Origin of the sequence: Pseudomonas borbori, assembly GCF_900115555.1 — a bacterium.
GTDB classification, from domain to species: Bacteria; Pseudomonadota; Gammaproteobacteria; order Pseudomonadales; family Pseudomonadaceae; genus Aquipseudomonas; species Aquipseudomonas borbori.
Genome location: NZ_FOWX01000036.1, coordinates 1 through 42,501, shown reverse-complemented (window position 1 = coordinate 42,501; position 42,501 = coordinate 1). Strand labels below are relative to the sequence as shown.

General features: G+C 61.9%; 30 protein-coding genes. 16 read left to right on the top strand and 14 right to left on the bottom strand.

Annotated elements, in window-relative coordinates; genetic code table 11:
- From BM315_RS20615 to purU, 6 genes are all read left to right on the top strand, one after another.
- The coding region (locus BM315_RS20615) for a serine hydroxymethyltransferase (RefSeq protein ID WP_141123983.1) at positions 1–693 on the top strand (693 nt) is incomplete at its 5' end.
- Between the two features lie 141 nt (positions 694–834).
- Positions 835–2,085: a sarcosine oxidase subunit beta family protein gene (locus tag BM315_RS20610; RefSeq protein WP_090505004.1), complete on the top strand. Its 1,251-nt coding sequence runs from the start codon at positions 835–837 to the stop codon at positions 2,083–2,085.
- 15 nt (positions 2,086–2,100) lie between these two features.
- The gene (locus tag BM315_RS20605; protein ID WP_090505002.1) at positions 2,101–2,430 is read left to right on the top strand and encodes a sarcosine oxidase subunit delta; all 330 of its coding nucleotides are present in this window, start codon (positions 2,101–2,103) and stop codon (positions 2,428–2,430) included.
- A complete protein-coding gene (locus tag BM315_RS20600; RefSeq protein WP_090504999.1) occupies positions 2,427–5,444 on the top strand; it encodes a sarcosine oxidase subunit alpha in 3,018 nt (1,005 codons plus the stop codon). Before BM315_RS20605 ends, BM315_RS20600 begins: the two co-directional genes overlap by 4 nt.
- A gap of 86 nt (positions 5,445–5,530) precedes the next feature.
- Positions 5,531–6,160, top strand: a complete 630-nt coding sequence (locus tag BM315_RS20595) for a sarcosine oxidase subunit gamma (protein ID WP_090504996.1) — start codon at positions 5,531–5,533, stop codon at positions 6,158–6,160.
- 119 nt (positions 6,161–6,279) lie between these two features.
- The gene (gene purU / locus BM315_RS20590; protein ID WP_090504993.1) at positions 6,280–7,143 is read left to right on the top strand and encodes a formyltetrahydrofolate deformylase; all 864 of its coding nucleotides are present in this window, start codon (positions 6,280–6,282) and stop codon (positions 7,141–7,143) included.
- Between the two features lie 74 nt (positions 7,144–7,217).
- On the opposite strand, the gene BM315_RS20585 is transcribed toward purU, so the two are convergent.
- The 9 genes from BM315_RS20585 to glaH all read right to left on the bottom strand — a co-directional run bounded on the left by BM315_RS20585 (position 7,218) and on the right by glaH (position 20,825).
- Positions 7,218–8,177, bottom strand: a complete 960-nt coding sequence (locus BM315_RS20585) for an AraC-like ligand-binding domain-containing protein (RefSeq protein ID WP_090504990.1) — start codon at positions 8,175–8,177, stop codon at positions 7,218–7,220.
- Positions 8,178–8,273: 96 nt separating this feature from the next.
- On the bottom strand, positions 8,274–10,364 hold the full coding sequence (gene capA / locus BM315_RS20580) for a caprolactamase subunit alpha (protein WP_090504987.1): 2,091 nt from the start codon (positions 10,362–10,364) through the stop codon (positions 8,274–8,276).
- A gap of 20 nt (positions 10,365–10,384) precedes the next feature.
- Complete coding sequence (gene capB, locus BM315_RS20575; protein ID WP_090504985.1) at positions 10,385–12,130, bottom strand: caprolactamase subunit beta; 1,746 nt, start codon at positions 12,128–12,130, stop codon at positions 10,385–10,387.
- A gap of 330 nt (positions 12,131–12,460) precedes the next feature.
- Complete coding sequence (locus tag BM315_RS20570; RefSeq protein WP_090504982.1) at positions 12,461–13,639, bottom strand: hypothetical protein; 1,179 nt, start codon at positions 13,637–13,639, stop codon at positions 12,461–12,463.
- A 144-nt stretch (positions 13,640–13,783) separates the two neighbouring features.
- A complete protein-coding gene (locus BM315_RS20565; RefSeq protein ID WP_090504979.1) occupies positions 13,784–15,145 on the bottom strand; it encodes a purine-cytosine permease family protein in 1,362 nt (453 codons plus the stop codon).
- Positions 15,146–15,457: 312 nt separating this feature from the next.
- A complete protein-coding gene (gene gabD, locus BM315_RS20560) occupies positions 15,458–16,906 on the bottom strand; it encodes an NADP-dependent succinate-semialdehyde dehydrogenase (RefSeq protein ID WP_090505008.1) in 1,449 nt (482 codons plus the stop codon).
- A gap of 70 nt (positions 16,907–16,976) precedes the next feature.
- Positions 16,977–18,344 (bottom strand): aspartate aminotransferase family protein, encoded by a 1,368-nt coding sequence (locus tag BM315_RS20555; RefSeq protein ID WP_090504976.1) that lies wholly within the window; start codon positions 18,342–18,344, stop codon positions 16,977–16,979.
- 169 nt (positions 18,345–18,513) lie between these two features.
- Entirely contained in the window at positions 18,514–19,755 is a 1,242-nt protein-coding gene (gene lhgO, locus BM315_RS20550; RefSeq protein ID WP_090504973.1) for an L-2-hydroxyglutarate oxidase, read from the bottom strand.
- A gap of 92 nt (positions 19,756–19,847) precedes the next feature.
- A complete protein-coding gene (gene glaH / locus BM315_RS20545) occupies positions 19,848–20,825 on the bottom strand; it encodes a glutarate dioxygenase GlaH (RefSeq protein ID WP_090504970.1) in 978 nt (325 codons plus the stop codon).
- A gap of 169 nt (positions 20,826–20,994) precedes the next feature.
- Here glaH and csiR point away from each other — a divergent pair, with 169 nt between their 5' ends.
- Complete coding sequence (gene csiR, locus BM315_RS20540) at positions 20,995–21,687, top strand: DNA-binding transcriptional regulator CsiR (protein WP_090504967.1); 693 nt, start codon at positions 20,995–20,997, stop codon at positions 21,685–21,687.
- Positions 21,688–21,752: 65 nt separating this feature from the next.
- On the opposite strand, the gene adeC is transcribed toward csiR, so the two are convergent.
- From adeC to BM315_RS20525, 3 genes are read right to left on the bottom strand one after another with little or no spacing between them, the layout of a single operon-like run.
- On the bottom strand, positions 21,753–23,204 hold the full coding sequence (adeC, locus tag BM315_RS20535; protein ID WP_090504964.1) for an AdeC/AdeK/OprM family multidrug efflux complex outer membrane factor: 1,452 nt from the start codon (positions 23,202–23,204) through the stop codon (positions 21,753–21,755).
- Complete coding sequence (locus BM315_RS20530; protein ID WP_090504961.1) at positions 23,201–26,341, bottom strand: efflux RND transporter permease subunit; 3,141 nt, start codon at positions 26,339–26,341, stop codon at positions 23,201–23,203. Before BM315_RS20530 ends, adeC begins: the two co-directional genes overlap by 4 nt.
- Before the next feature lie 3 nt (positions 26,342–26,344).
- Complete coding sequence (locus tag BM315_RS20525) at positions 26,345–27,499, bottom strand: efflux RND transporter periplasmic adaptor subunit (protein ID WP_090504959.1); 1,155 nt, start codon at positions 27,497–27,499, stop codon at positions 26,345–26,347.
- Between the two features lie 232 nt (positions 27,500–27,731).
- Between BM315_RS20525 and BM315_RS20520 the strand changes: the two genes are divergently transcribed.
- Positions 27,732–28,364, top strand: coding sequence for a TetR family transcriptional regulator (locus BM315_RS20520; protein ID WP_090504956.1), 633 nt, complete (start codon positions 27,732–27,734; stop codon positions 28,362–28,364).
- A gap of 889 nt (positions 28,365–29,253) precedes the next feature.
- Here the strand turns inward: BM315_RS20520 and BM315_RS20515 are convergent.
- A complete protein-coding gene (locus BM315_RS20515) occupies positions 29,254–29,658 on the bottom strand; it encodes a hypothetical protein (protein ID WP_090504953.1) in 405 nt (134 codons plus the stop codon).
- A 1,079-nt stretch (positions 29,659–30,737) separates the two neighbouring features.
- Between BM315_RS20515 and BM315_RS20500 the strand changes: the two genes are divergently transcribed.
- The 7 genes from BM315_RS20500 (at position 30,738) to BM315_RS20470 (ending at position 40,299) form a co-directional block, all read left to right on the top strand.
- Positions 30,738–31,760 (top strand): helix-turn-helix transcriptional regulator, encoded by a 1,023-nt coding sequence (locus tag BM315_RS20500; RefSeq protein WP_090504947.1) that lies wholly within the window; start codon positions 30,738–30,740, stop codon positions 31,758–31,760.
- A gap of 95 nt (positions 31,761–31,855) precedes the next feature.
- A complete protein-coding gene (locus BM315_RS20495; protein WP_244527343.1) occupies positions 31,856–32,866 on the top strand; it encodes a dynamin family protein in 1,011 nt (336 codons plus the stop codon).
- On the top strand, positions 32,863–35,118 hold the full coding sequence (locus BM315_RS20490; RefSeq protein ID WP_090504942.1) for a dynamin family protein: 2,256 nt from the start codon (positions 32,863–32,865) through the stop codon (positions 35,116–35,118). The genes BM315_RS20495 and BM315_RS20490 overlap by 4 nt, the downstream gene beginning before the upstream one ends.
- 13 nt (positions 35,119–35,131) lie before the next feature.
- Positions 35,132–36,022 (top strand): hypothetical protein, encoded by an 891-nt coding sequence (locus BM315_RS20485; protein WP_090504939.1) that lies wholly within the window; start codon positions 35,132–35,134, stop codon positions 36,020–36,022.
- A gap of 4 nt (positions 36,023–36,026) precedes the next feature.
- A complete protein-coding gene (locus BM315_RS20480; RefSeq protein WP_090504936.1) occupies positions 36,027–39,296 on the top strand; it encodes an ATP-binding protein in 3,270 nt (1,089 codons plus the stop codon).
- Entirely contained in the window at positions 39,293–39,880 is a 588-nt protein-coding gene (locus BM315_RS20475; protein ID WP_090504931.1) for an HNH/ENDO VII family nuclease, read from the top strand. The genes BM315_RS20480 and BM315_RS20475 overlap by 4 nt, the downstream gene beginning before the upstream one ends.
- Before the next feature lie 11 nt (positions 39,881–39,891).
- Positions 39,892–40,299: an SMI1/KNR4 family protein gene (locus tag BM315_RS20470; RefSeq protein WP_090504928.1), complete on the top strand. Its 408-nt coding sequence runs from the start codon at positions 39,892–39,894 to the stop codon at positions 40,297–40,299.
- A 418-nt stretch (positions 40,300–40,717) separates the two neighbouring features.
- On the opposite strand, the gene BM315_RS20465 is transcribed toward BM315_RS20470, so the two are convergent.
- Positions 40,718–41,593, bottom strand: a complete 876-nt coding sequence (locus tag BM315_RS20465; RefSeq protein WP_090504925.1) for a helix-turn-helix transcriptional regulator — start codon at positions 41,591–41,593, stop codon at positions 40,718–40,720.
- 333 nt (positions 41,594–41,926) lie between these two features.
- Here BM315_RS20465 and istA point away from each other — a divergent pair.
- A partial coding sequence (gene istA, locus BM315_RS20460; RefSeq protein ID WP_141123988.1) for an IS21 family transposase occupies positions 41,927–42,501 on the top strand: 575 nt, incomplete at its 3' end.

Sequence of the window (42,501 nt, the reverse complement as noted above, 5' to 3'; positions counted from 1 at the left end):
CGCGCCATCGCCGACAAGGTCGGTGCCCTGCTGTTCGTCGACATGGCCCACGTCGCCGGCCTGGTCGCCGCCGGCCTGTACCCCAACCCGATTCCGTTCGCCGACGTGGTCACCACCACCACCCACAAGACCCTGCGCGGCCCGCGCGGCGGCCTGATCCTGGCCAAGGCCAACCCGGAGATCGAGAAGAAGCTCAATGCCGCGGTGTTCCCCGGTGCCCAGGGTGGTCCGCTGATGCACGTGATCGCGGCCAAGGCGGTGTGCTTCAAGGAAGCGCTGGAGCCTGGCTTCAAGGAGTATCAAGCGCAGGTGATCAAGAACGCCCAGGCCATGGCCAAGGTGTTTATCGAGCGCGGTTTCGACGTGGTTTCCGGTGGCACCGATAACCACCTGTTCCTGGTCAGCCTGATCCGTCAGGGCCTGACCGGCAAGGACGCCGACGCCGCCCTCGGGCGTGCCGGCATCACGGTGAACAAGAACTCCGTGCCCAACGACCCGCAGTCGCCGTTCGTCACCTCGGGCCTGCGCATCGGCACCCCGGCGATCACCACTCGCGGCTTCAAGGAGCAACAGAGCATCGAGTTGGCCGGCTGGATCTGCGACATCCTCGATCACCTCGGCGATGCCGATGTCGAGGCCCGGGTGGCCGAGTTGGCCGCCGGGCTGTGTGCCGATTATCCGGTGTATCGCTGAACTCAGGCGCCATACCCGCGCCCCGTAGGGTGGGCCTTGGCTCACCGCAGCCGGTAACGCCGATGGTGGGTCAAGGCCCACCCTACAAAGGCCGAACAGGCAATCCACGGTTAAGTTTTTACGTATCAGGAGTACCCACTGATGCAACGTTATTCCGGCTTCGGCCTGTTCAAACACTCGTTCAGTCACCATGAAAACTGGCAGCGCATGTGGCGCAACCCGACGCCCAAACCGGTGTACGACGTGATCATTGTCGGCGGTGGCGGTCACGGCCTGGCCACCGCCTATTACCTGGCGAAAGAGTTCGGCGTGAAGAACGTCGCGGTGATCGAGAAGGGTTGGCTGGGCGGTGGCAACACCGCGCGCAACACCACCATCGTGCGTTCCAACTACCTGTGGGACGAGTCGGCGCAGCTCTACGAGCACGCCATGAAACTGTGGGAAGGCCTGTCCCAGGACATCAACTACAACGTCATGTTTTCCCAGCGCGGGGTGTTCAACCTCGGTCATTCGCTGCAGGACATGCGCGACATCGAGCGCCGGGTCAGCGCCAACCGCCTTAACGGCATCGACGGCGAAGTGCTCAATGCCAAGCAGGTCGAGGAGCTGATCCCCTTCATGGATTGCAGCAAGAACACCCGTTACCCGGTGATGGGCGCGTCCCTGCAGCGCCGTGGCGGCGTGGCCCGTCACGATGCCGTGGCCTGGGGCTACGCGCGCGCCGCCGATGCACTCGGCGTCGATCTGATCCAACAGACCGAAGTTACCGGTTTTCGCAAGGAAAACGGCGTGGTCTACGGCGTCGAAACCAGCCGTGGCTTCATCGGTGGCAAGCGCGTCGGCGTGGTCACCGCCGGTAACTCCGGGCACATGGCCAAGCTCGCCGGCTTCCGCATGCCGCTGGAATCGCACCCGTTGCAGGCGCTGGTATCCGAGCCGATCAAACCGATCATCGACAGCGTGATCATGTCCAACGCGGTGCACGGTTATATCAGCCAGTCGGACAAGGGCGACCTGGTCATCGGCGCCGGCATCGACGGATACGTCGGTTACGGCCAGCGCGGCTCCTACCCGACCATCGAGCACACTCTGCAGGCGATCGTCGAGCTGTTCCCGGTGCTCTCGCGGGTACGCATGAACCGCCAGTGGGGCGGCATCGTCGACACTACGCCGGACGCCTGCCCGATCATCAGCAAGACCCCGGTGCAGAACCTGTTCTTCAACTGCGGCTGGGGCACTGGCGGCTTCAAGGCCACTCCCGGTTCCGGTCATGTGTTCGCCGCCAGCCTGGCCAAAGGCGAAATGCATGAGCTGGCCAAACCCTTCGCCATGGATCGTTTCTATAACGGTGCCCTGATCGACGAGCACGGCGCTGCCGGCGTCGCCCACTAACAGGAGAAATCCGCAATGCTTAATATCTTCTGTCCCCATTGTGGCGAACAGCGCTCCGAAGAGGAGTTCCACACGGCCGGCCAGGCGCATATCCCGCGCCCGCTGGATCCGAGCACCTGTACCGATGAGGAGTGGGGCGAGTACCTGTTCTTCCGCGACAACCCGCGCGGCCTGCACCACGAGTTGTGGATCCATGCGGCCGGCTGTCGCCAGTACTTCAACGTCACCCGCGACACCCTCAGCTACGAAATTTTCGAAACCTACAAAATCGGTGAAAAGCCGAGCGTGACCGCCAAGGCCAAGAGCGCTCCGCTGACCAGCCGCACGGCAGGAGCAAAGGCATGAGCCAGATCAATCGTCTTTCCCGGGGCGGGCGTATCGACCGCAGCCAGCCGCTGAGCTTCAGCTTCAACGGCCAGACCTACCAGGGTTATGCCGGCGACACATTGGCCGCCGCCCTGCTGGCCAACGGCGTCGACGTGGTCGGCCGCAGCTTCAAGTACTCGCGCCCGCGCGGCATAGTCGCCGCCGGTTGCGAGGAGCCCAATGCCGTGCTGCAAATCGGCTCGACCGAAGCGGCGACGATCCCCAACGTGCGTGCCACCCAGCAGGCGCTGTACGCCGGCCTTACGGCCAGCAGCGTGAACGGCTGGCCGAGCGTCAACACCGACCTGATGGGCATTCTTGGCAAGGTCGGTGGCGGCATGATGCCGCCGGGGTTCTACTACAAGACCTTCATGTACCCGCAGAACCTCTGGCTGACCTACGAGAAGTACATCCGCAAGGCCGCAGGGTTGGGTCGCGCGCCCAAGGAAAACGATCCGGACAGCTACGACTACATGAACCAGCACTGCGACGTGCTGGTGGTCGGCGGCGGCGCCGCCGGTCTGGCCGCGGCATTGGCCGCCGGCCGTAGCGGTGCGCGGGTGATCCTCGCCGACGAACAGGAAGAGTTTGGCGGGCATCTGCTCGACAGCCGCGAAACCCTCGACGGTAAACCGGCCAGCGAATGGGTGGCCAAGGTTCTCGCCGAACTTGCCGGCATGGCGGAAGTGACCCTGTTGCCGCGCGCTACCGTGCACGGCTACCACGATCACAACTTCCTGACCATTCACGAGCGTCGTACCGACCACCTCGGCGAGACGGCCCCGCTGGGTCAGGTGCGTCAACGCCTGCACCGGGTGCGTGCCACACGCGTGGTCTTGGCCACCGGCGCCCACGAGCGGCCGCTGGTTTATTCAAACAACGACGTGCCGGGCAACATGCTGGCCGGCGCGGTCTCCACCTACGTGCGTCGTTACGGCGTGGCGCCGGGCAAGCGACTGGTGCTGTCGACCACCAACGATTACGCCTACCGTGTCGCCCTGGACTGGCTGGAAGCCGGCCTGCAGGTGGTGGCGATCGCCGATGCACGGCCCAACCCGAAGGGTGCCTGGGTCGAAGAAGCGCGGGCCAAGGGCGTGCGGATAATGACCGGCAGTGCGGTCATCGAAGCCCGTGGCAGCAAGCGCGTCAGCGCGGCATGCGTGGCGCGGATCGATGCCAAGGCACACAAGGTCACCAGCTCCGGTGACTGGCTGGACTGCGACCTGGTAGCCAGCTCCGGCGGCTACAGCCCGGTGGTGCACCTGGCGTCGCACCTGGGTGGTCGGCCGGTGTGGCGTGAGGACATCCTCGCCTTCGTCCCCGGTGAAGGTTTCCAGCAGCGTGTCTGCGCCGGTGCGGTCAATGGTGTGTTCGCCCTCGGCGATGTGCTTACCGACGGCTTCGAAGCCGGCGTCAAGGCCGCCACCGAGACGGGCTTCAAGCCGGTCAGCGGTGAGTTGCCGAAGGTCTTCGGTCGCCATGAGGAGCCGTCCATTGCGCTGTTCCAGGTGCCCCACGACAAATCCACGGCGCGTGCGCCCAAGCAGTTCGTCGACCAGCAGAACGACGTCACCGCCGCCGGCATCGAGCTGGCCACCCGCGAGGGCTTCGAGTCGGTCGAGCACGTCAAGCGCTACACCGCACTGGGCTTCGGCACCGACCAGGGCAAGCTGGGCAACATCAACGGTCTGGCCATCGCCGCCCGCTCCATGGGCATCAGCATCACGCAGATGGGCACCACCATGTTCCGTCCGAACTACACCCCGGTGAGCTTCGGCGCCGTGGCCGGGCGCAACTGCGGCGCGCTGTTCGACCCGGTGCGTTACACCGCGCTGCATAGCTGGCACCTGAAAAATGGCGCCGAGTTCGAGGACGTCGGCCAGTGGAAGCGCCCCTGGTACTTCCCCAAGCGTGGGGAGGACATGCACGCAGCGGTCGGCCGCGAATGCAAGGCGGTGCGCGACAGCGTCGGCATCCTCGATGCCTCGACCCTGGGCAAGATCGACATCCAGGGCCCGGACGCGCGCGAGTTCCTCAACCGCGTGTATACCAACGCCTGGACCAAGCTGGACGTGGGCAAGGCCCGTTATGGCCTGATGTGCAAGGAAGACGGCATGGTCTTCGACGACGGCGTGACCGCCTGTCTGGCCGACAACCACTTCGTCATGACCACCACCACCGGCGGCGCCGCGCGGGTCATGCAGTGGCTGGAAATCTACCAGCAGACCGAGTGGCCGGAGCTCAAGGTGTACTTCACCTCGGTCACCGACCACTGGGCGACCATGACCCTGTCCGGCCCCAACAGCCGCAAGCTGCTGGCGGAAGTGACCGACATCGACCTGGGCAAGGACGCCTTCCCGTTCATGACCTGGAAGGAAGGCCTGGTCGGCGGCGTGCCGGCACGGGTGTTCCGCATTTCCTTCACCGGTGAACTTTCCTACGAGGTCAACGTGCAGGCCGACTACGCCATGGGCGTGCTGGAAAAGATCGTCGCCGCCGGCAAGAAGTACAACCTGACCCCCTACGGCACCGAAACCATGCACGTGCTGCGGGCCGAGAAGGGCTTCATCATCGTCGGTCAGGAGACTGACGGGTCGGTGACTCCGGACGATCTGAACATGGGTTGGTGCGTCGGTCGGACCAAGCCGTTCTCCTGGATCGGCTGGCGTGGCATGAACCGCCAAGACTGTATGCGCGAGAATCGCAAGCAATTGGTCGGTCTCAAGCCCGTGAACCCGGACAAGGTGCTGCCGGAGGGTGCGCAATTGGTGTTCGACCCGAAGCAGCCGGTGCCGATGAGCATGGTCGGTCACGTTACCTCCAGCTACTTCAGCACCAGCATGGGCTACAGCTTTGCCCTGGCTCTGGTCAAGGGCGGCTTGAAGCGCATGGGCGAGCGCGTGTTCGCCCCGCTGGCGGACGGTACCCTGATCGAGGCCGAAATTGTCAGCTCGGTGTTCCTCGATCCGAAAGGCGATCGGCAGAACATCTGAGACCACGACCGCTCGCCAGGCACCAGCAGGTTGGAGTCTGGCGAGCCACGAATTAGCGCTGACGTACCTACGACAGGCAGAACAATATGAGCACAGTAAACGTATACAAGCAGCGCCCCGATGCGGCGCACGCCGAGTCCCCGCTGTTCCACGCCGGCTTGCATGAGCTGGCGGGCAAGGGCAAGAGCACCGCGGGCGTCGTCCTGCGCGAGAAAAAACTGCTGGGTCATCTGACCCTGCGTGGCGATGGCCATGACGCGGCCTTTGCCGGCGCCGTGCACAAGATCACTGGCCTGGAGCTGCCGGGCGCGTTGGGCCTGGTGGTCAAGGGCGAGACCTCGCTGCAGTGGCTGGGCCCGGACGAGTGGCTGCTGATCGTGCCCGGTGGTACGGAGTTCGCCATCGAGCAGAAGCTACGTGAAGCACTGGTCGGACAGCACTACCAGGCCGTCAACGTCAGTGGCGGCCAGACCATCGTCGAGCTGAGCGGGCCGAAAGTCCGTGAACTGCTGATGAAATCGACCAGCTACGACGTGCACCCGCGTAACTTCCCGGTGGGCAAGGCGGTCGGCACGGTTTTCGCCAAGTCGCAGCTGGTGATCCGCCACACCGGCGAGGACACCTGGGAACTGGTGGTTCGCCGCAGCTTCGCCGACTACATCTGGCTGTGGCTGCAGGATGCCAGCGCCGAGTATGGGTTGGCGATCGAGGCGTAGGTTGGGTGGAGGAGCGCAGCGACGATACCCAACGCTGCGTTCCCGGAATCCGCTGAAAGGGCTGTTGGGTATCGCTTCGCTCAACACCAACCTACGGTCACTCCGCATTGGAGATCGATATGAGCCGCACCCCCGATACCTGGATTCTCACCGGCCATTGCCCGAGCGTGCTCGGCACCGTGGACGCGGTGACGCGCTTTCTGTTCGAGCAGCGCTGCTATGTCACCGAGCACCATTCGTTCGATGACCGGCTGTCCTCGCGCTTCTTCATCCGCGTCGAGTTCCGCCAGCCGGAAGGCTTCGACGAGCAGGCCTTCCGCGCCGGCCTGGACGAGCGCCTGGCGCCTTTCGCGATGCACACCGAACTGACCCCGCCGGGCTACCGGGCCAAGGTGGTGCTGATGGTGAGCAAGGCCGATCATTGCCTGAATGACCTGCTCTATCGCCAGCGCATCGGCCACCTGGGCATGGACGTGGTGGCGGTGGTGTCCAACCACCCGGATCTGGAACCGCTGGCGCGCTGGCACGATATTCCCTACCACCATTTCCCCCTCGACCCCCACGACAAGCCGGCGCAGGAGCGCCAGGTGCTGCAGGTGATCGAGGACACAGGCGCCGAACTGGTGGTGCTGGCGCGCTACATGCAGGTGCTGTCACCGGAGCTGTGCCGCAAGCTGGATGGCTGGGCGATCAATATCCACCACTCGCTGCTGCCCGGTTTCAAGGGCGCCAAGCCCTACCACCAGGCGTACCAGAAGGGCGTCAAGCTGGTCGGCGCCACCGCCCACTACATCAACAACGACCTCGACGAGGGGCCGATCATCGCCCAGGGCGTGGAGTCGGTGGATCACGCCCACTACCCCGAAGACCTGGTCGCCAAGGGCCGCGACATCGAGTGCCAGACCCTGGCCAAGGCGATTGCCTACCACCTCGAGCGGCGGGTGTTCCTCAACGCCAACCGCACCGTGGTGCTGCACGCATAGACCCTAGGGTGCGCGGGGCCGCCTAGGCCGTGCGCACCGATGCTGAAACGCGCTGCCGGTGCGCGCAGCGCACCCTACTTGGCGGACAGCCTCGCGCGAACCTCGCTGGCGGTGCAGCCGAAGTGCTGGCGAAAGCTGCGGGTGAACTGCGCCTGGTCGCTGAAGCCCCAGTGCAGCGCCAGTTCGCCAATCGACAGGTGGCAGTGCGGGTCGTGCAGGCGCCGGTTGATGGCTTCCAGACGCTGCACACGAATCCACTCGCCGAGGCTGTAGGAGGTACTGGTAAACAGCTTGTGCACATAGCGCACCGACAGGCCACAGGCGGCGGCGACCTGTTGCGGGGTCAGGTCGGACGAGCACAAGTGTTGCTCGACATAGTGCTCGATGCGCTGCAGGTGCAGGGCGGCCAGGTTCGAGCTTTCGCTGTTGAGCACCCGTTCGTCCTGGCGCAAGGCCATCAGCAGGGTCGACAGGGCCTGTTCCAGCAGCATGTGGCGGGCGGCCTGGTCGCACTCGTCGAAGCGCGCGGCGCACATCGCCAGCTGGTCGACGAAGATCCGCCCGAGGCTGCGCCTGGCGTCGAAGCAGAAGCGCGTATAGCGCTCGGCGCCGCGCAGCTGGCCATGCAGGGCACGCTCGGGCAGCTTGAATACCCAGAGATCGTTGTCGCTGGCGTAGTGGAAACGGTAGGGCGCATCGCCGCGCTCGAAGATGAAGCCGCCGGGCTGGCAGTGCAGTTCGCGGCCGTCCTGCTCGAAGTGCACCTCGGCACGCCGCGGCACCGTGACCAGGTAGCAGGCTTCGCGGTCGTCGCTGACCTGGGCCTTGCTGCGCGAGTAGCCGAGCTGGCTCGAGCGCAGGCGCGACAGGGTCAGGGCCGTGCTGTTAGTTTCCCAGATCTGCAGGCTGCCGCTGAAACGGGCGTTGGGCGCGAACTCCAGCGACAGCGGGAAATAGGTGCTGCCGATCGCCTCGGCCCAACGCGGTTGGCGTTCACTGTCGGGCCAGTAGCGGGTGGAGAGTTGCTGTGCCATGGCCGGTCCTCATTTGTTTTTGTTGTGAGGACGGCGCCGATCAGTAGAACTGCCGGCGCCGCTGTTTTGCCATCATTTGCCAATGCTTACCAAGGGTCAATCACCGGGCGTCAGTCTATAGGTGGCCGAAGGCGCCAGGGTGGCCTGCCAGCCCGGCGGCACGACTATGTTGGTGGTCGCTTCCTCGATCACGCAGGGGCCCTGGATGACTTGTCCGGCCTGCAGGCGGTCGCCGTTGTACACCGGGGTGTCCAGCCAGTCGTCCTGGGCACTGAACAGCATCGGCCGGTAACCGACCGGGCTGGCCGCGCACGCTTCGGCCGGGATGACCAGCTCCGGCATGGGTGGCCGCTGCAGGCGGGCGATCACCGAGCACTCGAGGTTGACCAGTTCGATCGGGCTGTCCGGTTCGCTGTAGGAGAACAGCGCCTTGTGCCGCTGGTGGAAGGCTTCGCGCAGCGCCGCCAGGCTGTTGTGGTCGAGCCGCTCGCAGCTCAGCTCGACGTTGCACTCGTGGATCTGCCCGAGGTAGCGGATCTCCAGGTTGTACTGGCAGTCGACCCGGTTGCCGGCGCTGAAACCGTCGTCGCGCAGGTTGGCCAGGCCGCGCTCGCGCAGGTCGTGCAGGGCGAGGTTGAGCTGCTCGAGGTCGACGTGTTGGTCATCCAGGCGCATCGGCAGGGTGGTCAACTGGTCGTAGCGGATGTCCGAGAGGATCTGGCCGAAGGCGCACAAACCGGACGCCACCTTGGGGATCAGCACCACCTGGCTGCCGATTTCCTCGGCCAGGCGCATCACGTGCATGCCCGCCGCGCCACCGGCGCCGATCAGGGCGAAGTCGCGCGGGTCATAGCCGCGCTCCACCGACACCCGGCGGATGCCGCTGACCATGTTCAGGTTGACCAGGGTGATGATGCCGATGGCTGCGCGCTCGACGCTGATGCCCAGGGGTTCGGCGATCTTGCTCCGGATCGCGTCGATCGCGGCCTGGCGGTTTAGCCGGATGCTGCCACCGAGCAGGGCGCCGTCGGCCAGGTAGCCGAGTGCCAGGTTGGCGTCGGTCACCGTCGGCTCGACCCCACCCTTGCCGTAGCACACCGGGCCGGGTGTGGCACCGGCGCTGCGCGGGCCGACCTGGAGCATGCCGAAGTCGTCGAGGTGGGCGATAGAACCGCCGCCGGCGCCGAGGGTTTCCACCTGGATCATCGGTACGCCGATGCGGTAGCGCAGGAAGTCGCTGTCCTTGCTGAAATTGGTACGGCCGCCCTTGCTCAGGGTGATGTCGAACGAGGTGCCGCCCATGTCGACGGTGATCACGTTGTCGATGCCGAAGGGTTGCGCCACGCACAGGCCGGCTTGCGGGGCAGAGGCCGGACCGGAGTTGATCGCATTGACCGCGCGCTCGCGCATCACCGCTCCGGGTGCCAGGCCGCCGTTGGACTGGAAGTAGCGGGTCGGCTGCTGCGCGCCCAGCTCCTCGAACAGCGCGTCGATGCGCTCGATATAGCGGCCCATCACCGGGCTCAGGTAGGCATTGACCACGGTGGTGGAGGTGCGGGTGTATTCGCGGATCTGCGGGAACACCTCGTGGCCGCTGCAGACGAATACGTCCGGCAGGGCGGCGCGCACCATCTGCATGGCGCGCTGTTCGTGGCTCGGGTTGCGCACCGACCAGACGAAGGAGATCGCCACCGCCTGCACCTGCTGCTCGCGGAAGTAGTCGATGGCGGCCAGGATCGCCGCCTCGTCCAGCGGGCTGTGTTCGCGGCCGTCGCTGAGCACGCGCCCGCCGATCGGCCGGCGCAGGTGGCGCGGCACCAGCATGTACGCCGGCGGGTAGGTGGCGTCGTAGCGGTGACCGTCTTCCTTGTGGCCGAGGCGGATTTCCAGGCTGTCCTCGTGGCCGTCGGTGCACAGCAGGCCGACCTTGACCCCGGTCTTCTCGATCAGCGCGTTGAGCGCCACCGTGGTGCCGTTGATGCACAGGTCGCAGTCGGTAATGATCTCGGCCGGGCTGCGACCGATGGCATCGGCGATCTGCGCCAGGCCGTTGCGGATCGCCAGGGTGCCGTCATGCGGGGTGGACGGCGCCTTGAACAGCTGCACGTTGCCGTTGCGGTCGGCGAGGATGAAATCGGTGAAGGTGCCGCCGGCGTCGATGCCCAGGCGATATTGTTGCTTAGTCATGCTCTGATCCTCTGCTGTGCTCATTGCGCTGCGCGCTGGGCGCGGGTGGCGGCTTCGTCGAGTTGGCCGTGGCGGTCGATGACCACGCCGTATTCCAGGCGCGCGCCTTCGCGCGAAACCAGGCCGTTGCGCACATCGTCCAGCACCGCGCTCAGTGGCCGGCGCAGCGGGTCGCCATAGCCACCGCCGCCCGGATTGACGTTGATCACCCGTTCGCCCGGCTGGGCGGTCAGCAGGGTGTTCTGGATGTAGTGGCTTTCCTCGCCGTCGGCATGCCGGTGGATCAGGCGGCCGAGCTTGGGTTCGAGCAGCACGTTCTTCGCCCCGGCCGCGCCGGCGGTGGGCAACTGGCGGCCTTCGCCGAAACCGACCACGGTCATGGCGTGTTCGAGCGGTTCGATCTCCAGGCGGGTGCCGGAACCGCCGCGAAATTCGCCGGCGCCGCCACTGTCGGCCATCAGGCTGTAGCGGTGGATCAGGATCGGGTAGGAATACTCCAGCAGCTCGATATCGCCGGACATCAGCGCGCCGAAGCAGCACAGCGGACCGCAGGCCGGCCAGCCGTCCATGGCCTGGTTGGCGCCGGCGCCGGAGATGATCGAGGCGAGGACCATGGTCACGTATTCGTCGTTGCCGTTGCGCGGGTCGTGGCCGGCGATGTTGATCCCGCTGGCATGCCCCCAGGAGGCGGTCACCCGCTCCGGTGCGGCCTGCTCCAGGGCCAGGCGCACGGCGTCGGCGAGGGTTTCCATCGGTGTGGTGGTGCTGTTGACGTGCGGCGCCGGTTCCTGGGCGTTGCACAGCGTGCCGGGTGGGCCGAGGTCGACGCTGACGCAGCGGTACAGGCCTTCGTTATAGGGCGGCGGCACCTGGGCGAACATCATCAGGCCGAGGTAGACGCCGGAGATCGAGTTGCCCTCATAGGAGTTGATGAAGTAGGGCACCTGGGGCGGGCTCTCGATCTGCACATGGGCCTGGTCGCCACGGATTTCCACCCGCGCGGTGATCGCCAGTTCGCCCAGGCCGTGGCCGGAGTCTTCGAGCACCGCAGTGCCCGAGTAGCAGCCGTCCGGTACCTCGCGCAGCAGGGCGCGCATGTGGCGGTCGGCCATGTCCTTGAGTTCGCCGATGCAGGCGCGCACCTGCTCGACGCCGTAGCGCTCGAGCAGCTCGATCAGGTGACGCTCGCCGACGCTGCAGGCGCCGTACTGGGCATTCAGGTCGCCTTCCTGGTAGGCGCGGGCGCGCATGTTGGTCAGCAGCAGGTTGACCACGTCCTCGCGGCGCTTGCCCTGGGCCCACAGCTTGACCGGCGGGATGCGCAGGCCTTCGGCATAGATTTCCTTGGCGTCCGGGTTGTAACCGGCCGGCACCGGGCCGCCGATGTCGGTGAGGTGGCCCTTGCAGACGGTCCAGAACACCAGCTCGCCTCGGTAGAACACCGGCTTGTACATGCAGCAGTCGAGGATGTGGCTGCCCTTGTAGGCCGGGTCGTTGTGATAGATGACGTCGCCCTCGGCGATGTCATCGCCGAAGAAGCCGGCCACGCATTTCATCGCCGGGATCAGCGAGCCGAGGTGGATCGGGATGTCCTGGCCTTGCAGGATCATTTCCGGGAGATGGTCGAAGAGGGCGTTGGAATAGTCGTGGGCGAGGTTGAACACGCTCGAACGACTGGTCTTCTCCAGCGTCAGGGTCATTTCTCGCTGGGCGGTTTCGAGCGCACCGCGCACGACTGCCAGGGTGATCGGATCTACTGTGCTCATGGGTCACCACAAATCTTGTTTTTGTCCGGGTGGGGGCCGTGACGGATGTCTTGCCCACGTCACCAAAGCTACGCGCCGGCCGGGCGCCTGGCTTGTCGCCGGGTGCACCGTTTATTGGCGTGCAGTGCACTGTCCGCAGGGGGCACGGGTGGGACGTTCTCCTGCAAACGTAGCCTGCGGCGTGCCCGGGTCGGGTAGGGTGCGCCGTGCGCACCGCCGACAGCCGGCCCGGCGGCTTCGCTCCATCCGAGCGGGACCAAGGGCACAAAAAAGGCCAGCGCGAGGCTGGCCAAGACAGGAGCGTGAGCAGGCGTCCCGTGGGATCTGTCCCTAGAAGTAGTAACCGATATTGGCGTACAGCTGGTTCTCCCAGCGGTCGCTGCCGCCGACACCCAAGCTCTGGGTGTAGCTGCCGCCGCCGATGTAGGGGTCGTGCTTGCCGTGCAGCCATTCGACGGCGATCCACAGGTCTTTCAGCGAGAAGGAGGTGCCGAGGATGAAGCGCTGGGAATCCTCGAAGCTGGACTCGTGCTTGTCGAACAGGCTGTAGTTGCCATAGACCTTGACCCCGGAGAGCCAGCCGAAGGTGCCGGCAACGTCATAGCTGAGGTCGGCTACGTACAGATCGCCCTTGGCGGCGACGTTGAAGGTGCCGTCGAAGCTGCCGAAGCTGACCAGTTTGTCGCTGCCGGGGTTTTCCGGCGTCATGTCCTGGCGGGCGGCCTGCAGTTGTACGCCCCAGGGGCCGTTCTTGCCCAGGTAGTGCACGGCCAGAGCGTTGCGCCGGCCGCTGTCGCGGGTGTCCTGGTTTTCCAGCTCCGAGGTCAGTGCAGAGAAGCCGACCTCCGATTGCCAGGCACCGAGCTTGAGGTTGCGCGCCAGACGGCCGACCAGGATGTCGCGCTCGTGGTTGTCGCTGCCATCGACCACATAGTCGTCGGCCGTGGCGACGCTGGTGGCATAGGTGCGGCCGCCGCGGCTGGTGCCTTGGCCCTGGTCGGCGGGGCGCAGGTAGTAGCCGAGCTGGAGGTTCCAGTCACCCTGCTGGTGGATGTATTTGACGCCCAGGTCCTGGATGTCTTCGAGGCCGATGACGTTGCCCAGCGACTCGAAGAAGGTGCTGCCGAAGTAAGGCTGCAGGCCGAAGGGGATCTTGTTCAGGCCGACCTGGAACTGGCGCGACTCGTCGAACTTGTAGCCGATCCAGGCGTATTCGGCGAAGGAGATATCGCCGATCCTGTCGGTGTAGTCGTAGGGGTAGGCATCGCCGTAGAAGCGGTACTTGGCTGCGCCTATCCAGCTGTCGGAGTTGTAGCTGGCGGTGAGGAAGGCGGTATCGAAGCTGAGTTTCTCGATGTCGCGGTCGGGGTCGTAGTCGACGCGCGCCCGCACTGCGCCGCCGATGTCGAGGTTGTCGTTGATCGCGACCGCACCGGCCGGCAAGGCGATGGCCGCCAGCAGGGGCAGGGCGCCGAGGGCGGGCAGGGTGCGACGGTTGAACAGGTTCATGGAGCTACTCCTTTGCGTTATCTGTCTTGTTTTTTTGCAGCGCAGCGCCAAGCCGCGGCGGGGTGCCGAGGCTTGCGCTGAATCGGTGGGTTCGCTGCCGCGAGCGGCCAGGGCAAGCCCCGGCAGCTATGGACGAGCGTGGTGTCAGCTGCAGCTGGCGCGGATGAACCAGCTGCGTTTGGCGTTGCCCAGCAGCAGCCAGTAGGCGCCGAAGGCGCTGACGAAGGTCACCGGCGCCGAGTAGGAGGCCAGCGCCGCACCGTCGACGTTGAGCAGGACGATGCCCAGGCCGGCGGCGAAGAACCAGGCGGTCAGGCCGCAGGGGTTGAACGAGGTGACGCGATCCGGCTGGTACTCCAGCTTGCCGTCGAACAGCTGGTCGTACTTCGGCGAGAAGATGTGAGCCAGGGCGATCGCCACCCAGGCCACCACGAAGATGCTCTGGTAGGCCAGGGCCTGCAGGATGTAGCTGAACACGTTGAGCAGCATCAGGGCGTACACCACCATGCCGACCACCACGGCCCAGACCATGTAAGGCACGCCGGCCAGGCCAAAGCGGCCGAAGAACGCATGCATGTTACTGGCCGCCATGAAGAAGTTGGCGGTGTTGATGCGGGTCTGGCTGACCCAGACGAACAGCAGGCCCCAGATGCCCATCAGCTCGACGATGGCGAGCACCACCGAGACTTCCGAGAGACCGCCCTGGGTCGGGATGGTCGCGGCGAGAAAGATGCCGATCAGGCCGTTGATCAGGAAGGTGAAGATGTAGAACGGCAGGCCGAAGTTGAAACTGGCGTGGTAGCCGGCATCTTCCTGGCGGCCGAAGCGGGCGTAGTCCCAGGTGTACATCATGAGAATCCAGACGCCCATGAAGTAGGTGAAACAGTCCCACCAGCCATTGCTCACCGGCCCGCTCTCGGGACCCATCTCCAGCCAGGCGGAGCTGTAGCCGTATTCGCCGACCGCCATCACCACCACGGCGATCAGACCGAGCAGGTAGAGCGGCAGCAGTACGCCGTTGAACTTGTCCAGCCAGGTCTGCACGCTGCCGAACACCAGCGGCACGCTGTACAGCACCACCAGCAGGTAGGCCTGGTTGAGGGTAAGACCTGAAAAATAATTCTGGATGGCGATGGCGATCACCGAGCCTTCGAACACGCTGTAGTAGATCGCGGTGGCGAAGAAGATCAGGGTGGCCAGTGCCGCGCCAGTGCGGCCGAACAGCACGCGGGAGAACAGGGCGACCGACAGTCCGGTCTTGATCGCGTAGCGGGCGATGACGCCGTTGATGGCCGCGTAGGTGACGACGGACAGCAGCAGGCCGATGATGGCGTTCTGCGTGCCGAAGTTCATCGCCAGGGTGGCGGACACCACCAGCCAGAACATGGCGCTGCAGATGGCCCACCAGGCCATGGTCAGCGAACCTTTGCTCATGCGTTGATTGTCGGGGACCGCCACGAGGGCGCAGTCGGCGCTGTCGCCGTGCTTCTTGATATTTCCGGCCATGACTCTTCTCTTGTTGTTGTGCGAGGGGGTGGAGTCATGATGCTAAGCAGGCGGGCGGACAAAGAATTGCTGCTGGCGGCCCTGTCTTTTGTCATCCAGTGAACTGGCTGTGTCGCCGCGCGGAGGCGTGCCGGAGGAACCGTAGGGTGCGCCGTGCGCACCAGGGTGAAAGGAGCAAGTGCGTAGCCAGGATGCAATCCGGGAGCGATTGGTCGGGCGCCAGACTTCCCCGGATTGCATCCGGGCTACAAAAAATGCTGCTCACCTGGTCAGGTGAGCAGCATCGCGGGTGAAGCCGTGACCAAGGTCAGCTCAGATACCGAGGCACAGGTACTTCAGTTCGAGGTAGTCCTCGATGCCGTACTTGGAGCCCTCGCGGCCTAGGCCGGACGCCTTGACCCCGCCGAACGGCGCCACTTCGGTGGAGATCACCCCGGTGTTGATACCGACCATGCCGTACTCCAGCGCTTCCGCCACGCGGAACACCCGACCCAGGTCACGGGCATAGAAGTAGGAGGCTAGGCCGAACTCGGTGTCGTTGGCCATGGCGATCACCTCGGCCTCGTCCTGGAAGCGGAACAGCGGCGCCAGCGGGCCGAAGGTCTCTTCCTTGGCCACGGCGGCATGGTTCGGCACGTCGACCAAGATGGTCGGCTCGAAGAAGCTGCCACCGAGACTGTGCGGCTTGCCGCCTGCCACCAGCTTGGCGCCCTTGCCGAGGGCGTCTGCGATGTGTTCCTGGACCTTGGCCACCGCCTTGGTGTCGATCAGCGGGCCGGTGGTGGTGCCGTGTTCCAGGCCGTTGCCGATCTTCAGCTTGGCCACGGCGGCCTTCAGTTTTTCGACGAAGGCGTCGTACACGCCGTCCTGGATATACAGGCGGTTGGCGCACACGCAGGTCTGGCCGTTGTTGCGGTACTTGGAGATCAGCGCGCCTTCCACGGCGGCATCCAGGTCGGCGTCGTCGAAGACGATGAAGGGCGCGTTGCCGCCCAGCTCCAGGGACACCTTCTTGATATCCTGGGCGCATTCGGCCATCAGCTGGCGACCGATTTCGGTGGAGCCGGTGAAGGTCAGCTTGCGCACGATCGGGTTGCCGGTCAGCTCGCCGCCGACTTCGGAGGCCGAGCCGGTGACCACGCTGAACACGCCGGGCGGAATCCCTGCCTTCTCGGCCAGGGCGGCCAGGGCCAGGGCGGAATACGGGGTCTGCGAAGCCGGCTTGAGCACCATGGTGCAACCGGCGGCCAGGGCCGGACCGGCTTTACGGGTGATCATCGCCGAGGGGAAGTTCCACGGGGTGATGGCCGCGGTGACGCCGATCGGCTGCTTGAGCACGATGATGCGCTTGTCCGGCTGGTGGCCGGGAATGGTGTCGCCATAGACGCGCTTGGCTTCTTCGGCGAACCATTCGAGGAAGGAGGCGGCGTAGGCGATTTCGCCCTTGGCTTCGCTCAGCGGCTTGCCCTGTTCGATGGTCATCAGGCGGCCGAGGTCGTCCTGGTTTTCCATCATCAGCTCGAACCAACGGCGCAGCTTGCTCGCCCGTTCCTTGGCGGTCAGCGCGCTCCAGGCCGGCAGGGCGCGCTCGGCGGCTTCGATGGCGCGGCGGGTTTCCGCGCGGCCCATCTTCGGTACCGAACCGATGATCTCGCCGCTGGCCGGGTTATTCACGGCGAGGGTCTGGCCGCTGTCCGCGTCTAGCCATACCCCGTCGATATAGGCTTGCTGGCGGAACAGGTGGGCGTTTTTCAGTTGCATGGCGGGCTCCGGGTGGCTGCGGTTCATTGTTGTAGTCGCATCGACAGGCAGGCCTCCGGCCTGCCCCGAATCAGCGAGCCCATTGGCTGGTGTCGTCGAGGGCCCTGGCGAAGCGCTGCAGGATCAGGCCGATCTCCGCTTCGCTGACGATCAGCGGCGGGCAGAAGGCCACGGCATCGCCCATGGCGCGGGTGATCATGCCGTGCTCCTGGGCCCGGGCGGCCATGTGCCGGCCGAGGGTGCCGAGGCTCTGGTACGGCGCCTTGCTGACGCGATCGCCGACCAGTTCGACCGCAGCGATCAGGCCGCAGCCGCGGACCTCGCCGACCAGCGGGTGGTCGGCAAACTGCCGCAGGCCGGCGTGCAGCAACTGGCCCATCTGCGCGGCGTGCTCGACCAACTGCTCTTCTTCGATGATCTTGAGGTTTTCCAGGGCCACGGCGGTGGCCACCGGATGGCCGCTGCCGGTGAAGCCGTGGCCGAGGGTGCCGAGGCTCTGGCTCTGGTCGGCGATGCCCTGGAACACCCGGTCGTTGATCAGGATCGCGGCGATCGGCTGGTAAGAGGACGACAGCTGCTTGGACAGCACCATGATGTCCGGCTGGATGCCGAAGGTCTGGCTGCCGAACATCTGCCCGGTGCGGCCGAAACCGCAGATGACTTCGTCGGCGATCACCAGGATGTCGTGGCGGCGGCAGACTCGCTGGATCTTCTCCCAGTAGGTGCGCGGCGGCACTATGACGCCGCCGGCGCCCATCAGCGGTTCGCCGATGAAGGCGGCGATGGTCTCCGCGCCTTCGGCGAGGATCTTCTGCTCCAGTTCGGCGGCCAGGCGGTCGGCGAACTGCTCCTCGCTCTCGCCGGGCTGGGCGCAGCGGTAGTGGTGCGGGCAGCCGACATGCAGGAAGCCCGGCAGCGGCAGGTCGAAGCCGCGCTGGTTGCCGGGCAGGCCGGTCAGGCTGGCGCTGGCCAGGGTGATGCCGTGGTAGCCGTTGACCCGGCTGATGAACTTCTTCTTGGCCGGTTTGCCGAGGGCGTTGTTCAGGTACCAGACCATCTTGACCACGGTGTCGTTGGCTTCCGAGCCGGAGTTGGTGAAGAACACCTTGCTCATCGGCACCGGCGCCATCTCGATCAGTTTCTCGGCCAGCTCGATGCTCGGCCGGTGCGACTTGTGGCTGAACAGGTGATAGAACGGCAGGGTGCGCAGTTGCTGTTCGGCGGCGGCGATCAGGCGCTGGTTGCTGAAGCCCAGCGCCGCACTCCACAGGCCGGACATGGCCTCGATGTAGCCCTTGCCCTGGTCGTCATACACATAGATGCCTTCGCCGCGCTCGATGATCAACGGGCCGACCTCCTGGTGCAGGCGGGCATTGGTGTAGGGATGCAGTTGGTACTGGATGTCTTTTTCCGGCAACGAGGAAACTGGCTGGTTCATGGCACGCTCTCGAGGTGAGTGGCCAGGCGCGGCTGGCCTGGCGATCAAGTGGTTTGGTTGTTCTTATGAGTGCCCGCGGGCAGGCGCATGAGCCACAGGCTACGCGGCGGCAGGGGCGCCTGGATTGTCGCTGGGTGCATTGCTTTTTCGCTCCTGGCGTACTGCCGGCCTAGGCGTGTGCCGCCGGCTCTTGCCGGGTCTTGTTGAAGCCAGGCAGGGCCAGCAGTTGCGCGTCGACCTGTTCGATGATGTAGGCGCCGATCGGCAACGCCGAGGTCGCCGCCGGCGACGGGGCATTGCAGACGTTGACGCTGCGCCGGGTGTTGCGGAACAGGAAGTCCTCGATCAGCTTGCCGTCCCTGGATACCGCCTGGGCGCGCACCCCGGCCGGATAGGGTTGCAGGTCCTTGACGCTGAGGCTGGGGCAGTACTTGCGCACTTGCTGCAGGTAGCCGCGCTTGAACAGCGAGTTTTTCATCTCGCTCAGGCCGGGGCGCAGGTTGTCGCGCAGCACCTTGCGGATGCCCGGGTCGCCGAGCATGGCCAGGCTGTCGGCCAGGGAGAAATCGCGCTTGCGGTAGCCCTCGCGCTTGAGCGCCAGCACCGCGTTCGGGCCGACGGTGACGCTGCCGTCGATCATGCGGGTCAGGTGCACGCCGAGGAACGGCATGGACGGATCCGGGATCGGGTAGATCAGGTGGTTGACGATCCGGTTGTGCTGTTCCGGCAGGCGATAGTATTCGCCGCGGAAGGGGCAGATGCTGAAACCCGGGTCGAGCCCGAGCAGGCGCACCATGCGGTCGGCCATCAGCCCCGAGCAGGTGATCATAAGGCGGCAGCTGAAGTCGCCGGTCGCGGTCTGCACCAGCATTTCCGTAGGGCGCTCCTGCAGGCCGACGACCTCGCAGGCATAGCGGATTTCGCCGCCGCGCTGCTGGAACTCGCGGGCCATGGCGGCGGTAACCTCGGCGTAGTCGACGATGCCGCTGGAGGGCACGAATATCCCGCCGATGCCGCTGATGTTCGGTTCACGCTCGCGCAATTCGCCGGCGCTCAGCCAGTGCCGCTCCAGGCCATTGGCTGCGGTGCGTTGCCACAGCGCCTGCATGCGCTGCATTTCCAGCTGGTTGGTCGCCACCAGCAGCTTGCCGCAGCTGTCGTAACGAATCCCCTGCTGATCGCAGAAGGCCTTGGTCGCGCGATTGCCTTCCAGACAGAACCTGGATTTCAGGCTGCCCGGCGTGTAATACACGCCGGCGTGGATGACGCCGCTGTTGTGGCCGGTCTGGTGCATGGCCGGTGCCGTTTCCTTCTCCAGCAGCAGCATGCGGCTGTCGGGGTAGGCCTGGATCAGTTGCATGGCGGTGGACATGCCGATGATGCCGCCGCCGATGATGATGAAGTCGTACATGCCGTTGCCTGCGATCTTGGAGTGGGTGTGCGAGAGCGCCGGCCTTGCGACCGGCGGGCTCTCGACAGGGGCGCGCGGTGCCGGGCGTTGCTTCACTGGCGCGGGTTGCGCAGCACCTTGGCATGGGTGAAGTAGCCGCGCTGGCGCATCAGTTCGCGGCGCAGGCCGGGGTGGGCGGTGAAGCGGTCGCGGCCGTGCAGCCAGAAGTGGTTGTTGATCAGCAGGAAGCTGCCCACCGGCACCGGGACCGACAGCTTGTGCTGGCTGGTTTCCAGCGATTCGCACAGATCGGTCAGCCAGTTGCCTTCCTCGAAGTTGCGTGGCTGCACGAACTGGTCGATGTAGCTGATGATCGGCCGGCCCTGGTTGTCGGTGTCAAACACCGCATGGAACACATCTTTGTCGACCTTCTTGCTCGGCGGCGCGGTCCAGCGCATGTCGCGCCGCGCCAGCGGGTGGCTGTTGAAGGCCTGCAACTGCTCCCAGTCATCCAGGTGCAGCAGCAGGGAATTGCCACCTTCCATGTGCTGCTCGTCGATCTTCATCATCAGCACGTAGTCGGTGTCCTGCTCGACGAAGGTGCCGTCGGTGTGCAGTTCCATCACCCGATGCGGCTGGCGCAGGTAGCTGTCGGAGTTATCGACGTTCTCCACCACGAAGCGTGCGTAGTACTGGCCACTCATGGCGTCGTAGTTGGAACGGCCAAACAGGTGGGCCACGGCCGTGGCCAGTTTCACCATGTCGTCGGCCTGCGCCACGCGATCCAGGCCTTGTGGGGTGATCAGCAAGCCACCGCTGTCACGATCGACCAGGGTGTTGATCAGCACCGGCTGCAGGGTGCCTGCGCACAGTTCGTCGAGCAGCTTGGCCGCACGGAAACGCAGGAACGACTTGTACTCCAGGGCCTGTACCGGCCATTCGGCCATGGCCGCGAGAAACGCCTCGACCGTGGCGTGACTGAAGGTCAGTTGCAGCAGACGCGGCGAGTACGGGCTCGGGGCGAGGGTGAAACCCTTGAGCTCCTGCGGTAGCGGGACAACTAGATCTTTGACGGGAACGAAGCGGGTCATGGCGATTCTCCTGGGCGGGGAGTGCAGCGGTGTGGACGAGGTAATGTCGATCAAGATTGAAAATATCGACATTTTTAAAATGTGTCAATAAAAGTGTGGCTCGCGGATGCAAGCAGCTCTTGTCGATTGATTCGGTATGATGGCGGGGTATGCCAAAGGGGCTGTTCAGATGGAAGCACCAGTTTTTCGGGAAAACTTCGCCGTGCGTGGCTATGACGTGCTCAAACGGGACATCATTCGCGGGCTGTTCAAGCCCGGCGAAAAGCTGCTGATGAGCGGCTTGAAGGAGCGCTACGGGCTGGGCGTCGGGCCGTTGCGCGAGGCCTTGTCACAGCTGGTGGCCGAGCGCCTGGTGGTTGCCATCAGCCAGCGCGGCTATCGGGTCGCGCCCATGTCGCTGAGCGAGTTGGCGGACATCTACGACGCCCGCGCCAACCTCGAGGCCATGCTCCTGACCCTGGCGATCGAGCGCGGCGACGACAGCTGGGAAGCGGAAATCCTCGCCCGCGCGCACACCCTGGGCAAGGTCGTCGAGGTGCGCAACGCCGAAGAAATGCTCAGCCTCTGGGATGCCCGGCACAAGGCCTTCCACGAGGCCATAGTGGCGGGCTGCGGCTCGCCGCACCTGTTGCAGGTGCGTGCGTCGCTGTTCGATCAGGCCGAGCGCTATCGCCATCTCTGGTTGCAGCACACGGTGTTTTCCGAACAGGCCTTGCAGGCCAAGCGGCATGAACATGCGGTGCTGGTCGAGGCGATCCTGGCGCGCGATGCCGAGCGGGCCAGCCGCATCATGCGCGAGCACCTGCTCGGCCCGGTGCCGATCATCGGCGAACTGATGCGGGCGCAGGGACTGGCGGCCTAGCAGGCCAGGCACTGCGTAGTGCACCGCCTCCTGCGGGCGCAGGAGACGGCTTCTTTCACAACCTTCTAGCCCTCCGCGGGCACCTGAGGTGCGCGCGCGGCCTGATCGCTGCGTTCGCGCCAGCCACCGCCGAGTGCCTTGTACAGGTTCACTTCGCTGGTCAGCTGCGCCAGTCGATCGCTGATCAGCGCCTGTTGCGCGCTGAACAACGAGCGCTGGGCATCGAGGAAGGTCAGGTTGCTGTCGATGCCGATGCGGTAGCGGCGCTCGGCCAGGCGGTAGTAGTCCTGGTTGGCTTCGACCAGATCACGCTGGGCCTGGAGTTGGCGCTGGTAGGTCTGGCGGGCCGCCAGGCCGTCGGCAACCTCCTGGAAGGCGGTCTGGATGCTCTGCTCGTAGCGGGCGACGCCGATGTCCTTCTGGATCTTCGCGTAATCCAGGCTGGCCCGCAGGCTGCCGGCAGTGAAGATCGGCAGGCTGATCTGCGGCTGGAACAGCCAGGTGCCCGAACCGCCGCCGAATAGCCCGGAGAGATCCGGGCTGAGGCTGCCGGCATTGGCGGTCAGGCTGATGCGCGGGAAGAACGCCGCCCGCGCCGCGCCTATGTTGGCGTTGGCCGCCTTGAGCAGGTGCTCGGCTTCGAGAATGTCCGGGCGTCGTTGCAGCAGGTCCGACGGCAGCCCGGCCGGCACCTGGCTGAGCAGCTCTGCGTCGAGCGGTTGGCTGGCGGGCAGATCCGCCGGCAGGCCGCTGCCCAAGAGCAGGGTGAGGCCGTTGCGGTCCTGCGCGACCAGGCGTTGGTATTGCGCCAGCTTGACCCGGGCGCCTTCGACCGAGGTGCGCGACTGGCTCAGGTCGAGCGCCGACGCCACGCCGATCTCGCTGCTGCGCAGGGTCAGCTGGTAGCTTTGCTCGTAGGCGGCGAGGGTGTCTTCGGTCAGCTGCAGCAGGGCTTGATCGGCCTGCCAGGTCAGGTAGGCGTTGGCGACACTGGCGACCAGGCTGATTTGCGTGGAGCGCCGCGCCTCTTCGCTGGACAGGTAGGTTTCCAGCGCCTGCTGGCTGAGGCTGCGCACGCGACCGAACAGGTCCAGCTCATAGGCGCTGACGCCGAGGGTCGCCGAGTACTGGCTGCTGATCCCGGCGCTAGCGGTTTGTTCGACGTCCGCCGGCAGGCGTTGCCGGCTGCCGCCGCCATCCGCGCTGACCGCCGGCAGCAAGTCGGCGCGCTGGATGCGGTACTGCGCGCGGTAGGCCTCGATATTCAAGACGGCGACGCGCAGGTCGCGGTTGTTCACCAGCGCGGTCTCGATCAACTGTTGCAAGGCCGGGTCGCGGAAGTAGTCGCGCCAGCCTTGCTCGGCGGCGGCGCTGACGGCCGCCTCGGCTGGCGCATAGGCCTGGCCCTGGGGCCATTGGCCGGCCATCGGCGCGGGCGGTTGCTGGTAATCGGGGATCAGCGAGCAGCCGCTGAGCAGCAGGGTGGCGACGGCGATGGATACCAGGGTCTGGTTCATTGGGCCGCCTCCTCGACGAATGTTTCGCTCTGCTTGCTTTTCTTGCTGTGGAACAGTGACGAGACCGTGACGAAGAACAGGGGCACCCAGAAGATCGCCAGGACGGTGGCGCTGGTCATGCCGCCGAGCACCCCGGTACCGATGGCGTGCTGGCTGCCCGAGCCGGCGCCGCTGGCGATGGCCAGCGGCACCACGCCGAGGCCGAAGGCCAGCGAGGTCATGATGATCGGGCGCAAACGCATGCGACAGGCTTCGATCGCCGCCTCGCTCAGGCTGCGCCCTTGCTCGTGCAGCTCCTTGGCGAACTCGACGATCAGGATGGCGTTTTTCGCCGCCAGGCCAATGGTCGTCAGCAAGCCGACCTGGAAGTACACATCGTTGGACAGCCCACGCATGCTGGTGGCCGCGAGGGCGCCGATGATGCCCAGCGGCACCACCAGCATCACCGCAATCGGGATCGACCAGCTCTCGTACAGGGCGGCCAGACAGAGGAATACCATCAGCAGCGAGAGCGCATACAGGGCCGGTGCTTGCGAGCCGGACAGGCGCTCCTCGTAGGACAGTCCGGTCCAGGAATAGCCGATGCCCGCCGGCAGTTTCCGCGCCAGCGCCTCGACTTCCGCCATGGCCTCGCCGGAGCTGTAACCGGGAGCTGGCGTACCGAGGATTTCCATGGCCGCGACGCCGTTGTAGCGGGTCAGCTTGGGTGCACCGTAGATCCACTCGCCACTGGCGAAGGCCGAGAAGGGCACCATTTCGCCGCTGTCGTTGCGCACGTACCACTTGTTCAGGTCTTCCGGGCTCATCCGCGAGCTGGACTGGCCCTGCAGGTACACCTTTTTCACCCGGCCGCGGTCGATGAAGTCGTTGACGTAGCTGCCACCCAGGGCAATCGACAGGGTCTGGTTGATGTTCGCCAGGGTCACCCCGAGGGCGCTGGCGCGTTCGTCGTCGATGCTCAGTTGGTACTGCGGCTCATCGTTCAGCCCGTTCGGCCGTACGCCGGCCAGCACCTTGCTTTGCGCGGCCATGCCAAGGAACTGGTTGCGCGCTGCCATCAGCTTGTCGTGGCCGACCCCGGCGCGATCCTGGAGGAACAGGTCGAAGCCGCTGGCGTTGCCCAGCTCAAGCACCGCCGGTGGCACGAAGGCGAACACCATGGCGTCGCGCAAGCTGAAGAAGTGCTGTTGCGCGCGCTGCGCCAGATTGAACACGCTGTTCTCCGCCGAACGCTGGTCCCAGGGCTTGAGCATGATGAAGGCCATACCCGAGCTCTGGCCGCGACCGGCGAAGTTGAAGCCGGTGACGGTGAATACCGAGCTGACGGTATCCGCCTCCTCGCTGAGCAGGTGACTGCGCATCTCGTCGACCACCACCTGGGTACGCTCCGCGCTGGAGCCAGCCGGCGTCTGCACCTGGGCGAACAGCACGCCCTGATCTTCCTCCGGGAGGAAGGCGGTGGGGATGCGGGTGAACAGCGCGAGCATGCCGACGATGATCAGCAGATAGGCCAGCAGGTACGGCAGCTTGTGCCGCAGCATGCTCGCGACACCGCGCTCGTAGCGTTGCACGCCACGCTCGAAGCTGCGGTTGAACCAGCCGAAGAAGCCGCGCCTGGGCGCATGCTCGCCTTTGCCAAGCGGCTTGAGCAGGGTCGCGCAGAGTGCCGGGGTGAAAATCAGCGCCACCAGCACCGACAGCACCATGGCCGAGACGATGGTGATCGAGAACTGCTGGTAGATCACCCCGGTTGAGCCGCTGAAAAACGCCATCGGCAGCAGCACGGCGGTCAAGACCAGGCCGATGCCGACCAGCGCACCCTGGATCTGACCCATGGATTTACGCGTGGCTTCTTTCGGCGACAGGCCTTCTTCGGCCATCACCCGTTCGACGTTTTCCACCACGACTATGGCATCGTCCACCAGCAGGCCGATGGCCAGCACCATGCCGAACATGGTCAGGGTGTTGATGCTGAAGCCGAAGGCGGCGAGCACGCCGAAGGTGCCGAGCAGCACCACCGGTACCGTCATGGTGGTAATCAGGGTGGCGCGGAAGTTCTGCAGGAACAGGTACATCACCAGAAACACCAGGGCAATGGCTTCGAGCAGGGTGTGCACCACGCCGGAAATCGACTCGCTCACCACCGGTGTGGTGTCGTACGGGAACACCACCTCCATGCCTGGCGGGAAGAACGGCTCCAACTCGGCAATAGTCGCGCGCAATGCCTTGGCGGTTTCCAGGGCGTTGGCGCCGGTCGCCAGCTTGACGGCCAGGCCAGAGGCCGGCTTGCCGTTGAACTGGGCGCTGATGCCGTAGTTTTCGCCGCCCAGGGCGACCTCGGCCACATCGCCGAGGCGTACCTGCGAGCCGTCCGGGTTGACCTTGAGCAGGATGGCGGAGAATTGTTCGGCGCTCTGCAGGCGGGTCTTGCCGATGATGGTGGCGTTCAACTGCTGGCCCTGCACCGCCGGCAAACCGCCGAGCTGGCCGGAAGAGACCTGGACGTTCTGCGCGGCGATGGCGGTTTTCACGTCCACCGGGGTCAGCTGGAAGTTGTTCAGCTTGGCCGGGTCGAGCCAGATGCGCATGGCGTACTGGGCGCCGAACACCTGGAAGTCACCGACGCCGGCGGTGCGCGAGATCGGATCCTGCATGTTGGAGACGATGTAGTTGGCCAGGTCGTCCTTGCTCATGCTGCCGTCCTCGGAGACCAGGCCGATCACCATCAGGAAGTTCTTCACCGCCTTGGTCACACGGATGCCCTGCTGCTGAACTTCCTGCGGCAGCAGCGGGGTGGCCAGGTTGAGCTTGTTCTGCACCTGGACCTGGGCGGTGTCCGGGTTGGTGCCCTGGTTGAAGGTGGCGGTGATGGCCATGCTGCCGTCGGAATTACTTTCCGAGGTGACATAGCGCAAATTGTCGATGCCGTTGAGCTGCTGCTCGATCACCTGTACCACGGTGTCCTGCACCGTCTGTGCGGACGCGCCCGGGTAGTTCACGGCGATGGCGATGGCCGGCGGTGCGATGCTCGGGTATTGGTTTATCGGCAGCTTGAGCAGCGACAGCGCGCCGACCAGCATGATGACCAGGGCTATCACCCAGGCGAAGATCGGCCGATCGATAAAGAATTTCGACATGGGTTACTCCCCCTGGCCGCGCGCTTTGGCGCTGCTAGCCGCAAGGGTCGGTTTGGCCGCCTGGACATTGCGCGCCGCGCTGACGCTGACCTCGTCGCCTGGCTTGACGAACTGCAGGCCCTCGGTGATCAGGCGATCGCCGCTGTTCAGGCCGTCATTGATCAGCCATAGACTGCCGACGGTGCGGTCGGCCTTGAGCTCGCGCAGTTCGACCTTGTTGTCCCGATTGACCACCAGGGCCGTGGGTTGCCCTTTCAGGTTGCGGGTCACGCCTTGTTGCGGGGCGAGGATGGCCTGGCTGTTGACCCCGGCCTGCAGCTGGGCGTGGACGAACATGCCCGGCAACAGGTCGTGGTTCGGGTTGGGGAACACCGCGCGCAGGGTCACCGAACCGGTGCCTTCATCGACCGAGACCTCGGAAAATTCCAGTTGGCCAAGCTCTGCGTATTCGCTGCCGTCTTCCAGGATCAACTTGACCCGGGCGGCGTTGTCGCCGGCTTTCTGCAACTGCCCGCTGGCCAGCTCGCGGCGCAGCTTGAGCATTTCCATCGAGGATTGGGTGACGTCGACATAGATCGGATCCAACTGCTGGATCACCGCCATGGCGCTGCTCTGGCCACTGCTGACCAACGCGCCCTCGGTTATCGCCGAACGGCCGATGCGCCCGGAGATCGGCGCCAGCACCTTCGTGTAACGCAGGTCGATCTGCGCGCTTTGCACGACGGCTTCGGCCTGCAGGCGCTTGGCTTGCGCCTCGTCGAACTCCTGACGGCTGACGGCCTGCTCGTCGACCAGCAGCTTGTAGCGATCGGCCAGGGACTTGCTCGACTGCAGCGAGGCTTGCGCGCTTTTCAGGGTCGCCTCATAGGTCGAGGAGTCGATCTGATAAAGCTGCTGGCCGGCTTTGACTTCGCGGCCCTCGGTGAACAGGCGCTTGAGAATGATGCCGTTGACCTGCGGGCGCACTTCGGCAATGCGGTACGCGCTGGTGCGTCCTGGCAGCTCGGAGGTCAGGGTAAAGGCCTGTGGTTGCAGGGTGACCACGCCGACTTGCGGCAGTTGTGCGGCAGGCGGCGCTTCTTCCTGTTGGCAACCGCTGAGCAGGACGGTCAGAACGGCGGCGCTAACCAGCATGGGGAAAACCGGATTGAATCGCATGGGGGCCTCGGTCGGGCGTCTGGCAAGGCGCTTGAGCGAAATGCCAGTGACAAAGTCGGATGAGAGGTTGGATAAGTAGACTGCTAATCAATATACTTACGTTCATGAATGTTTGTAAGTAGTTTTTTAATTCGCAGAAGCAACAAAATGTGAAAATCAGTCAAAGGCTCAATGAAAGCCTTGCCTGCCAATAGCTTCCTGGGTGAAGCCATCCTGATCGAGGGTTACTGCCATGGTTCGTCGCACCAAAGAGGAGGCTCAGCAGACGCGCAGCCAGATACTCGAGGCGGCCGAAAAGGCTTTCTACGAGCGCGGCATCTCGCGCACCACGCTGGCCGAAATTGCCGGCATTGCCGGCGTCACTCGCGGGGCGATCTACTGGCATTTCAAGGACAAGGCCGACCTGATCCAGGCCATGCTGGACAGCTTGCACGAGCCGCTGGACGAACTGGCCAGGGCCGGCGAGAGCCCGGATGAGGCCGACCCGCTGGGCTGCATGCGCCAGCTGCTGATCACGCTGTTGCAGCGGGTGGCGCTGGATCCGAAAACCCGCCGGATCACCGAAATCCTCTTTCACCGCTGCGAACTCACCGACGAGATGAGCGACCTGCGCCAGCAGCGTCAAACCGACAACGTGGAATGCAACGGGCGCATCGACCAGTCGCTGCGCAATGCGGTCCAGCGCCAGCAACTCCCCGCCACACTGGACACCGCCCGCGCGGCGATCTGCCTGCATGCCTACATCGACGGCCTGCTCAGCCAGTGGCTGCTGGTGCCGGAAAGCTTCCCGCTGCAGCGCGATGCCGAGCTGCTGGTCGATAGCGCCCTGGACATGTTGCGCGAAAGTCAGGCGCTGCGTCGGTAAGGGGGGAGAAATGGAAGTGCCGGTGCGGTCTGGAATACCAATCCTCGTGGATGCCGATAGACGTCCGTGTATTGCCGTCGACGCATTATTGACCCGGCTGCCGACGCTATGCTGACCCACCTCCGCCGCCTGAAGAGCGAAATGCAACAATGAGTTCGGCGTTCAAAACAGGCTCAATGAAATTCCGGGGCATGGGTCAAAAGCGCGTCGGCTGCAACTAAGCAGTGCCGCAGAGAGGTGTGGCTGATCGGGTGCTTCTTGGGGGGGGGGGGGGGGCATGTGTGGATCACTGTGTGTAAGCCGACACAGATTTAATACCCCCGACAACGCTTTGGGGCGCTATTTCAAACCTAAAAAGCGACGGAAAACGTTCTGTTGGTTGTTGAGGTAAAGACGACAGCCGCGGATGGGCTTCGCGGGCAGGGACGCTGTCATAAAGCTGGCATTACCCAGCCATAACGGCCCCAAAAGACACAAAAAAGGCACTGTAGCTATTCGCTAAGTGCCTGATTTATAAAACTAAAATGGTGGAGCCGGGGGAGTTTTAATTAGTTTCTTAACATATTGTTATATAAGGAATTAATTCTTAAGTTCTTTTAATGTGCCCCCGAAAATGCCCCCGCGTAATATTCTCGATGAGCGGTCGTTTAGGGAGTTGAACTGGCATCCACATATACAGTTTCGCGGACTGCTCAAAGTCTAGTGTGCCCTGTGGGTGGCGGTGTTTGGCTGACTGAAAATCGCCTAGGTCGGGGTGGCTGCTGGCCTCGGGCACTAGCAGCGCATTTTCACTCTGGCGGCGCGTATGAAACAGCAGAGCCTTGCGGTTGGCGGAGTTTGCTCGCCGGCGCGCGGGCATTTGCGATGTTCGCAGATGGCTAATAGCCGTCTAGCTTGCGTTGGCTGCCAGGTGGTCGAGCGCCTGGACGGTGTTGCACAGGTAGCGCTCGATCGCGCTAGGTGCCCGGCTCTGCTGCTTATCGAGCAGTTTGTTGCGGACGAAGCTGTAGTTGCGTTGCAGCTTGTCCAGTTCGTCGGCAAGGTCAGGCTCCTCGGCCGACAGGCGGCTGAACGCGTCGAGGATGTGGCGATCCAGTTCGCCCACGCTGTCGTCATCGATGGTCATGGACGGTACCCGCACAAAGCGGAAGCTGCGTGCCTGGTAGAGCAGAAACTGGCGGCTGGTGTCCAGGCTCAGTGCCTGCAGTGTGGCGGCCGCCCCGAGGGCGGCCGGCAGTTTGCGCGCATAGTGTTGGCCGGCGGCCTGCTCGAGTTGGGCATGCAGTTCGAGCACTCTGTCGATCCAGTGGGCGAAACGGTACTAGTCTCTGGGCGGCTGGCATTCCAGTTCGTCGATCTGCCCGTGCATCTGCTCCACGAGAGCCAGCACTTCGGTTGCCGCCGACGCATTATTGACCCGGGTGCCGACGCTATGCTGACCCAGCCCCGAAGTCTGAAAAGCGAAATGCAACAACGAGTTCGGCGTTCGAAACTGGGTCAATGAAATTCCGGTACGTGGGTCAAAAGCGCATCGGCTGCAACAGATGAACCTTCCTGGTAGTGGTGTCATTGCTGTTATGTAGGGTTGAGATTTTTTTGAATCGAATCAGCACGCCTTTGTGCGCGTGATTTGGTCCTACGGCAGCTAACCCAAGCGGCCGCCCTCCCGGCAGCAAGGAGTGTAAGTATTGGCGGGCACACCGGCGGAGTTTTACCCTTTGGTGATCAGGCCACTGAAAGCTAAACGAAGCGACACACTTTGTCGCACCCAGTCGGCAAGCTAGCGCCATTCGACAGCTATAGGCATACCGCTATGCCAATCTCCCCGCGTCCGCTCACCCCGTCTGTGCTTACTGCTCTTGGAAAAAAGCCATTCTGCTTCACAGCGATTTGGCATCCCTCGGCCAAGGTACGTTTATCAGTTGCCCTGAGTGTCATACCCCTTCGCTGGAGGGCCGAGAGGCGAGCCGTCATGAAATTCTCAGAACTCGTCTCGAACAATTCCTCAGCCTCAACGAGTGACGCTTCAATGTCGCGACACAGCTTGTCGCTCCACCCTGGAAAATGATCAAAAAGGTCTAGGAGACCACGACTATGAAAAACCTGTTTGCCGCCATCGGACTTTGTGTGGTGCTGAAGAAAAGCTATGAACTGTACCGCGAGTACAGAGAACTGAAACGGGACAGGGAAGGGCGCTAGTCTTCTTCTACCTGAGCCACGGGCAGAGTCTCAGGTCCATACGCTGCTGGCGAACGACTTTTGTCTTATGTTGAGCATAATAGATGGCACAACGCCATTTAGATCAGTAACCTCGACGCCAAATTGGCGTCAGTCTGCTGGCCATCAGTTGAGACGCAGAACAAGGTAGTCATCATGTCCCAAGCGAAGGATACCCTGCTCAGGCTATTCGCATTGCTGCGCCTGATTCCCACCGAGCCGCAGCGTATTGCAACACCCACCTTGCTCGAAAAGCTTCGCGATAGAGGTTTTTCCGTGACTCTGCGCTCGATTCAGCGTGACTTGAACCGGTTGTCGATTCCTTTCTCGTTACATTGCAACGATAGCGAGATCCCATTCCGCTGGAGCTTCACACGGGATGCGCCACTGAAACTGGAGGACATGGATGCTTCCACCGCACTAGCGTTGTATCTGTCGGAAAGCCATCTGAACACCCTGTTGCCACAGACCGTTCTGGACCTGCTCGGTCCACAATTTCGACGCGCGCGCAATTTCCTGGGCGATCTCGGCCACAACGGATTGGCCGATTGGGCACGACGAGTTCGTGCGATCCCCAATGGGAAAACCCTGCTGCCTGCTGCGATTGCTCCCGAGGTATGGGGGCAGGTGTCTGCCGTTTTGCTGGAGCGCAGGCAACTGCAAGTTACCTATCAGAGCCGAAGCAAAGGCGAACTCAAGCAGCTTCGCCTGCATCCGGCAGGGCTGGTATCACGGCATGCCATCAGCTACTTGCTGGCGTCCGTGGATGGCTATGGTGACCTGCGCCAATTTGCCCTACATCGCATCCAGCACGTTCGTGTACTCGACGAGCCAGCCGTGTTGCACGCCAGTTTTGATGTCGACGATTACATCGCGAGCGGCATATTCAGCCATCGCCAAACCGACACCCAAGTGGAGCTGGTCGCTGATGTTCATCCGCAGATTGCCTTCCTGCTCGGCGAGACCCCACTGAGTCACGAGCAGACCTTGAGCGATATCCCCTCCCATACCTGGAAACGTCTTCGCGCCCAAGTTCCGCTGGATCGTGAAACGCTGTGGTGGATCTTTGGCCTGAACGACAACATCCGCGTGCATGGACCGCAGGTCTGGGTCGATGAAATCAGCGCCAGGTTGCACAGTATGCAAATTCTCTACACCTCAACTGATCATGCGACATGAACTGTCGCATGGCGGTGGGAGACTGCGGCCGTTCAACCGCTATGGATTACGACTTGTCGGGTGCTCAAAGCACTGGGCGATAGGGATAGAAATTGATGACGCGCCCCACCATTACGACCCTCAAACCCCAAGAAACTGCGAGTTCGATGCCTTCTGGCAGCGCCACCTTCGATGTATTGGTGTTGGCCACAATGAGTGCAGGTAAGACGTCGTTTATCAACGCACTGATTGGCCAGGAACTGCTACATACCGCCAACGAAGCCACCACCGCCTGCATGACCCGTATCGAGCATCGCCAAGGTGCCAAGCGATTCAGTGGTGCCTGCTACTCTTACAATGACACGGAGTTGGCCGCCCAGCGTTCGCCTTCAGTTGCGCTGCTGCGTGACTGGAACGCCAATGCCGAGGTCAAGCGCATCAATCTGGCGGGGACCTTCAAAGTAGTGCCGCGTCCGGCACCCGGGCTGGTGCTCCACGACACACCGGGGCCGAACAATAGTCAGGATGCCAGCCATGCTCGTTTGATGCTGGAGGCGGTGCGCAGCGTGTCTTTCAAGGTGCTTTGCTATGTACTCAACGCTAGTCATCTGGGTACCCGTGACGATCGATTGCTGCTCGAACAACTGCGCGAAGAACTTGCCGGCACGCCTGATCAGCCTATCTATTTCATCCTAAACAAAGTTGATTTGCTCGATCCGGAGAAGGGCGAAAACATTCAAGGATATGTGAGCAACGCCCAGCACTATTTGCGCGACATCGGTTTTGAGCAACCGATCATCATTCCGACAATGGCCAGTGCAGCGCTCTACGCCCGCAAAGCCCTGAGTGCTGAAACGCTGACACGCGCGCAGCGTTCAAAACTGCGTCAAGTTCTCGATGACTTGGACGCCACCAAGCGTGCCTTGCTCAATGCCACTGTCGCGCCGGACCTGATCAAACACCGCGTCTTTAAAGCACTCGACAACCTCGAACGCAAACAGCAGGCCGAGGCATTCGATACTCGGGCCTACGAAAAAAACCAATTGCACCAGCTGGTCACAATCAGTGGGCTTAAAACCGTTGAAGCCCTTATCAATCATCAACGCCGATTAGTTGGACAAACATGAATCCTATTGAAATCATCCATAACCCATTCATCGTCGAGACTCAGTTCCTGATCAATGGCCAACCGCCGGCCGAAGGGTGCAAGCTGTCGAGCTATAAGGAATCACGGCTGCAAGTATGGGTCGAGAAGCTGTTTGATGAATTGAGCCAGTTGTTCAATGGTGACAATAATTTTGATGTCACTTTCAGAGGGGTAGAATCGGATTATCTGGATGTGGTTGAGGCCGCGAAGGTCGCGGCCGCCAAGGGCATGCGGGTAGATATGCACTTCATCGAAGCGGACCCGGCCGAGGAGCGCCTGACTCGGATCCGTGAGTTGATGGAGGAGGCCAAGCAGCATCCCGAATTTCAGCATTTCATTCGGGACAATGCCGAAGTCAGTCAGTCATTTGAAGAAGCGTTCAACAAAGATTTCGACGTTTATGTAGTTGCGACCATGTCATCGGGCAAGTCGACTCTGATCAACGCCATGCTCGGCCAGGATCTGCTTCCTGCGGCCAACGAAGCCACCACCGCGACGATTGCTCGGATCACCGATAACGCATCGATGGGGCAGCGCTTCACCGCACGACGCGTGACCAATGATCATAGCGTGGCGGAAAGCAGCGACAACGTGAGCTTGGAAGTGCTCCAGGCGTGGAACAGCCTGTCCGATACGATGCGCATCGATATCGAGGGGAAAATTCAGTCCATTCAAGAGCGCGACAGCGTGCGTCTGGTATTGACCGACACTCCCGGTCCGAACAACAGTCAGGATGAAAAGCACCAACTCAAAACCATGAGCTTCATTCAGGATTCTCAGCGCAATCCGCTGATTCTGTATGTACTCAATGCCAGCCAGTTGGGTACCAACGATGACAAAAATCTGTTGGGGCTGGTTGCCGAAACCATGCGCAAGGGCGGCAAGCAGAGCAAGGACAGGTTTATTTTCGTCATCAACAAGATGGATGTGTTCGACCCGGAGAAAGGCGAGGACCTGCCGTCAGTGCTGGCCCGCGTTAAAAAGTATCTGGTCGAGAACGGTATTTTCAATCCGTTGATTTACCCGGTGTCCGCCAATCTGACACGACTGATTCGAAAACCTCATGACCAGCATTCGCGCAGGGAACGTGGCGATTTCAGCACTATGGCGGAGATGTTCAGCGAAGTGCCGAGCATGAATTTGCTGAAATACATGCCGATAACTGATCGGGTCAAACGTAACCTGCAGGAGAAAAAGCTCTCCGACCTAATGCTGAGCAGCGGCTTGCCGGCGGTCGAAGCGATGATTGACGAGTACATCGACAAGTATAACTTCCCGCATCGAGTCAAACGGGCCTATGACGCGATGATCAAAGCCATTGAGGTCGGACTTAACGAAACTCAACTGATCGAGCAACTGGATCAGGACGAGAAAACACTGGCGCATATCAATGAAGAGATCCAGGCGCTGGAGTATCGGCAGGAGAAGGGGTTCGATACGCAGGCCTACAAGGACAAGATAGCGCGTGAAGGCAAGGCGCTGCCGCGGGGGACTGAAGATGAGCTCGCGACCCTTGAAAATTCTACTGGTAAGTATCTTCGAACGGTCAGCGTGCGTTTCACCGGGAGCGTTGAGCCGCGTATCGCTGAAATGCGAGTCAAGGAAGTCGAAGAGGAACTTCAATTCCAGTATCGAAAACTCATCAATGCTTATGAGACAGTGTTCATCACTAGCCAGCAGATCATTCGTGATGACCTTCATGCTGAATACCAGCGCTACATCGTTGATCTATTCAAGGACTGCCAGCATTTGAAGCTGCCCATTCTGGATAGCCTTCAAAAGACCGCAGGTGATATTTCATTCAATCTCACCGTCAAGAGTCATGAAGTCCAGACCAAAAAGGTGAAGGTTGGCAGCTACGAAGTCAGCGACAGTACCTGGTACAACCCCTTCTCGTGGGGATCTACCCGAACGGTTTACAAATATGGCGAAGAGAAGTCCGTTGACCTCGAAAAGCTTTGGAGGGAGCGCGCCACTCGTATCGACACCGATTTTGCTCGATTAGTGGTTGCCGCTCGCAATGAAATCGACAATGGCAAGACACTCCTGATTGATCAGTTTATGGCTTTTATGGGGCGTGAGTTCGAAACCAAGTTTAATGAGTTGATGGACTCGCTCAAAGAAAAAATGACTGACCGCAACGTTCGTAAACAAGCACTTGAAGAGGCTCGTGAGCTGCAAGCCTGGATCAATCAATTCAAAGCCAAGCTCGACAAAACCCTAGCCGTTTGACTCTGGAGCCTCTATGACCACTACCGCCACAATGATTGGAAAAGTTCGTGATGAGTTTCTGACGGCGCTCGATGACACGCAGGTCAGCACACAACTGTTGCAGCAGTTGGTGCTTGCCGCTGAACAGGCTTCGGGGGTGCTGGACACTCACGAGGTGGATAGCATCATACGAGCCATTGATGCAGATCCAGTGAGTTGGAACCCGGACTATTTCAGCCGGCAAAAGTATTTCGCTACTCGCAACTTCTCCAGGGAGAGACTGGAGCACCTGATCCAGGTTCGCGACCTGTTTCGTCAACGAAACGAAAAGGGGTTTACGCCAACAGTAGCCGCTTCACGCGCGAGAAAATCCCCAATGAATAGTGTCTCCTTCGATTACCAGCCTTCCAGCAATCTCAAGAAGTTTGTCGACGAAGGAGACTTGTTGACGATTCGTACCGCGTTGCGTCTCGAGCTCAACGATCGTCGTCTGGATGGTGCCGAGTTGCAGGGGGCACTGGAGTGGATCAAAGGCATTGTTCCCGAGATCTTCGAGGCCTTTGTAGAAGGTGCATTCGCTCGCGAGCTTGCATCAGATAATAATCAGTGGAACGAGGATTATTACGATCTACAGGTTACGTATCTGAAAACAAACTTTGCAGAAAAGCGCTTTTTGCACCTAATCGAGGTCCGCGAGCAGTTGCGCAATAGCGCTGTCGAGGGATTCGCTGCGACCAAAGCTGCAGAACCAAGAACCACGTCCGGCCCACGCTCGGCTCCGCAAGCAGCACAAGCGCCACGCTCCAACTCACGTCAATCCACTCCCGCCAGCGCTCCGGAGCGCAACCCGGCCTTTATGGCCGCTTTGCTGATCGGTGGCGCCATTGCCGCAGTAGTGGTGTTCCTCGTGGCTTTGGTTCGGTGACCTTATGACCTCTTTAATTCTGACCCGCACAGCTGTGCAGGACATTCGTGACAATGCCGGCATGACTCTTGAGGCCGGGCGAGCACTGATCAATCGCAGTTACCTGTCGGAACTGGAGCGTTATCCGGTCCATGCTTTCGCGGAGAAAGGTATTCGGTTCAATGCCGCCAGTGACCTGCGGATTTTCCGTATCGAGCGCATCGTTCAGGACAACAAACAATCGGTGCTCGAAAGCACCACCGCCGCCTATACCGCGCTAGGCGCTGCGGGTTACTCAGTTTTTCTGTTGCTGAGTTCCAATGGCGTCGAAACCGATCTTTATATCGGTACCCGGGGTGAGCCCGGGAAATCGCTCGGGCACAGTTCCGGCGAGTTGCTGCGAGAGACTTTCAAGGGGCACTTCTCGGGCAGTTCGCTAGTGCCACTGAACCAACAGGATGCCGACGTCTTGCTGGGCACGGTGAAGGCCGAGAAGGTCAACCCTTCAGCGAGCATCACAGCGGTAACCGGTGTTCCTGCATTGTCAACGGAGAACCGCGAGCACTTCATGCAAGGGCTCGAGCGCTTTATCGACGCAGCTGAGCGCCGGGTGTATCACGCGATCATCCTTGCCGAGCCGGTTTCGTCGCAGAACCTTGACCTGATCCGCGCTGGGTATGAGCAAGTCGCCACGCAACTTTCGCCATTGCTCAAGCAACAATTAACGTTTGGCGAGCAGGACAGCGACTCCGTCGGGCTGAGCATAAGCCAGGGCTTGAGTGACTCTCTCGGACACAGCCTTGGGCTGACCGAAACCAAGGGCACTTCGACAACGCTAGGGACATCGACCACCGACACAACCGGTACCAGCGAGTCGTTCAGTGCGCAGACAATGACCTCCAAAACGGTCGCGATTGGTGCCAATGTACTGGGCCTGGTGGGCGGCGCGACATTGGGGCCATTCGGCGCGATGATCGGCAGTCAGATCGGCTCGGCCGCAGCTGCGCTGCTCAATGAACAACGTACCACTGGCACCAGTCACTCGACCTCCACCGGTCGCAACGAAAGTCACGGCACCTCCTTCAGTGAGGCCGCGTCGAAAACCACTTCGACCACACATACCACCAGCACCACCGACACCCACTCGTTGAACAAAACTACTGGCTCTAATCGGCAGATTTCGATTGAGACAGTGGACAAGACCATCGAGCAGTTGCTGAGCAAGATCGATCACCACCTCGAGCGCATTGATGAGGCCAAGACGTACGGCGGCTGGAACTCGGCGGCGTATTTCATCGGTGATAGCACCGCGTCGTCCGAATCGTTGGCGAGCATCTTTCTCGGGCTAGTGCGCGGCAGCAAGTCCAGCCACGAAGACTTCGCCCTGACCACCTGGAAATCTGCCAACAAGTCCGCCGTGCTGGACTGGCTCACCGCGTTCAGCCACCCGCAATTGAAACCGGAATTCTCGAAGAAAATCCCGATCAGCTACCTTACGCCCGCCACGCTGGTGTCGGGTAAGGAGATGGCGATCCAGTTGAGCCTGCCCCGTCGCTCCACCTCCACGGTGGCCGTGCTGGAAACCCAGGCGTTCGGCCGTAAGGTGCAGCGCCTGGATGGTCACACCAATGAGCTGGGCAAGGGCAAGACACTGACCTTGGGCAACATCCGCCACTTGTGGGAAAACCTGCCGCAAAAGATCGAGTTGAGCCTCGACCAGTTGTCCAGCCATGTGTTTGTCAGTGGTTCGACCGGCGCTGGCAAAAGCAACACACTGTACGAAATGCTCAGCCAAATCAGCGCTGCCGGTGTACCGTTCCTGGTTATCGAACCGGCCAAGGGCGAGTACAAACACGTCTTCGGTCATCTCGATGACGTCAATGTATTTGGTACGCACCCGGCCCATAGTGAATTGTTGCGCATCAACCCGTTCCGCTTCCCGTTGGCCATCCATGTGCTGGAGCACGTTGATCGGCTCGTGGAGATATTCAACGTCTGCTGGCCGATGTATGCCGCAATGCCGGCGGTACTCAAAGAGGCAATTCTGCAGGCGTATCAGCAGTGTGGCTGGGACTTGGACCTGTCGACCAACCGTTACAGTGATGCTTTGTTTCCTACCTTCAGTGATTTGCTCAGTACCTTGCAAAGCGTGATTGAGGCCTCGGCATACTCCCAGGAGCTCAAGGGGAACTACATCGGCTCGTTGTCGACGCGGATCAAATCCCTGACCAATGGCCTGAATGGCCAGATCTTTACCGCCAACGAGATCGACAGCGATGTGCTCTTTGATCAGAGCGCAATCGTTGATCTCAGTCGCATTGGCTCATCCGAGACCAAGGCCCTGATTATGGGGATCCTGGTGATGCGCCTGAGTGAGCACCGGATGGCGGGTGGAGGCATGAACCAGCCGTTGCGCCACGTCACTGTGCTTGAGGAAGCGCATAACATCCTCAAGCGCAGCCCGTCCGAAGGCGGCGCTGAAGGTTCGAGCGTGGTTGGAAAATCGGTTGAGATGCTGACCAACGCCATCGCCGAAATGCGCACCTATGGTGAAGGTTTCATCATTGCCGATCAGTCGCCCCATGCGGTCGATATCGCCGCGATTCGCAACACGAACACCAAAATCATCATGCGGCTGCCGGATGAAATGGACCGTCGCTTGATCGGCAAGTCAGTGGCATTGCGCGATGATCAGTTGGAAGAAATCGCCAAGTTGCCCAAAGGCGTGGCCATTGTTTATCAGAACGACTGGCTGGAACCGGTGCTGTGTCAGGTGAAGAAGTTCGCTGGTCTCGAAGCGCCTTATGTTTATAAGGCCGAAGACACGTCCACAGTCCGTAGTCAGGATTTCAACTTGCAGGTGCTCAACCTGCTACTGAGCAACCGTATTCGCACGCCAGCGGCTGTGGATTTGTCGTCGCTGGAAGACGGGTTATGCCAATTGCCGTTGCTGGCTCGTAGCAGAATCGCGTTGTTTGAGGCTCTCAACGCCTGCAAGAAAGAGCAGCCATTGGCACTGTGCAGACCTGAGGCCTTTGCCTACGCCGCGCAATTGGTGGTCGATGTGCTCGGTTGTCGGCAGCAGGTTCAGCAGATCATTCAAAAGGCGACCGACTACGGTCACCTAAGCGATCAACTCGACCTGCTGCTCCATGAACGAGCAAAAGGTTTGAGCCCTGAGCTGACCCTGGCTACCCAGCAGTGCCTGATGAAGGACTACAGCCTGCAACACGAGAGCCATATCGACATTTACTCCGCATGGCGTGCGCGCCTCGAAACAGGGAGTGTTCTGTGAACTTTGAAAACTTATTTGCTGAAAAATCCGAGGTTCCGTCCAGCCTGGCGTTACTGGCCCGTGAAATGCCGGACCGCTGCCTGATCGTTGCTGAGCTCGACCGACCTATCGTGCTCACCCAGGAAACCCGTCTGGAGTTGCCGGAAATGTCGCCGGAAACACGTGAGAGGCTTGAGCTGCTGGGCGTGCCGAAAGAGGTGCTGGATGCCATCGGCAGTGAAGCCGAAGCGAAAATCTATGAAGAGGCCAATCTTGAGCCGGCCGAGGTCAACGGCAAGGATGCACTGATTCGCACCGACATCGATTACGATCAAAAAGATGCCATGGGCACCACTAACCTGGACCGGATGAAGTCGGGAAGGGCTCCGCTGGATGCCAATGGCAAGCCGATCGAATTACACCACATCGGCCAGAAACAGGACTCGCCATTGGCAGAGTTGACCAGCGCTGAGCACCGTGGCAACGGAAACGATAACGTTCTGCACAACAAACAGAAGGAGTCCGAGATCAATCGCGAAGACTTCGATAAAGAGCGAAAAGACTACTGGAAGGCGCGAGCCGAACAGATTGAGAATCAGCGCTGAGGGCGAATCTTATGAAAAAACTTGAGAAACTCGTTGAACTCCATCACGCCAACACCCGGCCAGTAGATACGGTCAGCATCCAGAACCTTGAGCTAAAACTAGGGTTCGCACTGTCGGACGAATACCAACGCTACCTGTCGACCTTTGGGGTCATTGTCTTTGACGCCTACGAAACGTATGGCCTAGGTGTACCTGACGACTATTACCTGAATGTCTTTGCCGCATTTTCGGACCTGAGCCGTGATCCGAACTACCCGAAAAATACTGTGCCGCTGCTTGATATTGGTGATGGTCAGTACTATCTGTACGATAACCAAGCACGGAAAGTTCTGGTTTGGGCCACACCGAATGGCGGCATTGTGCGTGTCGTGAAGGACGGGCTGGAGGCCTTTTTGATCAAGCATGTATTCGCCGGCTAGTTGAAAGCACTCAGTAAAGGCTGTTCTGCCGACTGAAAACTGACCCAGTCCATCAGTCTGAAAAGCGAAATGCAACAACGAGTTCGGCGTTCGAAACGGGCTCAATGAAAATACCGTTACGTGGGTCAAAAGTGTATCGGCTGCGCAACCAGTGGGCCTGGCCGGCTATCTTTTCACCCGAGTGGTTCGGCTTATTCATGGTTCTAGAGATTCTCTAGAACCACTACCTGCATGCTTTCTTTACAGGAAACGGTCTTGCAGACCGTTCCAGTGCTGCCGCTCCATCCAGGCTGTGAGCCCTCTCTGAGCCATGCGGTTTGCCATGCCGCTGCTGAGATTGTCGCTGAGCTGTCTCGGCGGCTGTTTCGCGCAGTACGCTGCACCTGGCCTGCGCTGGCTCGCAGCGTTAACTAAAGCCTTACTGGTATAGCCACTGTTTCAGGTCATCCAGATTGGCCGCCACGATCTGCTGGGCCGTAGCCTTGGCATGCACCTTGTTCGGGTCGATCTGGTAGCGCTGCAGCACGTACTGCACCAGAGCGCCGTGGGTGTCGATCACCAGTTGGCCATCCTGCATGCCGTAGTCGCTTTCGATGATGGCCTGTTGTTCCGGCTTGAGGCGCGAATCGGCTGCGATGATCACCTGTACGGCGGTATTCCAGCCTTCATCGCCGTCGCGGCCGTGCTCGGAGGTGTCAGCCATCAGATCCGGGGTGTCCCGGAAGCGGCTCAGCACGAAGTCCCGATACTCGCTGTTGCGCTCACAGTAGGCGCGCACGTGCCAGCGCATGCCGGTGTAGACCAGGGTGTGCGGTGCAATCAGGCGCGTCTCGCCGTTCGGTGTGCTGAAGGACACATATTCACATTCCAGGCGCAGGCCTTCACGGCAGGCTTTCAGCAGCGGCCGGAGGACTTCGGGGCGTATCGAACGATCCGGCACCTGCAACACCTCAGTGTGTGCGTAAGCCAGGGCCAGCCCCTCGATATAGTGCGCGCGCTCATGGTTCTGGTTCAGCAGATGCAGATAGGCGCTGGCGCTGTCATCGATGAACAGCGGGGCGAACTGCGCGCTGGGGACGTAGCCCTTGATGCGCTTGTCGTACACCAGGTTTTCAGGCGCATGTTGATTGATGTAGGTGTTGATGTCCTTGGATGCCTGCTGCCGGCTAATCCCAAAACTCTGCATCAGGTGGCCGGTGGTCAGCCGTCCTTCCCACCAGGCTACCGTCTCGATCAGGCGGTAGCGCAGGGCCAGATCCCAGCGGACAGATTCGATCGATTGTGCGCGTTTCATTGCCCCTCCATCTGCTTGAAAACTTTACCTGTTCAGGTAAACACTCTAGATATGTCTAGCGATGCTACATATCTTGAATTCCGCAAACAAGCCGGATTGATCCCGGTCGGGTGCGGAATTCAGTTCAAGGAGTAGCAACATGGCATTGATCGATTGTGGCGAATGCGGGCGTATGGCGAGTGATCAGGCCGCGGCTTGTCCGCACTGTGGGGCGCCCGTTGTGAAACAGCGTGGAAAACTTTCCAGATTCCCGGGGTAAACAGCGTCCAATAGTTTCCACCCCGGTGTGTGCAACCATCCGGTCTTTTGGCCGGAGAATCTGGGGTGTTATCGATGGACATCATTGCCGAAATCCGACGGCGGCATCTGGTCAGTGGCGAGAGCATTAGCGCCATTGCGCGCAGCCTTAACCTTTCCCGTCCCACCGTTCGCAAGCATCTGCACAGCACAGCTGCGCCGGTGTACGAGCGTCAGCAGCAACCCGCGCCCAAGCTGGGCGAGTTCCAATCCACGCTCGAAGCCTGGCTGACCACCGAGCGATACCTGCCCAAGGCACAACGACGCACGGCCCGGCGGTTGTATGAAGGCTTGCAGGTCAAGGGTTATCGCGGTGCGTATGACAGCGTGCAGCGCTTCGTGAAGCAGTGGAAAACGTGCAAGACCCGCCCAGCAGCTACGCAGGCGTTTGTACCGCTGGTATTCGCGCCTGGCGATGCTTGCCAGTTCGACTGGAGCCATGAGCAGGTCGAGATTGCGGGCGTGGTGCAGACGGTCAAGGTCGCGCATTTTCGCCTGAGCTACAGCCGGAAGATGTTCGTAGCGGCCTATCCGCGCGAGACGCAGGAGATGGTATTTGATGCGCATAACCGCGCCTTTGCCTTCTTTGGCGGCGTGCCGCAGCGGGTGAT

What these genes read in the sequence shown, in the direction of transcription:
- BM315_RS20610 (WP_090505004.1), top strand. Translation starts at nt 835, where the DNA reads ATGCAACGTTATTCCGGCTTCGGCCTGTTCAAACACTCGTTCAGTCAC.
- BM315_RS20605 (WP_090505002.1), top strand. Translation starts at nt 2,101, where the DNA reads ATGCTTAATATCTTCTGTCCCCATTGTGGCGAACAGCGCTCCGAAGAG.
- BM315_RS20600 (WP_090504999.1), top strand. Translation starts at nt 2,427, where the DNA reads ATGAGCCAGATCAATCGTCTTTCCCGGGGCGGGCGTATCGACCGCAGC.
- BM315_RS20595 (WP_090504996.1), top strand. Translation starts at nt 5,531, where the DNA reads ATGAGCACAGTAAACGTATACAAGCAGCGCCCCGATGCGGCGCACGCC.
- purU (WP_090504993.1), top strand. Translation starts at nt 6,280, where the DNA reads ATGAGCCGCACCCCCGATACCTGGATTCTCACCGGCCATTGCCCGAGC.
- BM315_RS20585 (WP_090504990.1), bottom strand. Translation starts at nt 8,177, where the DNA reads ATGGCACAGCAACTCTCCACCCGCTACTGGCCCGACAGTGAACGCCAA.
- capA (WP_090504987.1), bottom strand. Translation starts at nt 10,364, where the DNA reads ATGACTAAGCAACAATATCGCCTGGGCATCGACGCCGGCGGCACCTTC.
- capB (WP_090504985.1), bottom strand. Translation starts at nt 12,130, where the DNA reads ATGAGCACAGTAGATCCGATCACCCTGGCAGTCGTGCGCGGTGCGCTC.
- BM315_RS20570 (WP_090504982.1), bottom strand. Translation starts at nt 13,639, where the DNA reads ATGAACCTGTTCAACCGTCGCACCCTGCCCGCCCTCGGCGCCCTGCCC.
- BM315_RS20565 (WP_090504979.1), bottom strand. Translation starts at nt 15,145, where the DNA reads ATGGCCGGAAATATCAAGAAGCACGGCGACAGCGCCGACTGCGCCCTC.
- gabD (WP_090505008.1), bottom strand. Translation starts at nt 16,906, where the DNA reads ATGCAACTGAAAAACGCCCACCTGTTCCGCCAGCAAGCCTATATCGAC.
- BM315_RS20555 (WP_090504976.1), bottom strand. Translation starts at nt 18,344, where the DNA reads ATGAACCAGCCAGTTTCCTCGTTGCCGGAAAAAGACATCCAGTACCAA.
- lhgO (WP_090504973.1), bottom strand. Translation starts at nt 19,755, where the DNA reads ATGTACGACTTCATCATCATCGGCGGCGGCATCATCGGCATGTCCACC.
- glaH (WP_090504970.1), bottom strand. Translation starts at nt 20,825, where the DNA reads ATGACCCGCTTCGTTCCCGTCAAAGATCTAGTTGTCCCGCTACCGCAG.
- csiR (WP_090504967.1), top strand. Translation starts at nt 20,995, where the DNA reads ATGGAAGCACCAGTTTTTCGGGAAAACTTCGCCGTGCGTGGCTATGAC.
- adeC (WP_090504964.1), bottom strand. Translation starts at nt 23,204, where the DNA reads ATGAACCAGACCCTGGTATCCATCGCCGTCGCCACCCTGCTGCTCAGC.
- BM315_RS20530 (WP_090504961.1), bottom strand. Translation starts at nt 26,341, where the DNA reads ATGTCGAAATTCTTTATCGATCGGCCGATCTTCGCCTGGGTGATAGCC.
- BM315_RS20525 (WP_090504959.1), bottom strand. Translation starts at nt 27,499, where the DNA reads ATGCGATTCAATCCGGTTTTCCCCATGCTGGTTAGCGCCGCCGTTCTG.
- BM315_RS20520 (WP_090504956.1), top strand. Translation starts at nt 27,732, where the DNA reads ATGGTTCGTCGCACCAAAGAGGAGGCTCAGCAGACGCGCAGCCAGATA.
- BM315_RS20500 (WP_090504947.1), top strand. Translation starts at nt 30,738, where the DNA reads ATGTCCCAAGCGAAGGATACCCTGCTCAGGCTATTCGCATTGCTGCGC.
- BM315_RS20495 (WP_244527343.1), top strand. Translation starts at nt 31,856, where the DNA reads ATGACGCGCCCCACCATTACGACCCTCAAACCCCAAGAAACTGCGAGT.
- BM315_RS20490 (WP_090504942.1), top strand. Translation starts at nt 32,863, where the DNA reads ATGAATCCTATTGAAATCATCCATAACCCATTCATCGTCGAGACTCAG.
- BM315_RS20485 (WP_090504939.1), top strand. Translation starts at nt 35,132, where the DNA reads ATGACCACTACCGCCACAATGATTGGAAAAGTTCGTGATGAGTTTCTG.
- BM315_RS20480 (WP_090504936.1), top strand. Translation starts at nt 36,027, where the DNA reads ATGACCTCTTTAATTCTGACCCGCACAGCTGTGCAGGACATTCGTGAC.
- BM315_RS20470 (WP_090504928.1), top strand. Translation starts at nt 39,892, where the DNA reads ATGAAAAAACTTGAGAAACTCGTTGAACTCCATCACGCCAACACCCGG.
- BM315_RS20465 (WP_090504925.1), bottom strand. Translation starts at nt 41,593, where the DNA reads ATGAAACGCGCACAATCGATCGAATCTGTCCGCTGGGATCTGGCCCTG.